Genomic DNA, 54028 nt, shown 5'->3' with positions numbered 1-54028 from the left:
CGTTCGGCGGCCCACGGCCAAGCTGCCTTGATACCGTCAAGCCGGATGTGAAATCTGTCGGCGCTGCCGGCGACCGCCCCGCCAGAGGGTGGAGACGGCGCAGCACGAGGGATCATCACATGCTGGACCATCATCGGGACGCGGCCGTCCAGGCCGAGCGTCGCCTGGAGCGTTCGGTCGCCGCCGCCCTGCGCGTCATCGCGGCCGCCCACGACGAGCGGCAGGCCCCGCCGGTCAGCGCGGCCCGCCGCCGCCTGAGCGAGGTCTACGGCGCCACCCGCCTGGCCCGGCGCCTGGAGCAGGAGCGCCGGACCGCCTGAGACACGCCGTCTTCGCGAGCGCGGCGACGCGATGACGGAGCCTAGACGGCGGCGTCCCAGGTCTCGCTGAGGGGGACGGTTCCGCGGACCAGCCGGGCGCGCAGCACGACGTCGCCCGGCGGCACCGGCTCCGGCGGGCGCCACTCGACGTAGATCCGCCAGCCTCCGGTCTGCGGCACGAAGTTGGCCACCGGATCGTGCAGCGTGCCGGCGCTGGCCGAGACCTCCGCGGCGACCGCGTCGTCGGGACCCTTCGGCAGGCCCGGACCCTCGAAGTCGATGACGCAGAGCCGCCGCCGCGGGTCGGGCGGGTTCGACGGGCGCAGGCGCTCCGCCGAGCCGAGCCGCGTCGACGTCACCCGGGCGAGGGCGGTCTCCGGGATCGCCGGCACGGGCTCGGCCCCCACCGTGGTCAGCCCGTAGCTGACGTGCAGCGGCGCGCCGGGCTGCGCCGGGGCCGCCGGCACGAAGGCCGCCACGATGTTGTCCATGTACTCCTCGCCCGACGGGATCTCGAAGAGCTGCACGGCGCCGTCCGCGAAGGCGCCCCCGGCGGAATCCGGCGCCACCCACAGGCCCGGCCGCGCCTCGTGGCGCGCCTCCACGTCGAGGTAGGCCGCGAAGCTCCGCTCCCGCTGCAGCAGCCCGAAGCCGGCGAGCGGCCGGGCCGCGAAGGCGGAGATCTGCGGCTGCGCCCGCCCGTTGACCAGGGGGCGCCAGATCCGGTCGATCCGCGCCGGGTCGGCCCCGGCCGCGACGCAGAGCCCGTCGGAATCGTGCACCTGCGGCCGGAAATCGTCGAACGGCTTGGCGCCCCGGGCCCCGGGCCCATTCTGGCCGTACAGGAACATGCTGGTGAGCGGCGCCAGCCCGAGCTTCGGGAGCGCCCGGCGCGGGTGGAGCGCTGCCGTGACGGCGATCCGGGCCGGGTCGCCGGGCGCGATCTCGAACCGGTAGGCGCCGGCCACGCTCGGGCTGTCGAGGAGGGAGAGCACCGTGAGGGTGCGCGCCTCCGGCTCCGGCTCGCAGATCCAGTGGGCCACGAAGTCGGGAAATTCCTCACCCTCCGGCGCGCCGGTGCCGATGGCGAGGCCCCGGGCCGAGAGCCCGTATTCCTGGTTGGCCGCGCGCAGGCGGAAGTAGGAGGCGCCCAGGAAGACGAGGAACTCCTCCTGGAAACCCTTCGGCCGCCAGGCGGGCGTGTCCGGGAAGGCGTAGTGCAGGCGGAAGCCCGCGAAGCCGAGATCCGCCGGGAAGCCCTGGCCGGCGAGCCGCGTGCCCAGGTCGAACAGCCCCGTGTCGTAGGGGATCGGCCGCGCGGGCCCCCGGAGCGGCTGGAGGTGCAGCGCCACGCGCCGGCGCTGCAGGAAGCCGCGGTGGAACAGCTGGGCGCTGAAATGCGCGCCGAGCCGCAGGCCCGCGTCCGGCCGGAAGGTGATCGCCCGGTAGCCGTCGTAGTCGAGGGCGGCGAGCGCCGGCGGCAGGTCCTCGGGCGGCGGGGCGTAGGGCGCTGCGGCGCGCCGCGCCGCCTCGGCCGAGAGGGTCTCGAAGGTCATCGCGTCGCCCTGCGGCGGAAGCGCCGGCCCGGCCCACGTTCTGGACCCATTCAGATCCGTCGCGCTAGGTAGAACCGTGCCGGCAGCCGCGGCCAGGACTGTTCGAAGAACGCGGCGCCGGGAGGGGGGATTGATCCGTTCGGCTTCCGGCGGCCTGGGCTGCCGGGTCGGCTCCGTATCCTCACCCCGCACATCGGTATCCACGGTCATCGGTTCCCGGCCCCGCACGGCCGGGCGGCCGGCAGCCTTCCACGGTCGAGTTCCTCGCGCCATGTCGTCACGCGTCACCTCCTCCGCCGAGCGGTCGCACCGGAACGCGGCTCCCGCCATACCCGATCCGTCGGAGAACGCAGCCTGCCGCGAGGTCTGGACCGACGCGCCGCGCGGCGCCCTGCGCGCCCGCCGCCTCGCCCTGGCCGTCCCGAGCCTCGCCACCGCCGGCGGCCTCGTCTGGCTCGCCGCGCTCGCCTACCCGGCGGGTGTCAGCCCGCTGGCCTGGGCGGTCCTGGTGCTGTTCGGCCTCGTGATGGGCTGGCAGGCCTTCGTCGCCTGCCAGTACGTCTACGGGTTCGTCGCGGCCCTCCTGGGCGACCGGGCGAAGTCCGCGCTGGAGCGCCGCTCCGAGCAGGCGGGCGCCGTGCCGGCCGGGGCCGGACGCACCGCCGCCGTGGTGGCGATCCACGCCGAGGACGCGGTCGCGGTCTTCGCCCGCCTGCGGGTGATGGCCCGGTCGCTCGCCCGCGCCGAGGCGCGGGGCATCGACATCTTCGTCCTCTCCGACACACGGGACGGCGCGATCGCCGCCGTGGAGGAGCACGAGTACGCCCGCATCCAGGCCTGGGCGGCCTCCGACCCGGCGCTGCCGCGGATCCGCTACCGGCGCCGGACGGAGAATGTCGGCCGCAAGGCCGGCAATATCGGCGAGTTCTGCCGCACCTACGGCGGCGAGTACGCCTTCATGATCGTGCTGGACGCCGACAGCCTGATGACCGGCGCGGCCATGGGCCGGCTCGTCGGGCTGATGCAGGCGAGCCCGCGCACCGGCCTGATCCAGACCGTCTCGTACGCGGCCGGCCGGGACACGCTCTTCGCGCGCATCCAGCAATTCGCCGTCCGGCTCTACGCGCCGCTGGCCCTGCGCTGCCTGGAGACCTGGCAGGGCCCGGAGGGCAGCTACTGGGGCCACAACGCGATCCTGCGGGTCGAGGCCTTCGCGGAGAACGCGCAGCTCCCGAAGCTCCCGGGCCGGGAGCCGCTCGGCGGCGAGATCCTGTGCCACGACATCGTCGAGGGCGCGCTGATGGTGCGCGCCGGCTGGGAGGTGCGGCTGCTGCCCGAGATGGGCGGCACCTGGGAGGAGATGCCCACCAACCTCGTCGACCTGCTCGGCCGCGAGCGCCGCTGGTGCCAGGGCAACCTCCAGCACCTGCGGGTGCTGCCCTGGGCGGGCCTTCACGGCGCGAGCCGCTGGCACCTCCTCGTCGGCATCCTCTCGTACGGGGTGCTGCCGCTCTGGATCGCCTTCCTGGGCCTCGCCGCGTGGCAGGCCGCCCGGACCGGCGATCTCGGCCTCCTGGCCTACGGTCTGACCGGGCAGGGCGCCGCCGCCCACGCGCTCGCCGCCCTCAGCGTCGCCGTGCTGGCCCTGCCGAAGCTCCTGAGCCTCGGCCACGTCCTCGCCTCCGCGGAGCGCCGGGCGGCCTTCGGCGGCGCGCGGGCGCTGCTCGCGAGCGCCGCCCTGGAGCAGGCGGTGTGGGTGATCCTGTGGCCGGTCCTGACCCTGTTCACCGCCGGCGCCGTGGTCTCGACCTTCTTCGGCCGGGTGGTCCGCTGGGAGACGCAGGACCGGGACGACCGGCAGGTCTCCTGGGCGGAGGCGTTCCGGCTCCAGGCCGACGCCGTGGTGGTCGGCGCGCTGATGGTGCTCGCCCTGGTCCTCGTCGGGAACCCGTGGCTCGCCCTCTGGCTGGCGCCGATCGCCCTGGCGCTGCTCACGAGCCCGGCCCAGAGCGTCTGGACCAGCCGGGCCGATCTCGGCCGCGCCGCCCGGGCGCGGGGCCTGTTCCTGAACGCCGACGACACCGCGCAGGCGCCGGAGCTCGCCGAACTCGCCCAGCTGCGCGGCCTGCCCGCCGCGCCGGCCCCCCTCCGCCCGGCCGCGCGCGAGCCGGCGATCTGGCTCGCCGCCGACGAGGCCTGACGGGGAGCGCGAACGCGCGGATCCGCGCCCGTCATCCTGGCTCTTACGGCCAAGCTGCCACAGTGTTGCCATCGAGTCACGGGCAGGCGGAACCGCCCCGGCCGGGCGGTTTCAGGCTTGGATTTGAGGCGCGAGCGTTTACCCCTTGGCGAGGATCGGCACGGCATCGTGCCGCGGTCTTCGCCGCGTTCCCGCCATAGTCCGCGCCTGCCCCGAGAGGCTTTGATGCGTCGTTTTCTCCCCGCCCTGATCGGGCTTCTCGGCGCGGCCGCCTGCGCCGCGCCGGCACTGGCCTACGAGATCGACCCGCTGACCCGCCAGCCGCTGAACGACGCGCTCACCGTGCGCGTCCGCCCGCAGGCCGTCGAGACCGTCGCGGTGCCGGTGGCCAACGCCTCCCTGAACCCCGCCGACCCGCTGAACGCCGACGCGGCGGTCCCGCAGATGTCGGCGATCCCGCGCGAGACGGTGGCCTATAACGGCCCCTACGGCGCCGGCACGATCGTCGTCTCCACCGCCGAGCGGCGGCTCTACTACGTGCTCGGCGGCGGCCAGGCCCTGCGCTACGGCGTCGGCGTCGGCCGGCCGGGCTTCACCTGGGGCGGTGTGCAGACCATCACGATGAAGCGCGAGTGGCCGGATTGGCGCCCGCCGTCGACCATGCTGAAGCGCCGGCCCGACCTGCCGCGCTACATGAAGGGCGGCCTCGAGAACCCGCTCGGCGCCCGCGCCATGTATCTCGGCGGCTCGATCTACCGCATTCACGGCTCCAACGAGCCGGAGACGATCGGCACGGCCGTCTCGTCGGGCTGCATCCGCATGACCAACGACGACGTGACGGACCTCTACACCCGCGCCAAGGTCGGCACGAAGGTCATCGTCCAGCGCTGATTCCTTTTCGGAGCTTCGACGAGGGGGCCGGCCGCGAGGTCGGCCCTGTTCGCGTTTCGTAGGGTTTCCGGTTGATGGCTTCGGCGCGGCCGTCTTTGCGAGCGGAGCGAAGCAATCCAGCGGCGCCACGCCTGCAGAGGTCGCGCTGCCCTGGGTCACTTCGCTTCGCTCGTGATGACGGGATAGGCACATCAACCGAAGCGTTCAAACGGAAACCGGATCAGGGCAGGGTCACCAGCGCGTCCGGACGCTTCACCTCGATCTCGACGAACGCGATCGGGTGGTCGGACCCGTTCATCACGTCGTGCCGAATGCCCGCCGGGCGCATGTAGGATTGCCCGGCCGCGAGGGCCGTCTCGCTGACCGCCGCGCCGTCGTGGACGCGCAGGATCCCGTCCACCAGCATCACCACGAAGTAGGGCCAGCCGTGCTCGTGCCAGCCGGTCACGCCGCCGGGCGGGAAGTCCCAGCGGGTGATGCGCACGGCGGCGTCGTCCTGCTGGATCGTGGGCGTCGCGGGGATGGTGCAGGCGAAGGCCATGGCGGCTCCGAAGGTGGTGGGCTGACGGGTGCGCGATGCAAGCCGCCGGCCCACTCAGCGGCTCGACGCCGTCATCGCGAGCGCAGCGAAGCGACCCAGGGGTGCGCGACGCCGAAAATCGTGGCGCCACTCTGGATTGCTTCGCTCCGCTCGCAAAGACGAGGCTCGGGGCCGGGGTAAGCGGGAGCAGCTGCCCTCAGTGGCAGCCGCACGAGCCCGACCCGCAGCCCCCGCCCTGCTTCACCGGGGCGGTGCGCGCGGTCTCGCGGTCCAGGCCGCGCTCGGCGAGCTCGCCGAGATAGGTGTTCCAGCGCGTCTCGTACTCGCGGCCCAGGGTGTGGAGGTAGCCCCAGCCGTAGATGCCGGTGTCGTGCATGTCGTCGAAGCCGAGCTTCACCGCGTAGTTGCCGACCGGCTCCACCGCCAGGATCGCCACGGCGCGCTTGCCGCCGATCACCTTCCGCTCCTGCGGCGAGTGGCCCTGCACCTCGGCCGAGGGGCTCGACACGCGCAGGTACTCGGCCGGCAGGGCGTAGCGCGCACCGTCCTCGAAGGCGACGCTGAGCACCCGCCGGTCGGCCGACAGGCGGATCTCGGTCGGCCACAGATCCTCGGTCACGGGTCACACTCCTCACGCAATCTGGGGCTGCGGCGCGGGATCGGCTTGCCCGCGACCGCCGGTGGCATCATATGCCGGACGATGCTCGATGACAGCTCCCTGACGCCGCAGACGTCCGCTCTCGGCGCGACCGCCGGGCCGGCGCCGCTGATCGACCCGTTCCAGCGGGCGATCTCGTACCTGCGCATCTCGGTGACGGATCGCTGCGACCTGCGCTGCGCCTACTGCATGTCCGAGCACATGGAGTTCCTGCCCAAGCGCGACCTGCTGACCCTGGAGGAGCTGGACCGGCTCTGCGGCGTGTTCATCGCCCGCGGCGTGCGCAAGCTCCGGATCACGGGCGGCGAGCCGCTCGTGCGCCGGGACATCATGCACCTGTTCCGCCGGCTCTCGCGCCACCTCGATTCGGGGGCGCTGGAGGAGCTGACGCTCACCACCAACGGCACGCAGCTCACGCGCTACGCCGACGAGCTGGCGAGCCTCGGCGTGCGCCGGATCAACGTCTCCCTCGACACCCTCGACCCGGACAAGTTCCGGGCGCTCACCCGCCGCGGCGACCTCAAGGTGGTGCTCGACGGCATCGCGGCGGCGCGGGCCGCCGGGATGAAGGTGAAGATCAACGCGGTGGCGCTGCGCGACGTCAACGCCGACGAGATCCCCGGCATGATCGCCTGGGCCCACGGCCTCGGCATGGACATGACGCTGATCGAGGTCATGCCGCTCGGCGAGATCGAGGCCGACCGGACCGACCAGTTCCTGCCCCTGTCGGTGGCCCGGCAGCGCCTGGAGACCCGCTACACCCTCACGCCGCTGCCCGACCGCACCGGCGGCCCGGCGCGCTACGTGCGGGTCGAGGAAACCGGCGGGAAGCTCGGCTTCATCACGCCGCTGACCCACAATTTCTGCGAGAGCTGCAACCGGGTTCGCCTGACCTGCACGGGCCAGCTCTACATGTGCCTCGGCCAGGAGGATTCGGCCGACCTGCGCGCGGTCCTGCGCGCCTCCCAGGACGACGCGGTGCTGGCCGCGGCGGTGGTAGAGGCGATCACCCGCAAGCCCAAGGGCCACGACTTCGTCATCGAGCGCCAGCGCCCGGCCGCCGTGCCGCGGCACATGAGCGTGACGGGGGGCTGACCGCCTCCGTCCTAGCGAGCGCAGCGAAGCAACCCAGGGCAACGGGCCCTTCCCGACCGTAGCGCATCCCTGGATTGCTTCGCTCCGCTCGCAAGGACGGACGCGCTCACATCTCCTCGTCGGCGTAGCGGGCCGGCTGCCGCCCGCGCTGGCCGGATCCCCGCCGCGGCGCGCCCGCGCTGATGCCCGCCACCAGGTCGGCGATGTGGCGCAGCGTCTCCACGGAGAGCGCCTTCTCGCCCTCGCCGCGGCCCTGCGGGATCAGCGCCTTGGCGAAGCCGAGCTTCTGCGCCTCCTTCAGCCGGGAGCCGGCCTGCGCTACGGGCCGGATCGCCCCCGACAGGCCGATCTCGCCGAAATAGACCGTCTCGGGCGGCAGCACGGCCCCCGACAGCGACGAGACCAGCGCTGCCGCCACCGCCAGATCCGCTGCCGGCTCGGTGATGCGCAAGCCTCCGGCAACATTCAAATAGACGTCGTGGCTGCCGAGCCGGATGCCGCCGTGGGCTTCCAGCACGGCGAGCACCATCGACAGCCGGTTCGGGTCCCAGCCGACCACGGCGCGCCGGGGCATGCCGAGCGACGAGGGCGCCACCAGCGCCTGGATCTCCACCAGCAGCGGCCGCGTGCCCTCCATGCCGGCGAAGACCGCGGTGCCCGCCGCCTGGTGGTCGCGGCCGGCCAGGAACAGCGCCGACGGGTTCGGCACCTCGCTGAGGCCGGCGTCGGTCATCTCGAACACGCCGATCTCGTCGGTCGGCCCGAACCGATTCTTCACGGCGCGCAGGATGCGGAAATGGTGGCCCTGGTCGCCCTCGAAGGAGGCGACCGCGTCGACCATGTGCTCCACCACCCGCGGGCCGGCGATCTGCCCGTCCTTGGTGACGTGGCCGACCAGGATCACCGCCGTGCCGGTGGTCTTGGCGAAGCGAATCAGCGCCTGGGCCGAGGAGCGGACCTGCGTGACCGTGCCGGGGGCCGATTCCACCGTCTCGGTCCACATGGTCTGGATCGAGTCGATGATCGCCAGCGCGGGCGGGCGCCCCTGGCTCAGGGTCTCGACGATGTCCTCGACGTTGGTCTCGGCGGCGAGCTGGACCGGGCGCGCGCTCAGGCCCAGTCGCTCGGCCCGCAGGCGCACCTGCCCGACCGCCTCCTCGCCCGAGATGTAGGCGACCCGCTCGCCCGTGCCCGCCATGGCGGCCGAGGCCTGCATCAGCAGGGTCGACTTGCCGATGCCGGGATCGCCGCCGAGCAGGATCACCGAGCCGCGCACGAAGCCGCCGCCGGTCACCCGGTCGAGCTCGCCGATCCCCGAGGGGATGCGCGGCGCCTCCTTGGCCTCGCCGGTCAGGCCCTCGAGGGGGAAGACCCGGCCGCGGTTGCGCGACGGCCGGGTCGCCGCCGGCCCGGACTGGCCGGGGGCCGAGGGCGCCTCCTCGACGATCGTGTTCCAGCCGTTGCAGGCCTCGCAGCGCCCGCGCCAGCGGTTGTAGACCGCCCCGCAGGACTGGCAGACGAAGGTCTGGTGGATCTTGGCCATACGGGTCCGGGCGCCGGCGGTCCGGCGTGTCAGGGTGGAGTCGCGTCAGCCTACATAAGTTCGAACATACCGAGAACCCAGCCCGGTCAGGATCTCGTAGCCGATCGTGCCGGCGGCGCGGCCGACCGCGTCGATGTCGAGGCTGTCGCCGATCAGCACCGCCTCCGCCCCGCGCCGGGCCGCGGGCGCCGCCGTGACGTCGAGGATGATCAGGTCCATGGAGACGAGGCCCAGGATCGGGCACGGCACGCCGCCGACCAGCGCCTGGCCTCGCTCGCTGATCGCCCGGGGGAGGCCGTCGGCGTAACCGAGCGAGAGGGTCGCCAGCCGGCTCGGCGCGGCGGCGGTCCAGCGGCCGTTGTAGCCCGCGGTGGCGCCGGCCGCGACGCCGCGCACCTGCACGATCGCCGCCTCCAGCCGCACCACCGGGCGCATCGGGTTCGCGGCGCCCGGCGTCGGGTTGCCGCCGAACAGGGCGTAGCCCGGCCGCAGCAGGTCGTGCCGGGCCCCGTCGAGGAAGATGCCCGACGAGTTCGCCAGCGAGGCCCGGAGCCCGGGATAGGCCGCCCGGACCCGCGCGAAATCGGCGATCTGACGGGCGTTGACCGGGTCCTCCGGCTTCTCGGCGCTGACGAAGTGGCTGAGCAGCAGGTCGATCCCGGCGGCCGCGATCCGCGCGTCCCCGGCGAGGTCCAGCGCCTCGGGCACCGACAGGCCGAGCCGGTTCATGCCGGTATCGACGTGCAGCGCCGCGGGCGGGCGGTTCCCCGGGAACGCCGCCCAGTCCGACAGCTCCTCGACGCTGCCGAGCACCGGGCGCAGACCGTGGGCCGCGAAGGCCGCCGCGGCGCCCGGGGGCAGACCGTTCAGGACGTAGATCGCGGCGTCCGGCAGGGCGGCCCGGGCGGCGACGCCCTCGGACAGGTGCGCGACGAAGAAGGTCCGGCAGCCGGCGGCCCACAGGGCCGGCCCGACGCGGCCGACGCCGCAGCCGTAGGCATCGGCCTTCACCACGGCGGCGCAGTCGACGCCCGCGCCGCGGGCCGCCAGGAACCGCCAGTTGGCCGCGATCGCCCCGAGGTCGATCGTCAGCCGGGCGCCGTGGGCGCCGATCTCCGTCACAGGTCCGGCCTCGGACACGCGGAACGCCTCCATCCATTCGCCACCGGGAGTCCGGACGCGCGGACCGGACCCCGGGCGCGACCCATAGCACCGGGACGGTGCCCGGGTGGAGCCGAGCATTCCGCGCGGCGGGTCGCGCCACGGTGATCGGCGCGTCCGATGCACGGTCTGATGCATGGACGGCACAGGCGCGCGATCAGGCGGGCGCGCCAGGGTGACGGCCGAGGTCGGGCTTGGTATAAATCCGCCGCGGTCCGGGGGAGCCGCACGGCCGACGCGCCATCCCCGCGGGTACCAAAAAGCTCAACGATGCCGTTTACCGTCCTGGATCTCGCCGTGCTCGGCATCGTCGCGGTCTCCGCGCTGCTCGCGGCCGTGCGTGGTGTGACCCGCGAGGTCCTGGCGATCGTCGCCTGGGTGGCGGCTGCCGCCGTCGCGTGGACGCTCCACCCCATGCTGCTGCCCACCGTGAAGCAGCACGTGAACAGCGACACCGTGGCGCTGGTGGCGTCGATCGCGGCGATCTTCCTCGGCACCCTGATCATCGTGTCCATCATCACGGTGAAGATCTCCGACGTCGTGCTCGACTCGCGGATCGGCGCGGTCGACCGCTCCCTCGGCTTCCTGTTCGGCGCGGCCCGCGGCTTCCTGATCTGCGTGATCGGCTGGGTGTTCCTGTCCTGGCTGGTGCAGGGCAAGGTGCCGGACTGGGCCGCCCAGGCCCGCACGCGCCCGATGCTGGAGAAGTCCGGAGACGCCCTGGTGGCGCAGCTGCCCGAGAATCCGGAAGGCTTCCTCAAGCAGTTCAAGAAGCCGAAGACCGGCGCGCCGCCGAGCGACTCCGCCGACGCACCGGCCGAGACCGACGCCGCGCCGCAGCGCCGGACCGAGACCGCGCCGACCCCGACGCGACGCTGATCTGCGGTATTCGCCGTAGGTCTCATCGCGCGGAACGCCTAGATAGCGGTTCCGGTGGTGTACGGATTGCTTCCGCGACGACCGGCGCGCCGGCCCGTCGCCGCCGGGATCTGTGAGTGATCGACAGCCCCATGTCACACGCCGCCGCCACCACCGACACCTTCGATCTCGACCTCGACGGCGACACGCTGCGCGAGGAGTGCGGGGTCTTCGGGATCTTCGGCCATCCGGACGCCTCCGCGATCGTCGCGCTGGGCCTGCACGCCCTGCAGCACCGGGGCCAGGAGGCGGCCGGCATCGTCTCCTTCGACGGCTCCGTCTTCCACTCCGAGCGCCGCCCCGGCCTCGTCGGCGATTCCTTCTCCGACGGCGACACGATCGCCCGCCTCAAGGGCCGCGCCGCCATCGGGCACGTGCGCTACTCGACCACCGGCGGCACGATCCTGCGCAACGTCCAGCCGCTCTTCGCGGAGCTCGCCAGCGGCGGCCTCGCGGTCGCCCACAACGGCAACCTCACCAACGCCCTGTCGATCCGCCGCGACCTCGTGCGCGACGGCGCGATCACGCAGTCGACCTCCGACACCGAGGTGATCCTGCACCTCGCGGCCCGCTCGCGGAAGCCGCGGATCATCGAGCGCTTCATCGACGCCCTGCAGGCGATCCAGGGCGCCTACGCGATCGTGGCGCTGACCAACAAGAAGCTGATCGGCGCCCGCGACCCGCTGGGCATCCGCCCGCTGGTGCTGGGCGAGCTCGACGGCCGCTACATGCTGGCCTCCGAGACCTGCGCGCTCGACATCATCGGCGCCCGCTTCGTGCGCGACATCGAGAACGGCGAGATCGTGGTGATCTCCGAGGAGGGGATCGAGTCGATCCGCTTCGCCGACGCCGTGCCGATGCGGCCCTGCATCTTCGAGTACATCTACTTCGCCCGGCCGGACTCGGTGGTGAACGGCAAGAGCGTCTACGCGGTGCGCAAGGCGATCGGCCGGGAGCTGGCCCGCGAGGCCGCGGCGCCCGCCGACATCGTCGTGCCGGTGCCGGATTCCGGCGTGCCGGCGGCGCTCGGCTTCTCGCAGGAGACCGGGATCCCGTTCGAGATGGGCATCATCCGCAACCACTATGTCGGCCGGACCTTCATCCAGCCGACCCAGTCGGTGCGCGAGCTCGGCGTCCGGATGAAGCACTCGGCCAACCGCGCGGCGATCGAGGGCAAAAGCATCGTCCTCGTGGACGACAGCCTCGTGCGCGGCACGACCTCGGTGAAGATCGTCCGGATGATGCGCGAGGCCGGCGCCGCGGAGGTCCATTTCCGGATCGCCTCTCCGCCGATCACCTACCCGGACTTCTACGGGATCGACACGCCCGAGCGGGAGAAGCTGCTCGCCGCGACCCACGATCTCGAGGCCATGCGCAAGTATATCGGCGCCGATTCGCTGGCCTTCCTGTCGATTCCCGGCCTCTACCGGGCGATGGGCGAGGAGGCGCGCAACGCGGCCTGCCCGCAATACACCGACCACTGCTTCACGGGCGACTACCCGACCGGCCTGACCGACCTGTCCATCGCCGGCCCGAAGCGCTTCGCCATGCTGGCCGAGGCCGACTGAGCCTCTCCGGAAGGGCGCGACCGGCAAAGCAGAGACACGGCTTCGGCACAGCCGTCTTTGCGAGCGGAGCGAAGCAATCCAGGGTAGCGCAACATCGGTGAGCATGGCGCCGCCTGGATTGCTTCGCTGCGCTCGCAAAGACGCGGGTCGGGGCCATCGACCGAAAGTGGTCGAAAGGGCCCGGTTACTGGCCATTTGAAACCGGACTCCTCGACCCTTGGCGCGGGAATGCGCTACGTGCTCCCCATGGCTGACTCCCAAAGACCCCTGGAAGGCCGCGTCGCGGTCGTCACCGGCGCGTCCCGCGGCATCGGGCGCGCCGCCGCCCTGGCGCTGGCCGGGGCCGGCGCGCACGTCATCGCGGTGGCCCGGACCGTGGGCGCCCTCGAGGAGCTCGACGACGCCGTCCGGGCGGCCGGCTCCAGCGCCACCCTGGTGCCGTTCGACCTCGCCGACTACGACGCGATCGACCGCCTGGGCGCGGCGATCAACGAGCGCTGGAAGCGCCTCGACATCCTGGTCGCCAATGCCGGCATCCTCGGCGCGCTCATGCCGATCGGCCACATCACCCCGAAGATCTGGGGGCAGGTGATGGACGTGAACGTCACCGCCAACTGGCGCCTGATCCGCTCCCTCGACCCGCTGCTGCGCATGTCGGACGCCGGCCGGGCGATCTTCGTCTCGTCGGGGGCCGCCTCGAAGTGCCGGCCCTACTGGGGGCCCTACTCGGTCTCGAAGGCGGCGCTGGAGGCCCTGGTGCGGACCTACGCGGCCGAGAACGAGAGCGCGGCGATCCGGGCCATGCTGCTCAATCCCGGCCCCCTGCGGACCGGCATGCGCCGCTCGGCCATGCCCGGCGAGGACCCCGAGACCCTCCGGACGCCCGAGGAGCTCGCGCCCCATTTCGTGCGGCTCGCGTCCCCGGACTGGACCGAGACCGGCAAGCTCTACGATTTCCCCACCGACCGGGTGCTGAGTTTCCGCGCACCCGAGTGAGCCCCTGCGCTGTTATTCGAACGCACATCCCACCGCCTGCCTCATCCTGAGGTGCCGGAGCGAAGCGGAGGCCTCGAGAGAACGGCCCGGAGGTCGCGCGATCCCTGGCGCCCTCCTTCGCGGTCCGCTCGCGCGGGCATCTCGGGATGAGGGGTTGTATAGGACGGGCCTGATCTTCCTCTCTGAGTTCATCACGATGATCGACGTCCGCTGCATCTGCGCGATCGGCCTGCGAGGCCAGCTCGGCCTCAACGGCCACCTGCCCTGGGAGGGCAACACCGACCCGCTCTTCGTGGAGGACGTCACGCGCTTCTTCGCCCTCACCATGGGCCACGTGCTGATCGCCGGGCCGAAGACCGTGGCCTCGGTGCCCGAATTCGCCTTCAAGGACCGCACGATCGACGTGATCCGCAGCCACGAGGATCCGGAGGCGGTGCTCAAGCGCTATCCCGGGCGGCGGATCTTCGTCGGCGGCGGGATCGCGGTGTGGAACGTCTACGCGCGGTACATCCAGAACTGGGACATCACGCGCCTGCCCTACGACGGCGAGGCCGACCGCTGGTTCGACCCCGCTTGGCTGGTCGGCGGGCCGCTGCGGACGCCCTGAGCGGCACCTTCGTCCCCGCCGGCGCGTTGGCGCGCACGCGTCGCGTTTTCCGGAGACCACGATGAGCACCCCGAGCTACCGCTTCGGCATCGAGGAGGAGTACTTCCTGGCCGATGCCGAGACCCGGGGGACGCCGCGGGGCGACCTCGCCGCCTTCCACGCGCGGGTCAAGGCGGAGCTCCCCGAGACGGGCCGCGAGCTGGTCGCCGCGCAGGTCGAGGTCTGCACGCCGCCGCTCACTGACGCGGCGGCCGCCCGGGAGAATCTCGGCGGCCAGCGGCGGCAGCTCGCCGGGATCGCGGCCGAGAACGGCCTGCGGCTGCTGGCCTGCGGCACGCACCCCCTGGCGCGCTGGTCGCGCCAGACCGCCACCGACGGCGCGCGCTACAAGGGCATCCTGTCGGATGTCGGCATCGCGGCGCGGCGGGCCCTGATCTGCGGCATGCACGTCCACGTCGAGGTTCCGGACCCCGACGCCCGGGTCGACCTGATGAACCGGCTGCTGCCGTTCCAGCCGCTGCTGCTCGCGCTGTCGGCCTCCTCGCCGTTCTGGCAGGGCGAGGCGACGGGCCTGCGGGCCTACCGGCTCAGCGTCTTCGGGGAATTGCCGCGCACCGGCCTGCCGGAACTGTTCACTGACTCGGACGCCCACGCGCGGTTCGTCGCCATCATGACCCGGTCGGGCGCCATCGCGGACGCGAGCTTCCTGTGGTGGTCGCTGCGGCCCTCCATCAAGTTCCCGACCCTGGAGCTGCGCATCGTCGACGCCTGCACGCGCCTCGACGATTCGCTCTGCGTCGCCGCGCTGTTCCGCTGCCTCGTGCGCCTGTGCGCGCGCCGGCCGGACCTCCATGCCGGGCTCGACGGCGTCTCGCGGGCGCTGGCCTCGGAGAATCTCTGGCGCGCCCAGCACAGCGGCGTCGCCGCGTCCCTGATCGACGAGGCGCGCGGCGAGGCCGTGCCGTTCGCCGAGGCGCTGGAGGCGGTGCTCACGCTGGTGGCCGAGGACGCGGACGCTCTCGGCTGCGCGGCGGACGTGGCCCGCGCGCGGGCGATCGTGGCCGAGGGGACCAGCGCGGACGGGCAGATCGCGGCCTACGAGGCCGCGCTCGCCGCGGATCAGGACGAGCGCGCCGCGCTGGCGGCCGCGGTGGACTGGATCGCCGACGCGGCGCGCTGAGCACTGCCGCATCCGCGCCGTCATCACGAGCGGAGCGACGTGACCCGGGGTGCCGCGACCTCGACCAGCGCGGCGCGACACTGGGTTGCTTCGCTCCGCTCGCAAGGACGACAGGAGCTCGGATCAGCCCTTGTCGAACGGGTTCTGCGAGGTGCGCAGGGACAGGCGGATCGGCGTGCCCGGCAGGTCGAACGCCTCGCGCAGGCCGTTCACGAGGTAGCGCGTGTAGGATTTCGGCAGGGCGTTGAGCTGGTTGCCGAACAGCGCGAAGTGCGGTGGCCGGCTCTTCACCTGGGTAGCGTAGCGGATCTTGATCCGCCGGCCCGACACCGCCGGCGGCGGGTTGCGGGAGGTGGCCTCGTTCAGCCAGTCATTGATGCGCGAGGTCGAGACGCGCCGGTCCCAGACCTCGGCGGCCTGCACCACCGCCTGCATCAGCTTGTCGACGCCGTCGCCGGCGAGACCCGAGAGCGGCACGACACCGACGCCGCGCACCTGCGGCAGCAGCCGGGTGCAATCCTCGCGGAGCTGCTTGAGCAGGCCCGGCTGGTCGGCGACCAGATCCCACTTGTTGAGGCCGATCACCAGGGCGCGGCCCTCGCTCTCGACGAGGTCGACGATGGTGAGGTCCTGCTTCTCGAACGGGATCGTCGCGTCGAGGAGCACCACCACCACCTCGGCGAAGCGCACCGCGCGCAGGCCGTCCGAGACCGCGAGCTTCTCCAGCTTGTCGTCGATCCGGGCGCGGCGGCGCATCCCGGCGGTGTCGTGCAGCTTGATCCGCCGCCCGCGCCACTCCCAGTCCAGGGAGATCGAGTCGCGGGTGATGCCGGCCTCGGGGCCGACGAGCAGCCGGTCCTCACCGAGCATGTTGTTGATCAGGGTCGACTTGCCGGCATTCGGGCGGCCCACGATCGCGACCTTCAGGGCGCGGCCGCCGGGGGCGTCGTCGTCGGCCTCCTCGTCCTCGTCGCGCTGGGGCAGGGCGCCCTTGAGCGCCTCGTGCAGCTCGCCCAGGCCCTCGCCGTGCTCGGCGGAGAACGGGATCGGGTCGCCGAGCCCGAGGGTGAAGGCCTCGTAGGCGCCGGCGAGGCCGGCGCCGCCCTCGGCCTTGTTGGCGATCAGGATCACCGGGCAGCCGGCGCGGCGCACCAGCTCGGCGAAGGGCTGGTCGGCCGGAAGCACGCCGGCGCGGGCGTCGATCACGAACAGGACCACGTCGGCGGCGAGGATCGCCGCCTCGGTCTGCATCCGCATCCGGCCCGTGAGGGTCTTCTCGTCGGCCTCTTCCAGGCCGGCGGTGTCGATCACCCGGAACTGGAGGCCGCCGAACGCGACGTCGCCCTCGCGCCGGTCGCGGGTCACGCCCGGGCGGTCGTCGACCAGCGCGAGCTTCTTGCCCACGAGGCGGTTGAACAGGGTCGACTTGCCGACGTTCGGCCTCCCGACGATCGCGACGGTCGGCATATCCATGGTGGTTCTCGAGACAGTCCGGACGATGAAATCAGCGCGTGATCGGCGGCGGCGGCGCGGCGGGCTCGGGCTTGGCCGCGGTCACCGTCACGGGGCCGCCCGCGACGATCGCCGCGTAGACCTCGATCCGCTCGCGCAGGTTCCGCGGCGTGTCGGGATCGGCCACGATCTGGTCGAACCAGCGGCTGGCGTCCTCGTAATCGCCCTTCTTCAGGGCGGCGAGGCCCAGCATCTCGCGGGCCGTGTGGCGGAACGGCGTCCCGGCGGCGAGGCCCTGGAGGTTGGCGAGCGCCGGATCCGGGTTCGCTCCGTCGAGGCGCAGCAGCGCGGCGCGCAGGCGCGCGAGGTCGCGCAGGCCGTCGCCGAGGCCGGTATCGTCGGCGAGCTTGTCGAACTCCGCGGCCCCGGCCGCCGGGTCGCGCTTGCCGGTCTCGGCCGCCGCCCGGAACCGGGCGAGCAGGCGGTAGCCCGCCGGGCCCTGCGCCTCGAGGGCGTCGAAGGCCTTGTCGGCCTCCGCGACCTTGCCGTCCTTGGCGAGGCGGTTGGCGTCGTCGAACTGCACCGAGGCCACCTCGGCCGCCGCGCGCTGCTGGGCCTGCCAGTAGCGCCAGCCCGCGACGCCCGCCACCAGCAGCACGGCGAGCGCGATGATCACGCCGCTGTAGCGCTTCCAGATCTGGAGGATCCGGTCGCGGCGGTAATCCTCGTCGACTTCGCGGAGGAACTCGTTGTTCTCGGCCATTCTATCCCGGCCCGCATGATCTCAGCGGGCCACCTCGTCGCGTTCGGGCCCCGCGCCTAACACACGGGCGCCGGGTTGGCGACAGGCCATGTCTCGGGGCCGCCTCGGGTGTCGTCTCGGGGGCCGGCTCAGGCCGGGGTACCCGGCCAGACCGGCACGCCGATCACCGGGTAGTGCAGGTAGCGGGCGAAGACGAACCATGCGGCCGTGCCGATCACCAGGGCCAGGACGTCGTTGCGCCAGCCCAGCGGGGCCGCCGCCGGACCGCCGTGCTGGGCCGCGACCGCCCCCGGGGCGAGGCCCCGGCGCTTGGCGCTGATCCGGGCGGTCACCGCCCAGGCAAGGAAGCCGCCGAACAGCAGCATCGAGCCGAGATCGCCGTTGGCGAGGAGGTGCGCCGTCGCCCAGATCTTCACGGCGAGCAGCATCGGGTGCTTGGCCTTGGCGCGGATATGGCCCGGCAGGTAGGCGGCCGCGAGGCACACGAAGGCGGCCCAGACCAGCGTCAGGGCGAGGTGGCGCGTCCAGACGGGCGGGTCCCAGACCGGGATATAGCCGGCGAGCCGGTAATCGTGGAAGCCGATCCCGATCAGCACGAGCCCGAGCAGCGACAGGGCGGTGTAGCCGAGCTTGTAGCGGCCCTCGCCGATCCGGCCGACGATCGCGGCGCGGCGGGTGCGGGCCATCGAGAAGGCGTGCGTGCCGAGGAACAGCACCAGCCCGAGGATCAGGAGAACCATGGATGACTTTCGGTCGGGCCGCGCGCGTCCGGTCGGCGGCAAGCACTCTGTAATGGTTCTCAAGCGAATCTCCGCCTGTTTGTCCAGGCGCGGCCGGGACGCAGCCGGGTGGCGATCATGGGTTGGGCGAACGGGATCGCCGGACGGACGCGCGCCGCGCGCCCAACCGGCTCCGGGACGGCGGCGCGCCGGATCCTGCCGACGCTTTCCCTGGCGCTCCCCCTGGCGCTATCCCTGGCGCTCCTCCCGCGCGTTGCCGCGGCCGCGCCCGAGCCGCCGCTCTCGGCGCTGACGCTGGTCGGGCCGCCCGCGCTCGTCTTCAAGGCGGGGCGCGACGCCTGCGACGGCGCCGACGTGCCCGACGCGCCGGCGCGCGCCTTCCGGGACGCGTCGGGCGCGGTGGCGCTCTACGGGATGCATTACCGCAACCGGGCGCTGCGCGGTCCCGACCTCGAGCATCTCAAGATCGACTGCGCGGTGGTGCTCGATTCGGGCGAGAAGCCCGATCCGGCCACCTACGACGACCGCTCCTGGATCACCGCCACCTGGACCGAGGACGGGAGCCGCGTGGCCGCGCTCCTCCACCACGAGTACCAGGCCAACGAGCATCCCGGCCGCTGCCCGGCGGCCAGCTACATGGCCTGCTGGTACAACACGATCACGGCCGCAGCCTCGACGGATGGCGGCCGCAGCTTCAAGCGCCAGAGCCCGCCTGTCGTGGTCGCCGGGGCGCCGTTCCGGCAGGAGGTCGACCAGGGCCGCCACCGCGGCTTCTTCAACCCGTCGAACATCGTCGCGGACGGGACGTGGCGGTACTTCCTCGCCTCGACCACCGGCTGGACCCGGCCCGGCAGCGATCAGGAGGCCGGGGTCTGCCTGTTCCGCAGCGACGACCCGGCCGACCCGGCCCGCTGGCGGGCCTGGACCGGCACCGGCTTCACCGCCGCCTTCCCGGACCCCTACCGCGCCGCCCGCCCGAACACGGCGACCTGCCGGCCGGTCGGGCCGTTCCCGGGCCCGGTCGGCGCCGTCGTCCGGCACCGCGGCACGGGCGCCTGGATCGCCGTGTTCATGGCCAAGGCGGGGGAGGGCTTTCCCCGGTCGGGCTTCTACTGGACCACCTCCCGCGACCTGATCGCCTGGGACAGCCCGCGCCTGCTGCTCGAGGGCGCGACCCTCTACGACGACCCGTGCGCGGCGACGGTGCCGCTCCTCGCCTACCCGTCGCTGCTCGACCCGGACGCGCGCGGCCGCAATTTCGACGACGTCGGCGACCGGGCGCTGCTGACCTACGCGAGCCTGCGCGCGGAGGGCTGCACGATCACCTCCGACCGCGACCTGCTGCGCCGCCCGGTGGCGATCCGCGTCTGGCCCTGATCCCGCTCGACCGGCGCGGCCCCACCGCGCGACACCGTCCCGAGCCTCGGGCGCATCCCGTCCGACCGGACGCGGCTCTACGGAGCGGGCCGGCCGAGCGCCACCGTGTAGGACGGGCCGGCCGCGACGGAGCGCCCCGGAAGGCCGATCCGCTGGCAGAGCACGGTGCCGAGGGTGACGCTCAGCATCAGCGCGGTCGCGGAGAGCAGGAGCGTGGTCGCCCGGGCGTAGGCGCGACCGGCATGGATCAGCAGGCAGCCGAACGCGAAGATCGCGACGGCCTGGAACAGGTGCTGCACGGGCGACGTCCTCTCTGGCGGCGGACGCGCGGTCCGGGCCGGCCGGGATCGAGCGCCATCGTCTCCGAGCGGCGTGAAAACGCGGTTAACGTCGGGTATAGCTGGCTCCGGAGTCGCCCGCTCGGAGAGGAATCCGCATGTCGCGTTCGAGGGTTCCGGAGGCGCAGAGCCGCCCCGACGGGACGGGGGTGATCCCGTCCCACGACACGGCGATCCTGGGATCGGGCGCCGTCGGCGCGGGGGCGATCGGGGCGTCGGCCCTGGGCGCGCTGGCCCTCGGGGCCGCGGCCCTCGGCGTCGTGGCAGTCGGCGCCTTCGCGATCGGCCGCCTCTCGGTGGGCCGCGCCCGGGTCGGCACCCTGGAGGTCGGTTCGCTGGAGATCGACACGCTCACGGTGCGGTCGGTGCGGATGCCGGACCGCGGCTGAGCCGCGGCGCCGGGCACCGGCGCCGGGAGGAATGCGAGGAGAGGAGCGATGACCGATCGGAAACCGCCCTTCCGGCCCGCGGACGCGGTCGACGCCCTCGGCGAGGTCGAGGGCGATTTCGTCCTGCCGCTCTGCCTACCTGGATCCAACCTGCTGATCGGCGAGGACCTCGCCATGCTGGTCCTCGACACGATCCACGGGCAGCGGGTCGGGCTGCCGCTGAGCCAGCAGGGCGCGGCCGACCTCCACGCGGTCCTGGGCGAGGCCCTGCGGCTGCTGCAGGCGCGGGACCGCGGCCCCATCCAGTAGGGCGCGCGCCGGCGAAAGGCTTCGTTGAGGCGGCCGGGATAGACAGGTCCCGGTTCCTCTCCGTGGCGGCCGATGCGCGCTCCGTTGCTTCTCCTGCTGCTGACCTGCGCCGCCCCCGCGCAGGCCCGGCCCGCCACCTTCCTGGCGGTGCACGCCGTCGGCATGGCTGCCCTGCCGCCGGTCCCGCCCGCGCCTGCGGCCGTGCCCGCACCCGCACCGGTCGCCGCCGACGCCCGCGCCCGCTACCTGCCGCTCATCGCCCGCGAGGCCGCCGGCACCGGCCTGCCCCTCGCGGTGGCCGACGCCGTCGCGCGGATCGAGAGCGGCTACGACCCCACCGTGGTCGGCAGCGTCGGTGAGGTCGGTCTGATGCAGGTCCGCCCGACCACCGCGGCGATGCTCGGCTTCCGCGGCACCGTCGCCGAGCTGGCGTCGCCGGAGATCAACGTCCGCTACGGCGTCCGCTACCTCGCCGAGGCGTGGCGCCGGGCCGACGGGGACCTCTGCCGCGCCCTGATGAAGTACCGGGCCGGCCACGGTTCGGAGGCGATGTCGCCGCTGTCGCAGCTCTACTGCGCCCGCGCCCAGGCGATCCTCGGCAACCCGGAGGCGCGCGTCGTCCGGGCGAGCGCCCGCGCGGCCGCGCCGGACCGCCTCGCCGCGCGGCCGACGGGCCCCGTCCAGCGGACCCGCGTCGCCGCCGTCCCGGCGAAGCCGATGTCGTTCTGGGAGGCGCACCGGGCGCGCATCGCCCGGCTCAACGCCGCCGTGGTGTCGCGCTGGCGGGCCCGCGGCTGGTCGGCCGCGCCCGACGGGTCCTCCGGCGAGCCGGCCGGCGGCTAGCGCCCCTCACGCCTCGGCTTCGGCCTCCGGCCCGTCCGAGCGCGCGCCGCGGGCGACCTCGCGCATCGCCGTGTCCGGGAGCGGCCGCTGGAGCCGGAGCGCCTCCGCGGTCGGCGCCTCCAGCCACGTCGCCCATTCCTCCGGCTTCGTGAGCAGGACCGGCATGGCCTTGGGATGGACCGGCCCGACGACGCCGTTCGCCTCGGTGGTCAGGAAGGCGAAGAGCCGGTGCTCCGCGGCGACGCGGTCGGGGTTCTCGCGCTTCGTGCCGCGCACGCCGGTCCAGGGCCGCCAGATCCCCGCGAAGGCGAAGAGCGGCCGGTCCTCGTCCAGGGCGAACCAGACCGGCGTCTTGCGCGGCTTGGTGTCGGCGTACTCGCTGAAGGCGGTGACCGGCACGAGGCAGCGGTGGGCGACGCCGAGCCAGGGCCGCCAGTGCGGGCTCGCGGCGTTGCGCACGTTGGTGATCGGGTGCTCGCCGAACGCCTTCGGGCCGGGCATGCCCCAGCGCATCATCGCGAGGTCGCGGCCGGTCGCGCCGTTCAGGACCACAGGCGCCAGCTGGTCGGGAAAGATAGCCGGCAACAGCGGGAGGTTTCCGGTGCGATCCTCCGCGATCTCGAAGGCCCGGCGCAGGTCCGCTGGGCCGGTCCGCAGGCTGTAGAGATTGCACATGGACACCCCGCGTGGTCGGTGAGCGCGTTGCCGGCTCTACACGCTTTCGGGACGCCGCGCCCAGCCCGGCGGAGAGGGGCGTCCCGGCCGATCGCCGACCGGGACGCTGCCGCCTCAGTTCAGGTGGAACACCACCTTCACGCAGCCGTCCTTCTTGTCGCGGAAGGTCTTGTAGAGGTCCGGGCCCTCCGCGAGATCCTGCGAGCGGTGGGTGATCAGGGAGGTCATGTCGATCTTGCCCTCTTGGATCAGCTTGGTCAGCGGCTCGAGGTAGCGCTTCACGTGGGTCTGGCCGCTCTTGAGGGTCAGGCCCTTCTGGACGATCGAGCCCATGTTGACCGGAATCGGGCCGCCGTAGACGCCCGGCACCGAGACGATCCCGCAGGGGCGGACCGCCTTGATGGCCTCGGCCAGCGCGTAGGGGCGCTCGGTGGCGGTGAGCTTCTCCTGTACCGTCGACAGCATGCCGGTGAGGCCGCCGTGGCCGGCGCTCGCCTCCATGCCGACGCAGTCGATCACGCCGTCGGCGCCCTGGCCCTTGGTAATCTCCTTGATCCGTTCGAACACGTCCTCGTTCATGAAGTCGATGACGTCGGTGGCGCCGGCCTTCTTGGCCAGGGCGATCCGCTCGGGCACGGTCTCGATGGCGATGATCCGCTCGGCCCCCATGATCTTCGCGGACTGGATCGCGAAGATGCCGACCGGGCCGGTGCCCCAGACCGCGATCGTCTCGCCGCCCCGGATCTCGCAGTGCTCGGCGCCCTGCCAGCCGGTCGGCAGGATGTCGGTGAGGAACAGGACGGATTCGTCGTCCATGCCGTCCGGCACCTTCATGGGGGCGACGTCCGCCATGGGCACGCGCACGTACTCGGCCTGGCCACCCGCGTAGCCGCCGGTGAGGTGCGAGTAGCCGAACAGGCCGGCCGTCGTGTAGCCGAACTGCGCGGCCGCCATCTCGGCGTTGCGGTTCGACCGCTCGCAGACCGAGAAGTTGCCGAGCTTGCACTGCCGGCATGCACCGCAATTGATGTTGAAGGGCACGACGATCCGGTCGCCCTTCTTGAACTTGGTGAAGCCCTGTCCGACCTCGACGACCTCGCCCATGAATTCGTGGCCGAGGACGTCGCCGCTCTTCATGGTCGGCATCAGGCCGTCCATCAGGTGCAGGTCCGAGCCGCAGATCGCGCAGCTCGTCACCTTGATGATGACGTCGCGGGAATCCTCGATGACCGGATCCGGGACCGTGTCGCAGCGGATGTCGTTGCGGCCGTGCCAGCACAATGCCTTCATGGCGTCGTCTCTCCGGAAGCTCTCGGGATTGCGGCCGTCTCGGCCGCTCTCCCGTAAAGCCCGCTTCGGCACGGCCAAGTTCCGGCGTCGCCGTCCGGGCGACCGCGGACGAAGGGGTTTACGAATGTTTCACGTGAAACAGCCCCGTTCACCGTCGCTTTACGACTCGCGCGGCTCCGCTCGGATCAGGCGATCCCGTCGATGCCGATGCCGAGCTGCTCGGGCCCCCGGAGCGACGCGCCCGGCCGGTAGGGCGGCGGATCGACCGCGAGCCGCGGGGCGACGAGGCGGCGGCTCAGCGCCACCAGGGCGATCTCGGCCTCGAGCCGCGCCAGGGGCGCGCCGACGCAGTAGTGCAGGCCCCCGCCGAAGCCGAAATGCTCGATGTCGCCCCGGTCGGGATCGAAGCGGTCGGGATCCGCGAACCGGTCGGGATCGCGGTTCGCGGCGGCGAACATCAGGATGACGGGTGCCCCCTTCGGGATCATCTCGCCGGCCACCGCGATCGCGCCGAGAGCCTTGCGGGTCCGGAAGTGCACCGGCGGCTCGTAGCGCAGAACCTCCTCGATCAGCCGCGGCGCGCGCTCCGGATCGGCCCGGAGCCGCTCCAGCTCTTCGGGGTGCCGGAGCAGGGTCAGCATGGCGTTGGTGATGAGGTTCACGGTGGTCTCGTGACCGGCGACCAGCAGCAGGACCGCCGTCGACAGGAGGTCGAAGTCGCTCATCTGCTTCCGGCCGTCCGGACCGGGGGCGGCGAGGCCGCTCAGCATGTCGTCGGCCGGGCGCCGCCGCTTCTCGCGGATGAGGTCGCGCATGTAGGCGGCGATCTCGTCGAAGGCGCCGACGATCTGGCGCCGGGTCGTGTCGTCGTGGCGCGCGTCCGGCTCGACGGCCGTGGCGAGCTGCGTCGCCCAGGCCTGGAACCGCGGCTCGTCCTCGCGCGGCACGCCGAGCAGCTCGCAGATCACCGTCACCGGCAGCGGGTAGGAGAGGTCGCTCACGAGACAGACCTCCCGCCGGTCCCGGCAGGCGTCGATCAGGCCGTCCACCTCCCGGGCGATCCGCGGCCGCAGCGCCTGAACCCGCGCGATCGAGAATTCCCGCATCACCAGGCTGCGCAGCCGGTCGTGGTCCGGAGGATCGCGGAAGATGAACGGGCGGTGCGTGGCGCTGATGCGGTTCTTGATCGGGTTGAGGATCAGGTCCTTGAGCGGGTTGCCGGTGCGGGGCCGCCGGGGCGGTGGCAGATCCTCGGAGCTGAGCCGCGGGTCGAACAGCAGGCTGCGGATCGCCGCGTGCGTGGAGACGACGTAGCTGCCGTCGCGCTGGCGGGAGACCGGCTGCTGCCGCAACCGACGATAGAGCGGGTACGGGTCGGCCCGGTTGGCCGGATCCATCACCGCGGCGAACAGCGCGTCGTCAGACATGGACGGTCTCGGCGGAAGGCCGCGCCGGGGCGGCTCGGTGCGGCGGCGGGAAGCCCGGTGCCGCCATCTCGACGCGCGGCCGGTCGGTGGCGTCGGTGATCGGCGGGAACGGGTCGCCGGCCGTGATCGCCTCCGCGTAGGCCGGCAGCCAGCGAGCCTGATCGAACGAGACGGCCGCGATGCTGCGCCCGGCGCGGCCGTAGACGGCGAGGAAGCGCCGGGAGGCCCGCGAACCCTGCACCACCGCCACGGAATCGGCGCCGTCGGGGAGGCCGACGAGCTTGATGTTGATCCCGAACTGGCTCGACCAGAAGGCCGGCAGGTGGCCGTAGGGGCGCTGCTCGCCGGGGCCGGCCAGCATGTTGCGCGCGGCGTGGGCGGCCTGCTCGACGGCGTTGCCCCAGTGCTCCACGGCGATCAGGCGATTGCCGTAGAGCGGAATCGGCCACCGGGCGACGTCGCCCGCGGCGTAGATGTCCGGGCAGGGCACCCCGTCGGCGTCGAGGACCCGGCAGGCGGCGTCGCAGGTCACGCCGCCGGCATCGGCGCGCAGGCCCGCGCCCCGCAGCCAGCCCGTCGCCCGGGTCGCCCCAAGGGCGGCGATGACGAGGTTGGTCTCGACAGTGCTGCCGTCCGCCAGCCGGGCCAGGGCCACGTGCCCCGCCGCGTCGCCCTCGAACGCCCGCACCATCGTGCCGGGGCGGAACGTGGCGCCGGATTCGCGCAAACGCTCGGCGATCACGCTGCCGACGAAGGTCCCGAGACCCCGGGCCAGGGGCGCGGCGTTCGGGTCGACCAGGGTCACGGGCAGGCCGAGGTCGCGCAGGCAGGAGGCCGCCTCGCAACCGATCAGGCCGCCGCCGACGATGAGCACCTGCCGCGGGCGCGCCAGCAGGGCGTCCCGCAGGGCGGCCGCGTCGTCGCGCCCGCGCAGGGTGAAGATGCCGGCGAGCCCGCCGCCGGTCTCGGCCGGCCAGGGCCGGGCCTCGGCGCCGGTGGCGATGAGCAGGGCTTCGTAGGCCAGCGCCGACCCGTCGGCGAGCCGGAGCGTGCGGGCTGCCCGGTCGAGGGCGACGGCCGGGCTCCCGAGACGCCAGCGGGCGCGCAGATCCGCCAGCTCCGGCAGCCGGGTCGCGTCGGCGGCGAGTTCCCCGGCGAGCACGTGCTTCGAGAGGGGCGGCCGGTCGTAGGGCCGGTACGGCTCGGCGCCGACCAGCGTGAGCGGGCCGTCGTACCCGCTCCGCCGCAGCGTCTCGGCGCCGCGCAGGCCGGCGAGGGAGGCGCCGACCACGACGATGCCGGCGGGTTCGGGGGTCACGGCGCGTCTCCGTCGTCCGGGCCGGCCTGGAGGCTGATGGCGCGGACCGGGCAAGCCTGCACCGCCCGCTCGATGGCGCCGCGGCGATCGGCCGGCGGCGCGGGATCGTAGAACAGGATCTCGTGGCCGCGGATCGCGAAGGCGTCCGGCGCGGCGTAGCAGCACTGGGCGTAGCCCTGGCAGCGGTTGAGATCCACGACGACCCGGAGCGCCGCGGTGTCGGAGGCCGGCATCACGCCGACCTCGCCAGCCGGCGCGCGGTCCCGGCATCGGTCCCGGCGCGCGCGAGATCGTCCAGAGCCGTCAGGATCGACGCCATGGCGTCCCGGGCCGCGAAGGCGTCCCGCAGCGCCCCGGCGCGCGCCCGGAAGTCGGGCTCGCCGAGCACCCGCGCCACCGCGGCGCCGACCGCCTCCGGGGCCGGCGCGTTGGTCCCGAGGTTGATCCCGACGCCGGACCAGCCGATGCGCGCGTTCACCTCCGCCTTGTCCTCGGTCAGGCCGGCCGACACGATCGGCACGCCGGCGGCGAGCGCCTGCGAGACGCTGCCGTAGCCGCCGTTGGTCACCAGCACGCTCACCCGCGGCAGCAATTCGCGGAACGGCAGGAAGCACGACACCCGGGCGTTGGCCGGGACCGGAACCTTCAGCGCGTCCACCGGGCGGCCGCCGGTGGTGGCCAGGACCAGCAGATCGTCCCGGTCGGCCAGGGCGGTCAGTGTCGGCTCGACCAGCTCGCCGAAATCCGCGTTGGCCAGTGTGCCCTGGGTGACCAGCACGACGGGCCGGCCCGCCGCGTTCGCCGCCTCCAGATCGGGCCACCAGTCCGGGAGCGGCGCGGGCGGCGTCGGCGGATCGAGCAGGCCGATGAAGCGCAGGCCGGGCGGCAGGGTGCCGTACTCGTACTCGAAGCCCGGCACGGTCGGCTGCAGGAACAGGTCCGGCAGGACCACGATCGAGTGGGGCAGGGACGCCGGCAGGGGCGGCAGGCCGAGCGCGGCGAGCTTCGCGTCCGTGTAGGCCCGCACCGGGTTGACGAAGGCCGCGTCCATGCCGGCCTTCAGGGTCGCGTAGCGGACGAGATCGTCCCGGTCGCGGGCCGGCGGCAGGCCGAGGCCCACGGGCGCGTGGTCGGGCCGGTCGAGGAACAGGATGCTGACGTTGACGGTCACGATCGGCGGCCGCGGCGCGCTGTCGAGCAGCAGCGGCAGCGCGCCCAGGAACATGCTGCCGGCCAGGATCACGTCGGGCGCCTCGGCCGCGATCAGCGCCCGCAGGGCGGAGGCCTGGACCGGCATCGGATCCACGAACCGGCGCTCGAACTCGCGGCGGTAGCGCTCCGGGCCGGCCGGCAGCTCGGTCTCGCGGTACTCGGCCGCGTGGTTGTCCGCGTAGGGCGTGAAGCGCAGGCCCGCCGCCTCGACCTTCGGCCGGAAGGCCGGGTCGGTGAGCACGAGGACGTCGTCCCCCCGGGCCGCCACCGTCCGACCGATGGCGAGGAGCGGGTTCACGTGGCCGGTGAGCGGCGTCGCGGCGATCAGGATCTTCATCACGGCCTCCTCGAGCGCCCCCGGTCGGGCCGGCGTCGCTCCTGCTCGGGTGCCGGCGCCTTCACGCGCGGGTGCCCCGTGGCCCCCGGCGCGCCGGACTCACAGGGGAAATCGCGGCCGGTCCAGCGCAGTTACACAACCCCAAGGTGCTTGGTGCGGCGCCGCACCATGGCATCCGGTTGAAGTCCGACGCAATATCGGAGTGTCACAGGCCACAGCGATCGTGCGGCCTGCCGGATTTCGGCGCCTCCACCGTTCGGATGACGCGTCACGGACGCCCGACCGCGACGGCCGGCGGCGCCGTCAGTCGACCACGACGACCCGGTTCGGCAGCTCGTCGGGATCGCCCGGGCCCGCGGGGAGATGCTCCGCCAGGCAGGCCCCGACGCGCGCGACCGCCGCCGTCAGGCCGTCCTCGATCGCGCCGCGCCCGAGCGCCGGTATGAGCTCGGCGAGGATCCCGTCCCAGGCGGAGGGCGGGATCTCCCGCAGGACGCCGAGATCGGTGACGATCTCGGCGTGCCGCTCGGCGAGCGACAGGTAGAGCAGGATGCCGGTGCGCCGGCGCGTCAGGCTCAGGCCGCGCGACCAGAAGGCCCGCCGGGCCGCCTCCCGGGCGCGGGCGCGGCGCAGGCGGCGCGGCACCAGGGCCATGCGCAGCCGCTCGTTCTGGCTCGCCGCGAGGATCGCCGTCACGAGGGCTGCCTGCGCCAGCAGGATCGACGCGGCGCTCCAGGCCGTCAGGGCGATCAGCGGCCAGGGCAGGACCAGCGCCGCGACGAGGGCGGTGAGCAGCACGATCGAGCGGTAGGCGCCGGCGCGTCGGCTCACCATCACGACGATCTCGCCGGAGGTCCCGGCCTCCGCGCGCCCGACCGCCTGGGCGAGCCGCTCCCGCGCTTCCGGAGTCAGGACAGCCGCGCGTCTACCAGTCACCGGAGGCCCCTCCGCCGCCCGACGAGCCGCCGCCGCCGGAAAATCCACCGTCGAAACCGCCCGAGGAGCCGCCCGACCCGCCGTCCGAGAAGCCGCCGCCCCACCCGCCCGAGCCGGGGCCCGGCAGGATGACGAGGCCGCCGGGTCCCGACCGGCCGCCCCGGCTCATGCGCCACGCGACGAACACCACGATCAGGAGCAGGACGACGAAGACCGCCACCTGGGCGGGATCGACCTCGTCGGACCGCACCTGCGGCTTGCGCTGCCAGTCCTGCGCGTCGCCGGCCAGGATCGACAGGATGCCGTCGACGCCGGCGTCGAGGCCGCCGAAATAGTCGCCGGTCTTGAAGCGCGGCGTGATGGCGCCGGCGATGATCACCTTGGACAGGGCGTCGGTCAGCGCCCCCTCCAGGCCGTAGCCGACCTCGATCCGGACCTTCCGCTCGCTCGGGGCCACCAGCAGCAGGACGCCGTTGTTGGTCTTGGCCTGCCCGAGTTTCCAGTCCCGGAACAGGCGGTTGGCGTAGTCCTCGACGGTCGTGCCCTGCAGGTTCGGCACCGTGGCGACGACCACTTGGTCCGAGGTCTTGTCCTCGTGCGCCTTCAGCTTGGCCTCGAGGGTGCCGCGCTGCTCCGGCGTCAGGATGCCGGCCGCGTCGACGACGCGGCCGGTCAGCGCCGGGAAGGTCAGCTCGGCCCCCAGCGCCCCGAGCGCGAAGACCGTCAGGCAGGCCGCCAGGACGGCGAGCGACAGGGCGAGCCGCACCCGGTCGGGCAGGATCCCGCCCCGGGTCCGGGTCATGGTCGGTCCTACGCGCCGCCCCACGCGCCGCATCCTAGAACTTCACGTTCGGCGGCCGGTCGGCGTTCGGCGTCGCCGTGAAGGTCTCCATCGGCTTGGCGTCGGGGTACAGCACGGCCGCGATCCAGCGGCCCGGGATCGTGCGCACCTCGGTGTTGTAGGCCTGCACGGCCGTGATGTAGTCGCGCCGCGCCACCGCGATGCGGTTCTCGGTGCCCTCCAGCTGGGATTGCAGGGCGAGGAAGTTCTGGTTCGACTTGAGGTCGGGATACCGCTCCACCGTCACCAAGAGGCGTCCGAGCGCGCCCGAGAGCTGGTTCTGGGCGTCCTGGTACTCCTTGAACTTCTGCGGATCGCTGACCGTGGAGGCGTCGACCTTCACGCTGGACGCCTTGGCGCGCGCCTCGGTGACGCCGATCAGCACGTCCTTCTCCTGCTGCGCGTAGCCCTTCACGGTCTCGACGAGGTTGGGGATCAGGTCGGCCCGCCGCTGGTACTGGTTCTGCACCTCGCTCCACGCGGATTTGGCCTGCTCCTGCAGCGTCGGCACCCGGTTGACCGCCCCGCAGCCGGAGAGACCCGCGGCCACCAGGATCACCGAGAGCACGCCGAGGAGGCGCGCCGCGGGCGATGTCCGGCGCACCGCGCCGGCCGTCAGCGTCGTTCCCATATCGTCCCCCATCTGCCGGCCGAGACTCGGCCGCTTGATCACGAGCCCGAGAGATAAGGGCCGGAACCGCCAAGGTAAGGCCCTCGCCCGACGGGTCTTGAAGGTTTGTGGCGCGGCCCGCTAAGGGCGTCGGCAACGGACCGGGCCGGCGCACGTTCGGACCCTCGAGCCGATGGTCCGGCCGAGGACCGATCGGCGCGGCGCCGCGGAGGCCGGGAATGGATGCAGCACTCGCCGACGATGTCAGGGCCGCCAGCGCCGACGCGCGGCGCCGCGCCCGGGCGTACCGGGCGCCGTCCGGCAAGGACGCGCTGCCCTGGTCGGTCATCGCGACGTTCGACGCCCGGGTCCGGGGCCACCTCGCCCGCGATCCGCGGATCGAGGACGAGCGCGACCGCGTCCTGATCGCCGCCGTGAAGCTCGCAGAGACGCCGGTCGAGGAGGGGGACGAGAGCGTCGCCGCGGCGCGCGCCCACCTCGTCGACGCGATCGACTACCTGGAGCAGGCTGTGCTGCGCTTCGGCCTCGTCAACCGGGAGGGGGCCAAGGCCGGTCTCGGCACCTACGGCCAGCCGGTCGGATCCCGCGACTGACGGCGCGCCCGGACCGAGCCGCCGGATGTCCGCCGACCTGCCCGCGGCCGCGACCCTGAGCCGCCTCGACCTGAAGACGCTCCGGCTGTTCGCGGCCATCTGCGCGGAGGGGACCCTGAACGGCGCGGCCCGCCGGGCGGCGATCGCGCCCTCGGCGGTGAGCAAGCGCCTCGCCGAGCTGGAGCACGCGCTGGGCTGCACGCTGCTCACCCGCGAGCCGCGCGGCATGCGGCTCACCCCGGCGGGCGAGACCCTGCTGCACCACACCCGGCGGATGCTGGCGAGCGCCGAGCAGATCGCCCTGGAACTCGCCGAGCACGCCCGGGGCGTGCGCGGCTTCGTGCGGGTGCTCGCCAACCTCTCGGCCATCGTGGAGTTCCTGCCCGAGGACCTGCAGGCCTTCCTGGCGGCGCAGGACGGGATCCGGGTCGACCTGGAGGAGCGGCCGAGCGGCGGCGTCGTCGCCGGCGTCGAGGAGGGCTTCGCCGATCTCGGCCTCTGCGCGGGCAACACCGACACCCGCAGCCTCACCGCCTACCCGTACCGGAGCGACCGCCTCGTCCTGGTGATGCCGGCCGGACATCCCCTGAGCGGCCGCGGCGCCGTCGCGCTGGCCGACACCCTCGACTACGACCATGTCGGGCTGCACGCGGAGAGCTCGATCTACGCCGCCCTGCGCGACGAGGCCCGGCGCCTCGGCCGGCCCCTGCGGTTGCGCATGCACGTCCCGAGCTTCGACGCGATCTGCCGCATGGCGCAGGTCGGGCTCGGCCTCGGGACCGTGCCGGAGCGCGTCTACGCCCTGCTCGGCCCCCCGATGCGGCTCGGCGCGGTGCCGCTCACCGATCCCTGGGCCGTGCGCACGCTGCGCCTCGTCGTCCGCCCGGGCGCCCTGTCGCCCGCGGCCGCCCTCCTGCTGGAGCATCTCCGGGAGGCCGGGCGCTGAGCCCGCGTTCTCCGTCGGCGAACGCAGGGTGGTGCATGGCGTTTGGACTTGGCTACCGGAAGAGCCCTATCTCCGGGGCAACAAACGATGGAGGAAAGCCGTGTCCGGTCCGCTCAGCGGTATCCGCGTTCTCGAGCTCGGTCAGCTGATCGCCGCGCCCTTCGCGACGCGGCTGATGGCCGAGTTCGGCGCCGAGGTCATCAAGGTCGAGCCCCCGGGTGAGGGCGATCCCCTCCGGAAGTGGCGCAAGATGCACGAGGGCACCTCGCTCTGGTGGTACCTGCAGTCGCGCAACAAGAAGTCGATCGCCGTCAATCTGAAGTCGCCCGAGGGGCTCGACATCGTCAAGCAGCTCGCCGCGAGCGCCGACGTGGTGGTCGAGAACTTCCGTCCCGGCGGCCTGGAGAAGCTCGGCCTCGGCTGGGACGTGCTCTCCGCCCTCAACCCGAAGCTCGTGATGGTCCGGATCTCGGGCTACGGCCAGACCGGCCCCTACCGCGACCGGCCCGGCTTCGGCGCCATCGGCGAGTCGATGGGCGGCATCCGCTTCACCACCGGCAGCCCGGAGGCCCCGCCGGCCCGGGTCGGCGTCAGCATCGGCGACACCCTTGCCTCGCTCCACGGCGTCATCGGCGCGCTGATGGCCCTGCTGCGGGTCAAGACCGGGCAGGGCGCGGGCCAGGTCATCGACGTCTCGCTCGTCGAGAGCGTGTTCAACGTCATGGAGAGCCTCGTCCCGGAATACGACCTGCTGGGCGAGGTCCGCACCCGCACCGGCGGCGCCCTGCCGGGCATCACCCCGTCGAACACCTACCCGACGCGGGACGGCGGCTACGTGGTCATCGCCGGCAACAGCGACCCGATCTTCCGCCGCCTGATGACGGCGATCGGCCGGCCCGACCTCGCGGACGACCCGGCGCTGCGCAACAACGAGGGACGCTCCAGGCAATCCGCCATGCTGGACGGCACCATCGCCGACTGGTCGAAGACGCAGACGGTCGAGGAGGCGCTCGCCGCCCTCGACGCCGCCGACGTGCCGGCCGGCCGCATCTACTCGGTGGCCGACATCGTGGCCGACCCGCATTATCAGGCGCGCGACATGATCCTGCAGGCGGAGCTGCCCGGCGGGACCGCGGTGAAGATGCCCGGCATCGTCCCGAAGCTCTCCGACACGCCCGGCGAGGTCCGCTGGCAGGGGCCGGCCCTCGGCGCCCACACCGATTCCGTGCTCGCCGAGCTCGGTCTCGACCCGGCGCGCATCGCCGCGCTGCGCGAGAAGGGAGCCGTGGCATGAGCGGCGACGCGCTGATCGTCCAGGAGGTCGCGACCCGCGACGGCTTCCAGATCGAGCCGGTCTTCGTGCCGACGGCGGAGAAGATCCGCCTGATCGACGCCCTGGCGGCGGCCGGCTTCAGCCGGATCGAGGTCTCGTCCTTCGTCTCGCCGAAGGCGGTGCCGGCGCTCGCCGACGCGGCCGAGGTCTTCTCCGGGATCCGGCGCCGGTCCGGGACCGTCTACGTCGCCCTGGTGCCGAACCCGAAGGGCGCCGAGCGGGCGCTCGCCGCCAGGGTCGACGAGATCAACCTCGTCGCCTCGGTGAGTGAGACCCACAACCGCGCCAACATGGGCATGAGCCCGGCCGACTCGATCGCCGGCTTCGCGCGGATCATGGATTCGGTGCGCGGCGCCCCACTCAGCACCAACGCCACGGTGGCGACCGCCTTCGGCTGCCCGTTCGAGGGCGACCAGCCGGCCGACAGGGTCGTCGCGCAGGTGGAGCGCTACCTGTCGCTGGGCGTCGACGGGGTGACGCTGGCCGACACGACCGGCATGGCCAATCCCCGGCAGGTGAGCCGCCTCGTCGCGCGGGTCCTGCCCCTGGTCGGTCCCGGGCGCCTGACGCTCCACTTCCACAACACGCGCGGCCTCGGCCTCGCCAACGTGCTGGCGGCCTACGACGCGGGCGCCCGGCGCTTCGATGCGGCGCTCGGCGGCCTGGGCGGCTGCCCGTTCGCGCCCGGTGCCACCGGCAACATCTGCACCGAGGATCTCGTCAGCATGGCCCACGAGATGGGCCTGCCGACAGGCCTCGACCTCCCGGCGCTGATCGGCCTGTCGCGGGACCTGCCGCGCCTCGTCGGCCACGACGTGCCCGGCCAAGTCGCCAAGGCTGGACGGCCCTGCGACCTGCATCCGGCCCCCGCCCGGGCGGCCTGAGCCGGAGACGGGGAGGGGCGGGCTCACAATGGCCGGCCCCACGCGTTGGACGCGACGCGCTCCCTCTCCCGTTCGGGAGAGGGTCGGGGTGAGGGATGAGAACTCTCCGGATGCGGCACACCGTCGACGCGCCGGCAGGACGCTTCTCATCCAGACAGACCTGATCCCTCACCCTGTCCCTCTCCCGCACGGGAGAGGGTACCCGCGCCTCGTCCGGCGAAGGCGGCGTCGCCGTCGTGTGCCGTGAGCTGCGCCCGAACCTGACTTCGCGGGAAGCCGCCCGCCCGAAGGCGGCACCGCCCACGACACGTCCCTCAAGAACACACCACGGAGGAAACCATGACTGCAGCCCTGTCCGGGTCGCCGGCCGCCGCCGAGGCCGGCGCGGTGACGGAGACCGGCGTCGTCCACAAGGTCGCGTGGCGGCTCATGCCGCTGATCATGATCTGCTACATGTTCGCGTTCTTCGACCGCATCAACATCAGCTTCGCCAAGTTCCAGCTCCAGAGCGACCTCGGCTTCAGCAACGTCGCCTACGGGCTCGGCGCGAGCATGTTCGTCGTCGGTTACGTGATCTTCGAGGTGCCCTCGAACCTGTTCCTCTACCGGGTCGGGGCGCGGCGCTGGATCGCCCGGATCATGATCTCCTGGGGCATCGCCACCGCGCTGATGATCTTCATCCGCAGCGAGTGGCACTTCTACGCCCTGCGCTTCCTGATCGGCGCCATGGAGGCGGGCTTCGCGCCGGGCATCCTCTATTACCTGACCATCTGGTTCCCGGCCTCGCATCGCGGCCGCATCACCTCGTTCATGTTCGTGGCCTCGGCCTTCTCGGGGATCTTCGGGGCGCCGGTGGCGGGCCTGATCCTCGGCGGCCTCAACGGCGTCGGCGGCCTCGCCGGCTGGCAATGGCTGTTCCTGGCCGGCGGCCTGCCCTGCCTCGTGCTCGGAATGCTCGTGCTGACGCGCCTCGACGACCGGATCGCCGATGCCCGCTGGCTGTCCGAGCCCGAGAAGGCGCTCCTGTCGAGCCGGATCGCACACCACAACCGGGACATCGGCGACCACTCGCTGATCGGGGCGATCAAGCAGCCCGGCTTCCTGATGATCGCGCTGATCTACTTCCTGCTCCAGATCGGCTCGTACGGTCTGAACTTCTGGGGGCCGGACCTGATCAAGACCGCGAGCGGCGGCCAGGCGGCCTCGGTGGGCTTCCTGACGGCGATCCCCTACATCTGCGGGGCGATCAGCATGGTGGTGATCGGGCGCCTGTCCGACGCCTCGGGCGAGCGGCCGAAATTCGTCGCGGGCCTCGCCATCGCGGCGGCGCTCGGCTTCTTCGGCGCCGGCCTGTTCGACAAGCACATCGTGCCGCTGATGTTCGCCCTGGCGCTGCTGGGGGCCGGCATCGTCGCCTCGATCCCGACCTTCTGGACCCTGCCGGCCAAGCTCGTCACCGGCGTCGGCGCGGCGGGCGGGATCGCGCTGATCAACACGCTCGGGCAGTTCGGTGGCATCGTCAGCCCCGTGATGGTCGGCTGGGTGAAGGATCTCACCGGCTCGACGACGCCCGCCCTTTACGGGATCGGGGTGCTCTGCCTCGTCGCCGCCGGGCTCGCGCTCTTCGCCATGCCGGCGAGCCTGCGCCGGAGCGACCGCGCGGCGTGAGACGGCCCGCCGCCCCCGCGCGGCCGGGGCGGCGGGCCGCGGCTGGCCCCGGAGCGGGGCGAGACGGGCGTGGCCGCACGCTGCGCGGGCGGGATCGGTCAGGCGCGCGACCGCCGCGACCGAGCGGTCCCGGATCGGCGCCGGGGGCCCCCGAGGTTGCGCGCCGCCGGGATCGGCCGATGCCGACATCCGGTTCAGTCGCCGATCTCAGCGGCCGAAATCAGTGAACGTATCAGTAACCATGGCGGGAATGCCGCCGGTTGCGCGGTGGAGCAAAAAACCTCGCGCTGCCGGACAAACCGCCGGCCGCTCATATTGTATATTATCTGCAACCTCAAGAAACGGAGTGAAATCAACTTGAGGTAGAAATCCCTCGGCTGGCCCGTCGTCTCGGTTTCGTCCCGCAAAGCCCGCGCGAGCGGGCCCACCGGAGACGGGGCACGAGGATCGGGACGCCCTCCAACAGCGATGTCTCAGATGGACCACCTCACCGACCACCGTTCAACCTTCATGCTGGAGAAGGTCGGCGCGATCGTCGCGGCCTACGTCTCGCGCAACGCGATCGAGGTCACGGCACTGCCGGCGCTGATCGACCAAGTGCACACGGCGATCGCGGTGCTCCGCTGCGCGCCGTCGGAGTTCGGCGGGGTCGGGCTGAGCCAGTCGCAGGTCGATGCCTCGATCCAGCAGGACGGCCTGATCAGCTTCATCGACGGCCGGTCCTACCAGACTCTGAAGCGCCACCTCACCGCGCACGGCCTCACCCCCGAGCGGTACCGGGCGAAGTACGGCCTGCCGGCCGACTACCCGATGGTGGCCCCGGGCTACGCCGCGCGGCGCTCGGAGATCGCCCGGGCGATCCAGCTCGGCCACAAGGCGGCCTGAGCGATGGCGCCCGACGCTTCCGCGGATCCGGCCCGGGACCGCGCGCCGGTACCGGGGGCGGCGCGCACGAGCGACGCCCTGAGCCGCATCGCCGGCATCCTCGACGTGCCGGTGGCGAGCTTCTACCCGGATGCCGACCGGCCCGACGCGGCCATGACCCAGGCGGCCGACCTCGTCTCGGCCTTCGTGGCGATCGACAGTCCGGCGGCGCGCCGGACCTGCCTGGCCTTCGTGCGGGCGATGGCGAGTTCCTGAAGCGCCGTGGCGCGCTGCGGGAGGCCGGAGACCGGGTCACTTCGTCGGGGGGCGGAGCGCGGTCTCCGGCCCGTCCGGCCGGACCCGCGTCAGAACACGTGGCGCAGGAGGTAGAAGAGAGCGGCCGCGAGGGTGATCGCCGCCGGCAGGGTCAGGATCCAGGCGAGCGCCATGTTGCGCACCGTGGACATCTGGAGGCCCGAGCCGTTGGCCGCCATCGTGCCGGCGACGCCCGACGACAGGATGTGGGTGGTCGAGACCGGCAGGCCGTAGAGCTCGGCCAGCCCGATCGTGCCGGCGGCGACGATCTCGGCCGACGCGCCCTGCGCGTAGGTCAGGTGGGTCTTGCCGATCTTCTCGCCCACCGTGACGACGATGCGCTTCCATCCGACCATGGTGCCGAGACCCAGCGCCAGGGCGACGCAGACCTTGACCCAGCCCGGGATGTAGCGCGTGCCGTCGTTGAGCAGGCCCGCGTAGCGCTTCAGGTCGGCCTTGTCGGCTTCCGAGAAGTCCGCCCCGGCGCCCGGCAGGACGCGCACCGCGTCGGCGGCGAGGTACATGTCGCTGCGCAGGTTCTGGGTCTGGGCGGCCGGCACCGTGCGGATCGCGCCGTAATTCTTCACGCTGGCGGCGATGTCGTTCGAGAGCGCCGCCAGCGCCGCGTAGACGGGCGGCGTGTTCAGCGCCTTGGTCTTGAGCGCCTCCGTCACGGTCCGGCGCGCGGCCGCGGCGTCCGGCACCGCGGCGCCGGGGGCGCGGGCGGAGAACACCGCGCTCGCCGCCGTCGAGGCCTGCACGAAGGCGGGCGTCGTGTCGTCCGCCATGGTGCGGTTGAGCGCGTAGGCGGTGGGGGCGGCGCCGATCAGGATCAGCATGATCAGGCCCATGCCCTTCTGCCCGTCATTGCCGCCGTGGAAGAACGAGACCAGCGTGCAGGTGAGGATCAGCAGGCCGCGGATCCACGGGGGCGGCGGCGCCTCGCCCGCGGGCGCCTCGTAGAGGTCCCTGCGGCGGACCGTGACCTTCAGGGCGAGCAGCAGCAGCGCCGCGAGCACGAAGCCGCAGACCGGCGAGAACAGCAGCGCCTTGAACACGTTGAGCGCCTGGGTCCAGTCGACGCCCGCGGTGCCGTCGCCGCCGTTCATCAGCTGGTTGGCGAGGCCGACGCCGAGCACCGAGCCGATCAGCGCGTGGGACGACGAGTTCGGCAGCCCGAACGCCCAGGTCCCGAGGTTCCAGATGATGGCCGCCAGCAGCAGCGCGAAGATCATCGCGTAGCCCGCGTGCGAGCCGACGTTGAGGATCAGCTCGACCGGCAGCAGCGTGACGATCGCGTAGGCCACGGCGCCCGAGGACAGCATCACGCCGAGGAAGTTGAACACGCCCGACCAGATCACCGCGACGAGCGGCGGCATCGAGTGCGTGTAGATCACCGTGGCGACCGCGTTGGCGGTGTCGTGGAAGCCGTTCACGAACTCGAAGGCGAGGGCGATCAGCAGGGCGAGGCCGAGCAGCGCGAAGGCGCCGTAGGCCAGGGGCGCTTCCCCGACCGCGTTCATGTCCGCGATGAGGCTCAGCACCGCGTAGCCCAGGCCCGCCACGAGGACGAGCAGGAACGCCACCACCCCGCCGAGATGCATCCCGTGGTCGAGGCGCGGGCCGCCCGCCTTCCGGCCTCCCGCCGCCCCCGACGGCATCACGGCGGTATCGGACATGAACCCTCGCGCGGAATCTTTCGTGGTGAGCGGGGATTAAAACCGCGCGGTGACGGTTGGGTGACGGCCCGCGACGCCGCGCGTCGGCGAGCGTGTCCGAGAGCGTGTCCGAGAGCGTCGGGCGGCGCTGTCACACGCCTGACGCGGTCCGGCCGCTAGCGGACCGGACCGCTCGCCCGATCGCACGAGGGATCCGCATGATTGACGCCACGGTGCCGGCCCTGTCCCTCGGCGCGCTCCTGGCCGTCGTCCAGATCGGCAGCATCGCCGTCGCGGCCCGGCGCCTCGGCCGGGACCACGGCCCGTCGCGGTTCCCGGACGGCGCGCCCGTCTCCCTGGTCCGCCCCCTGCGCGGGGTCGAGGCCTACAGCGAGGAGATGCTCCTCCGCAGCGTCCGTCTCGACTACCCGTCCTACGAGCTGATCTTCTGCGTGGCCGACCCGGCCGACCCGATCGTCCCGATGGTGGAGCGCCTGATCGAGGCCCACCCGCACGTGCCCGCCCGCCTGATCCTCGGCGACGAGCGCGTCAGCGCGAACCCGAAGCTCAACAACTGCCTGCGCGGCTGGCGCGCCGCCGCCCACGACTGGGTGGTGCTCGCCGATTCCAACGTCGCCATGCCGCCGGACTACCTCCAGCGGCTGCAGGCGGCGTGGCGCGCCGATACCGGGCTCGTCTGCTCCACCCCGGCCGGCGCCCGCCCGGGCAGCTTCATGGCGGAGGTGGAGTGCGCCTTCCTGAACACCCTGCAGGCGCGCTGGCAATACGCCGCCGAGGCCTTCGGGCTGGGCTTCGCGCAGGGCAAGAGCATGCTCTGGCACAAGCCCTTCCTGGAGGCGCAGGGCGGCCTCCAGGCGCTCGCGGCCGAGATCGCCGAGGACGCGGCCGCCACCAAGCTCGTGCGTGCCGCCGGCAAGCGGGTCCACCTCGTGGCGAGCCCGTTCGAGCAGCCGCTCGGCCCGCGCGGCTTCCGGGAGGTCTGGTCGCGGCAGCTGCGCTGGGCGCGCCTGCGCCGCGTGACCTTCCCGCTGTTCTTCGCCCCCGAGATCGGCAGCGGCGTCCTGCTGCCGGCGCTCCTCGTCGCCCTCTGGGCCGGAAGCCTCGCGGGCCTCGCGGGCGCTGCCGGCCTCGCCGCCCTGTGCTATGCCGCCGAGCACCGGCTCGCGGCCCGCGCGGGCTGGCACCGCTCGCCCCGCACGCTGGCGGCCTTCCTGGCGCGCGACGCCCTGATCCCGGCGATCTGGGTCGGCGCCTGGATGCGGAGCGCCATCGTGTGGCGGGGCAATGCCATGGACGTGCGCCCCCGGCGGGCCGCCGACGCGCGCACCTACGCGCCGACGGCCTGACCGCCCGGCGATCGGAGACCCTACGTGTCGCGCCGCTACGCCCTCTACTGGCTGCCCGCCCCGGATTCGCGCCTCGAAGCCTTCGGCCGGGCGATCCTCGGCACCGACAACGTCGCCGGGCTGCCGGTGCCGCACCCGGAGGGGCTCGGTGATCTCGCTGCGGTCACGGCGGGCGCGCGGGTCTACGGGTTCCACGCCACCCTCAAGGCGCCGCTGCGCCTCGCCCCCGGCACCGGGGAGGCCGACCTCGTGGCCGCCGCCCGCGCCCTCGCGGCCGCGCACCCGCCAGTGGCGGTGGGGCCGCTCCGGGTCGCCGCCCTCGGGCCGTTCCTCGCCCTGGTGCCGGAGACACCCCCGCCGGAACTCGGGCTCCTCGCCGCCGAGTGCGTCGCCGCCCTCGACCCGTTCCGGGCGCCGCTCACGGAGGCCGAGCGCGCCAAGCGCCGGCCGGAGCGCCTCGACCCGCGCGGCCGCGCGCTCCTCGAGCGCTGGGGCTATCCCTACGTGTTCGAGGCCTTCCGCTTCCACATGACCCTGACCGACGCCCTGCCGGAGGCGGAGCGCGACCTCTGGCACCGGCGCCTGTCCGAGGCCTACGCCGCCGCGGGACCGGAGCCCCTGCGGATCGACGCCATCAGCCTCCTGACCCAGGACGGGTCGGGGCCGTTCCGGCTCCTGGCGCGCCTGCCCTTCGGAGAGGCCCGTGGTTGACCGCCCCCTCGGCCTCGAACCCGCGCTCGATCCGAGCGCCCGGGTCGTCGACAGCCGCCTCGGCCGCTACACCGAGGTCGGCGCCCGCACCCGCCTCACCGAGACGACCCTCGACGACTATTCCTACATCGGTGAGGACGGCGAGGTGATCTACACCGCGATCGGCAAGTTCTGCTCGATCGCCGCCAGCGTGCGGATCAATCCCGGCAACCACCCGATGGAGCGGGCGTCGCAGGCGCACTTCACCTACCGGGCGCGCGCCTACTGGCCGGAGGAAGCGGACGAGCCCGCCTACTTCGACCGGCGCCGGGCGAGCCCGGTGGCGATCGGCCACGATGTCTGGATCGGCCACGGCGCGGTCGTCCTGCCCGGGCGCACGATCGGCACCGGCGCGGTGGTGGGGGCGGGCGCCATCGTCACCCGCGACGTCGAGCCCTACACGATCGTCGTCGGCAATCCCGCCCGGCCGGTCCGGCGCCGCTTCCCCGAGGCCGTCGCGGACCGTCTGACCCGCTTGGCGTGGTGGGACTGGGACCACGAGCGCCTGCGCCGGGCGCTGCCGGATTTCCGCGGGCTGCCCATCGAAGCATTCCTGGAGCGCCACGAAGATTAAGTCGGCTATCGAAAAGCCGAGATGCTGCGCCGGCAAATATAATCGTTCCGAATACGTCATCCAATCGTCGTCAAACCGGCGTCTACGTGCGGCCGTTCCCCGGCGGATGGTGGCATGCTGGTTATCGAGGATCTCACGCGCCAGTACGGCGACCGACGCGCCGTCGACGGCGTGTCGCTCCGGATCGAGCCCGGCAGCTTCGTCGGGGTGATCGGCCGGTCCGGTGCCGGCAAGTCCACGCTGCTGCGCCTCATCAACCGGCTGGCGGATCCGAGTTCGGGACGCATCCTCCACGACGGCCGCGAGGTCACCACCCTGCGCGGCCGCCCGCTGCGCGAGTGGCGCACCCGCTGCGCCATGATCTTCCAGCAATTCAACCTCGTCGGCCGGCTCGACGTCATGACCAACGTGCTGATGGGGCGCCTCAGCCACGTGCCGACCCACCGCGCCCTGCTCCGGCAATGGTCCGCCGAGGACCGCGCCATGGCCCTCGCCGCCCTGGAGAGCTTCGACATGGGCGAGTTCGCCGGCCAGCGGGCCGACGGCCTGTCGGGCGGCCAGCAGCAGCGCGTCGCCATCGCCCGCGCCCTCGTGCAGGAACCCGAGATCCTGCTCGCCGACGAGCCGGTCGCCTCGCTCGACCCGCGCAACACGCGGCTCGTGATGGACGCGCTCGCCGACGTGAACCGGCGCTACGGCATCACGGTGCTGTGCAACCTGCACTCCCTCGACCTCGCCCGCGCCTACTGCGACCGCCTCGTCGGCCTCGCGGCCGGGCGGGTCGTGTTCGAGGGCGGCCCCTTCGACCTCACCGAGGACGTGGCGCGCCGGCTCTACGGCCTGGAGGCCGGCGAGGTGCTGGACGATTCCGCGCAGCGCGAGGCGGAGCAGCGGGCCGCGATGCCGGGCCGGCCCGGTCACGTGCCGGCGCGGCCGGTCCGCGAGGCCGCCCTCGGCGCCTGATCCGGGCCCCGGGCCCCAACGAACACCGCCAGAGCGCACCGCCAGAGCGCACCGCCAAAATGCACCGTCTTGGAAACGCCCGACCGGCCTCCGGCCGGCTGAACCTCGCCGACGCCACGAAGGACGACCCGATGATCACCCGACGCACCCTCGCCGCCGCCGCGGCCCTCGCCCTCCTCGGCCTGCCGGCCGCCGCCCAGGACTGGAAGGCCCAGTATCCGGAGCTGACGCTGGGCGTGATCCCGGCCGAGAACGCCTCGGGCACCGCCGACCGCTGGGCGCCGCTCACCGCCTACCTGACCAAGACGCTCGGCGTGCCGGTCAAGCTGCGGGTGGCGAGCGACTACGCCGCCGTGATCGAGGGCCAGCGCGCCGGCAACATCCAGATCGCGTGGTACGGGCCGGCCTCGTTCGCGCGGGCCGTGATGACCGGCGTGAAGATCGAGCCGATCGTCAACCAGAAGCACGAGACCGGCGCCTCGGGCTACTATTCGGTGGTCTACGTGCTGGCCTCCAGCCCCTACAAGACCGTCGAGGATCTCAAGGGCAAGAACCTCGCGCTGGTCGATCCGAACTCCACCTCCGGCAATCAGGCGCCGCGCTTCTTCCTGAAGCGGGCCGGCTACGACGTCGAGAAGTTCTTCGGCAAGACCTTCTACGCGGGCAGCCACGAGAACGCCGTCCTGGCGCTCACCCAGGGCACGGCCGACGCCGCCGCCAACCTGTGGAATTCCGAGACCGACACGATGGTCACCCGCATGGCCGCCAAGGGCATGCTCAAGAAGCCCGACGGCACGCCGATGCAGCAGTCGGACTTCCGGGTCGTGTTCAAGTCCGACTTCCTGCCGGAGGGGCCCTTCGCCGTGCTGGCGAGCCTGCCGGACGACCTGAAGGCCAAGATCCGCGACGCCTTCGTGGCCCTGCCGAAGGCCGACAAGGCCGCGTTCGACCGGCTCTCCGACGGCAAGGACCAGGATCTCACGCCGGTGACCCTCAAGGATTACCAGCCGATCATCGACATGCTGCGGTTCAACGACGAGCAGCGTCGGAAGTCCTGATCCGGAGCCGCCCGCCTTGCGCGGTCTGACACCCCTGTCGCCGGAGCGGGCAGCCGCCCTCTCCGGCCTCTACGCGGCGGCGACCGGCGAGGCCCGCCGCCGCACGCTGGCGGGCTTCGCCCTGGTGGCGGCGCTCGCCGTGGTCGCGGGCCTGATCGCCGAGGTGCGGCCGCTGGTCTTCGCCGAGAACATCGGCAAGTTCACCGCCTACATCCAGCAGATCCTGCCGCCGATCAGCCTCGAGCACCCGCTGGAGGACGTCCGCGCCTGGTACTGGGGCCTGCCCAGATGGCTGGGCCTGCTGGGCGAGACCCTGCTCATGGCCTATCTCGGGACGCTGCTCGGGGGGCTGGCGGGCTTCGCCCTCAGCTTCGTGGCCGCCGCCAACCTCGTGCGGTCGCGCGTGCTGCGCGTCGGCGCCAAGCGCCTCCTGGAACTGTGCCGCACCGTCCCCGAGGTCGTGTTCGCGCTGATCTTCGTCATCGCCTTCGGCCTCGGCCCGATGGTGGGCGTGCTCGCCATCGCGATCCACACCACGGGCGCGCTGGGCAAGCTGTTCTCCGAGGTGGTCGAGAACATCGACATGCGGCCCGTCGAGGGCCTGTCGGCCTCGGGCGCGACCTGGGTCCAGACGGTGCGCTTCGCGGTCTTGCCGCAGGTGCTGTCGAACTTCGCCTCCTACGCGCTGCTGCGCTTCGAGATCAACGTGCGCGGCGCCGGGGTGATGGGCTTCGTCGGCGCCGGCGGCATCGGCCAGGAATTCCTCGTGGCGATCCGCAATTTCTACTACGCGGACGTGAGCGCGATCCTCGTGCTGATCATCCTGACCGTCTTCTGCATCGACCTCGTCACCGAGCGGGTCCGCCACCGCCTGATCGGCGCGGAGCACGCCCGATGAGCGCGCGTCCCGAGACCCTGCGGGCGGCGGCCCGGGCCGACCTCGGCCGCCTGCGCGCGCGCTACCCCGCGCAGTTCCGCGCCGACTGGCCGGGGCGGGCGCGGCTCGCCGCCCTGCTCGTCGTCCTGGTGGGGCTCGCGGCGCTCGGCTACTGGCGCCTCGACTTCTCGGTGGCGCGGATCCTCCACGGGCTCGGGCGGCTCGGCACCTTCGCGGTGCTGATGCTGCCGCCATCGCCGGAGGGCCAGTTCTGGACCTTCCTGCACGCGCTGGGCGAGACCCTCGGCATCGCCTTCCTGGGCACGCTGACGGCGGCGATCCTCGCCTTCCCGGTGGCGTTCCTGGCGGCGCGGAACGTCGTGCCCAACCCGTTCGCGCGGTTCGCGGTCCGCCGCGGCCTCGACGTGATGCGCTCGGTCGACGTGCTGATCTGGGCGCTGATCTGGATCAACGTCGTCGGCCTGGGCCCGTTCGCCGGGGCGCTCGCGATCGCGTGCTCGGATTTCGGCGCGCTCGGCAAGCTGTTCTCGGAGGCGATCGAGACCTGCGACAAGCGGGCCGGCGAGGGCGTCGTCGCTTCGGGCGGCTCGGCGCTCCACCGCATCCGCTTCGGGCTGATCCCCGGGGTGCTGCCGGTGCTGGCGAGCCAGGTTCTCTACTTCTTCGAGTCGAACACCCGCTCGGCGACGATCATCGGCATCGTCGGCGCGGGCGGCATCGGCCAGTACCTCACCGAGCTGATCCGCGTGCTGGAGCTGCAGCAGGTCGCATTCCTGGTTCTGATGATCCTCGTGACCGTGGCGGCGATCGACTGGGTCTCGACCCGCCTGCGCCGGGCGATCATCGGGCCGGCGGCGCGCTGAGGGAGGCCTCGGCTTTCCGGCATCACGCGCGGAGCGCAATGACCCAGGGTCGCGCTGCCCCGGGTCGCTTCGCTCCGCTCGCGAGGACGGAGTGCCGAGGCCCTCGCGCGGACATCGCGCGGAGGTCGCGCGGAGGTCGCGCGGAGGTCGCGCGGAGGTCGCGCGGAGGTCGCGCGGAGGTCGCGCGGAGGTCGCGCGGAGGTCGCGCGGACATCGCATCACCCGCCGATCACCAGCTCCACGCGGTCGGCGGCGAACAGGGTGCGGTTCGCCTGGATCGGCACGCCGGCGGGATCGATGTTGACGCTCGACACCACCAGCACGACCCGCGCCGGCGCGATGTCGAGGCGCTGCGCCTCCGCGGAGTCCGCGGGGCGGGCCCGGATCCGCGTCGAGAGCCGGGTGTAGTCGTGGACGCCGCAGGTCGCGAAGGCCCGGGTGATCGAGCCGCGCGCCGCGTAGGCCTCGGCGAAACCCGCGAAGCGCGGCAGCGGCAGCCAGGTCAGCGCCGTCGAGAGCGGGGCGCCGTCCGCCCGGTGGACCGTCAGCAGCTCCAGGATCGGCGCGCCGGGGGCGAGGGCCAGGGACGCCGCCTGCTCGGTCCCGGCCGGGACCGTGGTCGCCGCGACGAGGTCGCCCCAGGCCTCGCGCCCGGCCCCGGCGACGATCTCGGAGAAGCGCGTGCGCGGCCCGATCGGGTAGGCGAGCGGCGCCTCCTCCACGAAGGTGCCGCGGCCCTGGCTGGCGCGCACGAGCCCGCCCTCGGCCAGCGCCGCGAGGGCGCGCCGCACCGTGTGCCGGTTCACCGCGAACCGCGCCGCCAGGGCGGCCTCGGCGGGGAGCTGCTGTCCCGGCGCGTAGCGTCCCGCCGCGATCTCGGCCGTCAGCGCGTCGGCGATCTGCCGCCACGCCGTCAGCCCCTCGCCCCGGACGAGGCCGGCCGCCTGCTCCTGCGCATCCATCCTGTCATCCAAACTTCATTTGTGCGGCGCACGCCAGTTGTCTATACACCTATACAACCGAGCGACGAAGGGATTCGCGATGACGACGACCCCGAGACATCCGGGATCCGAGGGCGAGACCGCGGCGCGCCAGGCGGTCATGGCCCTCTGTGCCGAGGCGAGCCGCGCGGATCTCGAGGCGGCCCTCGAGGCGGCCGTGTCGGGCCTCGAAGCGCCCGCGGCCGCGGACCTGCGTCCGCCCGAGACCGGTCTCGTGATGGCGTCGGGCCGGATCGGCGGCGACGGTCGCCCGTTCAATCTCGGAGAGGTCAGCGTGACCCGGGCCGCCATCCGCCTCGCGGACGGTCCGGCGGGCTTCGCCTACCATCTCGGCCGCGACCGCGCGAAGGCGCGGCTCGCCGCGATCCTCGACGCCCTCTGGCAGGATCCGGTCCGGCGCGCCCGGGTCGAGGCCGCCCTGGAGCCCGCCGCCCGGCGGCTCGCGGCCTCCCGGGATCGGGCCGCCCGGCGCACGGCCGCCACCCGCGTCGATTTCCTGACCCTCGCCCGCGGAGAGGATTGAGCATGCTCGCCCCCGGCTTCGCCGACCCGGTTCACGACGCGCAGGACACGTTCCGCGCCGTGATGGACGCCCTCGCCCGCCCCGGACGCGTCCGGCCCCTCACGCCGGGCCTCGCGCCGCCCGCGCCCCTGACGCCGGAACTGGCCGCCGTCGCGCTGACGCTCACCGATGCCGACACGCCGGTCTGGCTCGATCCGGCCCTCGCCGCGGCGCCGGAGGTCGCGGAATACCTGCGCTTCCACACCGGCGCGCCGCTCACCGGCGACCCGGCCGCGGCGGCCTTCGCGCTGGTCAGCGAACCGGCGCGCTGCCCGCCGCTGGCGGAGTTCGCCGCCGGGACGCCGGCCTATCCCGACACCGCCACGACGCTGGTGCTCGCCCTCGACGCGCTCGCGGAGGGGGAGGGACTGTGCCTGTCCGGCCCCGGCATCCGGGGCACCGCCGGGATCGCGCCGGCGCCCCTGCCGGACGGCTTCGCGGCGCAGCTCGCGGAGAACCGCGCGGGCTTCCCCCTGGGCGTCGACCTGATCCTGACGGCGCCCGGCCGCGTGGCCGGCCTGCCGCGCTCCACGACGGTGACGGAGGCCTGATCCATGTACGTGGCCGTGAAGGGCGGCGAGGCCGCCATCGACAACGCTCACCGTCTCCTCGCCGAGGCGCGCCGGGGCGATCCGGCCGTGCCGGAGCTCTCCGTCGAGCAGATTCGGGAGCAGATGGCGCTGCTCGTCGACCGGGTGATGACCGAGGGCTCGCTCTACGATCCGAACCTCGCGGCGCTGGCGCTCAAGCAGGCGCGCGGCGACGTGGTCGAGGCGGTGTTCCTGGTCCGCGCCTACCGGACCACGTTGCCGCGCTTCGGCGCCTCCGCGCCGGTCGACACCGGCGCCATGGCGGTTGAGCGCCGGATCTCCGCGACCTTCAAGGACCTGCCCGGCGGGCAGGTGCTCGGGCCGACCTTCGACTACACCCACCGGCTGGTCGACTTCGCGCTCGCCGCCGAAGCCGGGATCGAGCCCGCCGCCGAGGCCGCGCCGCGGGCCGATGCCGGCACCTGCCCGCGGGTCACCGACCTGCTGGCCCGGGACGGCCTGATCGAGCCCTCGCCCCCCGACGACGGCGCGCCCGCGGGCGACCTCACCCGCGAGCCGGTGGACTACCCTGCCAACCGGGCGCTCCGCCTCCAGGCGCTCGCCCGGGGCGACGAGGGCTTCGTGCTCGGACTCGCCTACTCGACGCAGCGCGGCTACGGCCGCACCCACCCGTTCGTCGGCGAGATCCGAGTCGGGGAGGTCGCGGTCGAGTTCGTGCCCGAGGAACTGGGCTTCGCGGTGCCGCTCGGCCGGGTGCGGCTCACCGAGTGCCAGATGGTGAACCAGTTCAAGGGCTCGGGGGCTGCCCCGCCCCAGTTCACCCGCGGCTACGGGCTGAGCTTCGGGCAGAGCGAGCGCAAGGCCATGGCGATGGCCCTGGTCGACCGGGCGCTCCGCGCTGAGGAGCTGGGCGAGCCGGTGGCGAGCCCGGCCCAGGACCAGGAATTCGTGCTGGCCCACTGCGACAGTCTCCAGGCGACCGGCTTCGTCGAGCACCTGAAGCTGCCCCACTACGTCGACTTCCAGGCCGAGCTGGAACTGGTTCGCCGGCTACGTACCGAGTTCGAGCGCGGGTCCGACACCGTCGAGATGCAGGAGGCCGCCGAATGAGCGCCGCGATCGCGCACCGCCCGGAGAGCGAACCGGGCTACAACTTCGCCTATCTCGACGAGGGCACGAAGCGGATGATCCGCCGGGCCATCCTCAAGGCCATCGCGGTGCCGGGCTACCAGGTGCCCTTCGCCTCCCGCGAGATGCCGATGCCCTACGGCTGGGGCACCGGCGGCGTGCAGGTGACGGCCGCGATCCTCGGCCGCACGGACGTGCTCAAGGTCATCGACCAGGGCGCCGACGACACCACCAACGCGGTCTCGATCCGCCGGTTCTTCGCCAAGACCTCCGGGGTGGCCACCACCACCCGCACCGCGGAGGCGACGGTGATCCAGACCCGCCACCGCATCCCCGAGACGCCGCTCACCGAGGGCCAGACCCTGGTCTACCAGGTGCCGATCCCCGAGCCCCTGCGCTTCCTCGAGCCCCGCGAGACCGAGACCCGCCAGCTCCACGCGCTGGCCGAGTACGGCGCCATGCACGTGAAGCTCTACGAGGATATCAGCCGCCACGGCCACATCGCCACCACCTACGCGTACCCGGTGGAGGTGGCGGGCCGCTACGTGATGGACCCGTCGCCAACGCCGAAATTCGACAACCCCAAGATGGACGACTGCCCGGCGCTCCAGCTCTTCGGCGCGGGCCGCGAGCGGCGGATCTACGCGGTGCCGCCCTACACGCGGGTGCGCAGCCTCGACTTCGAGGACCACCCGTTCCGGATCCAGGCGTTCGAGCATCCCTGCGCGCTGTGCGGTGCCGAGGGCGTCTATCTCGACGAGGTGCTGCTCGACGATGCGGGCCGGCGCATGTTCGTCTGCTCGGACACCGACCATTGCGAGGGGCGCCGCGCGGACGGCCATGTCGGCACGGGGGACGCGGCATGAGACGCGCTATGACCGACCTCACGGTCCGCCGGGCCGGAAAGCCCGACCTGCCCGCGATCCTCGACCTCTACGCCGAGCTGAACGGCGGGCAGGTGGCGACCCTGGCACAGGCCGGGGCGCTGCTCGACCGGCTCGCGGCCTATCCCGATTACGGGCTCTACGTGGCCGAACGCGACGGCGCGGTCGTCGGCACCTTCTGTCTCGTCATCCTCGACAACATCGCCCACTGGGGCACGCCCTCGGCGCTCGTCGAGAGTGTCGTGGTCGCGTCCCAGCACCGCGGCGGCGGCCACGGCCGGGCGATGATGCACGAGGCGGCCCGGCTCGCCGAGGCGCGGGGCTGCTACAAGCTCGCCCTGTCGTCGAACGTCGACGCCAAGCCGGCCCACGCCTTCTACGAGAGCCTCGGCTTCGAGCGCTACGGCTACAGCTTCCGTCTCGATCCCCCTTTCCTGCCCGACGCCGCGGAGGCGACCCGATGAGCGAATCCCTGCTTCAGGTCCGCGGCCTGACCAAGCGCTACGGCGCCCGGCTCGCCTGCGCCGACGTGTCGTTCGACCTCGTCCCCGGCGAGGTGCTGGCGATCGTGGGCGAATCCGGTTCCGGCAAGTCGACGCTCCTCTCCCTCATCGCCACCGAGCTGGCGCCCGATTCCGGGACGGTCGCCTATCGGATGCGCGACGGCGCGCTGCGCGACCTCGCCACCTTGAGCGAGGCCGGGCGCCGGGCGCTGATGCGCACCGAGTGGGGCTTCGTTCGCCAGGACGCGGCCCAGGGCCTGCACATGGCGGTCTCGGCCGGCGGCAATGTCGGCGAGCGGCTGATGGGGCTCGGCGACCGCCATTACGGGCGGATCCGCGCCCAGGCCCTCGACTGGCTCGGCCGCGTCGAGATCGCCGCCGACCGGATCGACGACCCGCCGACGCGCTTCTCCGGCGGCATGCGCCAGCGCCTGCAGATCGCCCGGAACCTCGTCACCGGCCCCCGCCTGGTGCTGATGGACGAGCCGACCTCCGGCCTCGACGTCTCGGTCCAGGCCCGGCTCCTCGACCTGATCCGCCGGCTCTCGGCCGAGCTGGGGCTCGCGGTGATCATCGTCACCCACGACCTCGCGGTGGCGCGGCTCCTCTCGCACCGGATCATGGTCATGCGCGCCGGCCGGGTGATCGAGACCGGCCTCACCGACCGCGTGCTCGACGATCCCGAGCACGCCTACACCCAGCTCCTCGTCGCCTCGGTGCTCGCCGCATGACCGCGCTCCTGACCTTCGAGACCGTCGCCAAGAGCTTCACTCTGCACCTGCGCGGCGGCGTCGTGCTGCCGGTGGTGGGCGATGTCAGCCTGTCCGTGGAGCCCGGCGAGTGCGTGGTGCTCGGCGGCCCGTCCGGAGCGGGGAAATCCTCGCTGCTGAAGATGGCCTACGGCAACTACCGCTGCGACGGCGGCGCGATCCTGGTCCGCGACGGCGCGACGGTCGTGGACGTCGTCCGGGCCGATCCGCGGGCGGTCCTGGCGCTGCGGGCGCGGGTGATCGCCTACGTGTCGCAGTTCCTCCGGGTGATCCCGCGGGTCCCAGCCCTCGACGTCGTCGAGGCCGCCGGCCGCGAGGGCGGATTGTCCGAAGCGGCGGCACGCGCGCGGGCCGAGACCCTGCTGGCCCGGCTCAACTTGCCGGAGCGGCTCTGGGGCCTGCCGCCCGCGACCTTCTCGGGCGGCGAGCAGCAGCGGGTCAACATCGCTCGGGGCCTGATCGCCGACCGGCCGCTCCTGCTCCTCGACGAGCCGACCGCCTCCCTGGACGCGGAGAACCGCGCCGTGGTGGCCGAGCTCGTCCGCGAGAAGCTCAGGGCCGGGGCCGGCGTGCTCGGCATCTTCCACGACAGCGAGATGCGCGACGCTGTGGCGACCCGGGTGGTCGATGTCACCCGCTTCGCGCCGCAAGCCCGGGCAGCCTGAGGATCCTCACGATGGACGACTTCATCCTCGAGAACGCGACCCTGGTCCTGCCGGACCGGGTGCAGCGCGGCTGGCTCGCGGTCTCGGACGGAGCGATCGCCGAGATTGGCGAGGGGCGCCCGCCCGCGCGCGGCCTCGATCTCGGCGGCGACCACCTGATCCCCGGCCTGATCGAGCTGCACACCGACCACCTGGAGAGCCATTTCGCGCCGCGCCCGAAGGTGCGCTGGCATCCCCTCGGCGCCGTCCTGGCCTACGACGCGCAGATCACCGCCTCGGGCATCACCACGGTGTTCGATTCGCTCCGTGCCGGCAGCGATCCGGACGGCAGCGGCCTCGGCTCCGAGCTGGAGCAGCTCGCCGGCGCCATCGCCACCGCGCGCGCCGCCGACCTGTTCCGGGCCGAGCACTTCACGCACCTGCGCTGCGAGTTGCCCTCCCTGGACGTGCTCGACACGGTGGCGACCTTCACGGCCCGCTACCCGGTGGGGCTGATCTCGCTGATGGACCACACGCCCGGCCAGCGGCAGTTCCGCGACATGGAGAAGTACTACACCTACGCCACCCGCGGCGGACGGCCGATGGACGAGATCCGCGCCAACACCGAGCGCAAGGTCCGCGACGGGCGCGCGCTCAACGCGAAGAACCGGCCGGCCCTCGTCCAGTTCGCCCGCGAGATGGGCATCCCGCTGGCGAGCCACGACGACACCACCCTGGCCGACGTCGACCTCGCGGTCGGCGAGGGCGTGCGGCTAGCCGAGTTCCCCACCACCCTGGAGGCGGCCGAAGCCGCGCACCGGCAGGGCATCACCGTGATGATGGGCGCGCCGAACCTGATTCGCGGCGGCTCGCATTCCGGCAACGTCGCGGCCCTGGCGCTGGCCGAGGCCGGGCACCTCGACATCCTGTCGTCGGACTACGTGCCGGCGAGCCTGCTGATGGCGGCCTTCCTGCTGCCCGAGCAGGCGCCCGGGATCACGCTGCCCGCGGCGCTCGCCACCGTCACGTCGAACCCCGCCCGCGCCACCGGCCTGACCGATCGCGGCGCCCTGGCGCCCGGGCTGCGGGCCGATCTCGTGCGCGTGCAGCGGGCCGAGGGCGTGCCGGTCGTCCGCGAGGTCTGGCGCGCCGGCCGGCGGGTCGCCTGATGGCGGGCTGCCTCGTCCTGGTGGTCGGCCCGAGCGGGGCTGGCAAGGACACGTTGATCCGGCTCGCCCGGGCGGCGCTCGCCGACGACCCGCGCTACGTCTTCCCGCGCCGCCTCGTCACCCGCCCGCCCTCGGCCGACGAGGACAACGACGAGATCGACGAGGCGGCCTTCACCGAGGGCTGCGCGGCCGAGCGCTTCACCCTGAGCTGGCGCGCCCACGGCCTCGGCTACGCGCTCCCGGAGACGGTCGGCCGGCGCGTCGCCGACGGCCACGTGGTGGTCTGCAACGTCTCGCGCCGCGTCGTCGCGCGGGCGCGTTCGGGCCTCTCGCGGGTGAGCGTCGTCGAGATCACGGCGCCGGCCGAGATCCTGGCGCGGCGCATCGCCGCCCGCGGCCGGGCGCAGGACGGCGACTTGGCCGCGCGTCTCGCCCGGGAGGGCGGCGTCACCGCGGACCTGACGATCCTCAATACCGGCTCTGCGGAGGCTGCGGCCGGACGGCTGGTGGCGCACCTGCGCGCCTGCTGACGCGGAGCGGCTCTCGGCGGCTCGGGCCGCGATCCCGGTCGCAGATCGTGGGGCGCGATCCGGGGCTCGCGCGCCGGCCGCGCGGCGCGCGTGCGCCACGAAAAAAGGGCGGGCGCCGATGCCGGCACCCGCCCTCGCTGTGATCCGCCGGGGAGACCCCGGCGTCGTCCGACTCAGATGCCGCCGAACTTGTAGTTGAAGCCGGCGCGGACGATGCTGCCCTCGGTGCGGAAGCGCGAGATGTACGCGCCGTTGCCCACGCCCGGGACCGCGCCGACGAGAACGTTCTGGCTGCCGAGGTCGTAGTGCAGGTACTCGGCCTTCACCGTGATGGCGTCGTACTTGATGCCGATGTAGCGGCCGAGCGCGAAGGTGTTCAGGAAGCTGTCGGTCGGCAGGGCGAACTCGATGCCGCCGCCGTAGGCGAAGCCGGTCTTGAAGTCGTCGTAGCGGCCGGCGAACTGGAGGCGGCCACCCGGGGTGTAGAAGTTGGCGTCGTGGAATACGTTGCCGTAGGCGAGGCCGCCCATCCCGTAGACCAGGACGCGGTCGAAGGCGTAGCCGACGCGGCCGGTGAGGGTGCCGAGCCAGTCGAGGCTCTGGCGGAACTGGCTGATGTTCGGCGGGCCGCCGGCGACGTTGCCGGTGCCGAGCACGACCCGGTTCTTGGTGATGTCCGTCCAGTCGATGCTGTTGGCGATACCGACGACGATGCCGGCGCCCGGCGTGAACTGGTAGTTGTAGCCGGCGGTGCCGCCGATGTTGGCGAAGCCGTCCTGCGAGGTCGAGGTCGCGAACGGGCGACGGCCGAGGGCGACGTTGGTGGCGTTGCCGGGCTGGACGCCGACGGTCGTGATGCGCTCGCGGTCGGTGAAGGTGTAGGCGGACTCGAGACCGGCGTAGAAGCCCGTCCAGGTGAAGACCGGCACCGGCGTGAAGACCGGCGGCGGCGCGGCGCGACGCGGCAGGTCGGCGGCGGAGGCGGCCGTCGTGACCAGGGCCGTCGCGGCGGTGGCGAGGAGGAGCTTCTTCATCATGGCGGGGGTCCGAGGTGACGCGTTGTTGTCGCCACTTAAGCTCGGCCGCACGGATCCCGCTATGCCCGCGAAGCCACACTGTGGCGCGAAAGCGGCGCGGATACTGCCTGTGATTGATCTTTCTCCGTTCAAGACTCGCATCCGCAGCTTGACAGCGCGGTCGGTCGGCGGGCCCCCGCGCGTCGCGGAGCTTGATCCCTGGCGGCCGACCCTCTAAGCGGACCGCGTTTTTCGCCCCTGTCGGAACTTCGGGGCGGCGGACCAGGATTCGGGGCCCTTGCGTGGTCCCCGCCGCAGGAATGGGAATCATGGGCAAGGAAAAGTTCTCCCGCACCAAGCCGCACTGCAACATTGGCACGATCGGCCACGTCGATCACGGCAAGACGTCTCTGACGGCGGCGAT

Annotated in this window: 58 protein-coding genes; 37 read left to right on the top strand and 21 right to left on the bottom strand. The window is 73.0% G+C overall.

Features of this window, described 5'->3' with window-relative positions; translation table 11 throughout:
* The first annotated feature begins 119 nt into the window (after nucleotides 1–119).
* Entirely contained in the window at nucleotides 120–320 is a 201-nt protein-coding gene (locus ABIC30_RS23350) for a hypothetical protein (RefSeq protein ID WP_020093812.1), read from the top strand.
* A 41-nt stretch (nucleotides 321–361) separates the two neighbouring features.
* Here ABIC30_RS23350 and ABIC30_RS23345 read toward each other — a convergent pair whose 3' ends face one another.
* On the bottom strand, nucleotides 362–1876 hold the full coding sequence (locus ABIC30_RS23345; protein WP_020093811.1) for an OpgD/OpgG family glucan biosynthesis protein: 1515 nt from the start codon (nucleotides 1874–1876) through the stop codon (nucleotides 362–364).
* A gap of 271 nt (nucleotides 1877–2147) precedes the next feature.
* On the opposite strand from ABIC30_RS23345, the gene mdoH reads away from it, so the two are divergent.
* Nucleotides 2148–4076 (top strand): glucans biosynthesis glucosyltransferase MdoH, encoded by a 1929-nt coding sequence (mdoH, locus tag ABIC30_RS23340; protein WP_020093810.1) that lies wholly within the window; start codon nucleotides 2148–2150, stop codon nucleotides 4074–4076.
* A gap of 225 nt (nucleotides 4077–4301) precedes the next feature.
* Entirely contained in the window at nucleotides 4302–4967 is a 666-nt protein-coding gene (locus tag ABIC30_RS23335) for a L,D-transpeptidase (protein ID WP_020093809.1), read from the top strand.
* Nucleotides 4968–5187: 220 nt separating this feature from the next.
* Here the strand turns inward: ABIC30_RS23335 and ABIC30_RS23330 are convergent, their stop codons facing one another.
* Together ABIC30_RS23330 and ABIC30_RS23325 are read right to left on the bottom strand one after the other, a co-directional pair.
* A complete protein-coding gene (locus ABIC30_RS23330) occupies nucleotides 5188–5508 on the bottom strand; it encodes a cupin domain-containing protein (RefSeq protein ID WP_020093808.1) in 321 nt (106 codons plus the stop codon).
* A 196-nt stretch (nucleotides 5509–5704) separates the two neighbouring features.
* A complete protein-coding gene (locus tag ABIC30_RS23325; protein ID WP_020093807.1) occupies nucleotides 5705–6127 on the bottom strand; it encodes a gamma-butyrobetaine hydroxylase family protein in 423 nt (140 codons plus the stop codon).
* Nucleotides 6128–6208: 81 nt separating this feature from the next.
* Here ABIC30_RS23325 and moaA point away from each other — a divergent pair, with 81 nt between their 5' ends.
* Nucleotides 6209–7261 carry a GTP 3',8-cyclase MoaA gene (moaA, locus tag ABIC30_RS23320; protein ID WP_234081326.1) on the top strand — a complete coding sequence of 351 codons (1053 nt, stop codon included), beginning with the start codon at nucleotides 6209–6211 and terminating at the stop codon, nucleotides 7259–7261.
* A gap of 106 nt (nucleotides 7262–7367) precedes the next feature.
* Here moaA and radA read toward each other — a convergent pair whose 3' ends face one another.
* Together radA and alr are read right to left on the bottom strand one after the other, a co-directional pair.
* Nucleotides 7368–8804, bottom strand: coding sequence for a DNA repair protein RadA (gene radA, locus ABIC30_RS23315; protein WP_020093805.1), 1437 nt, complete (start codon nucleotides 8802–8804; stop codon nucleotides 7368–7370).
* A 45-nt stretch (nucleotides 8805–8849) separates the two neighbouring features.
* Nucleotides 8850–9959, bottom strand: coding sequence for an alanine racemase (alr, locus tag ABIC30_RS23310; protein ID WP_020093804.1), 1110 nt, complete (start codon nucleotides 9957–9959; stop codon nucleotides 8850–8852).
* A gap of 276 nt (nucleotides 9960–10235) precedes the next feature.
* Between alr and ABIC30_RS23305 the strand changes: the two genes are divergently transcribed.
* The 5 genes from ABIC30_RS23305 to ABIC30_RS23285 all read left to right on the top strand — a co-directional run bounded on the left by ABIC30_RS23305 (nucleotide 10236) and on the right by ABIC30_RS23285 (nucleotide 15234).
* A complete protein-coding gene (locus tag ABIC30_RS23305; RefSeq protein ID WP_020093803.1) occupies nucleotides 10236–10844 on the top strand; it encodes a CvpA family protein in 609 nt (202 codons plus the stop codon).
* Between the two features lie 131 nt (nucleotides 10845–10975).
* Nucleotides 10976–12451, top strand: coding sequence for an amidophosphoribosyltransferase (gene purF, locus ABIC30_RS23300; protein WP_026605025.1), 1476 nt, complete (start codon nucleotides 10976–10978; stop codon nucleotides 12449–12451).
* 246 nt (nucleotides 12452–12697) lie between these two features.
* On the top strand, nucleotides 12698–13447 hold the full coding sequence (locus ABIC30_RS23295) for an SDR family NAD(P)-dependent oxidoreductase (RefSeq protein ID WP_026605024.1): 750 nt from the start codon (nucleotides 12698–12700) through the stop codon (nucleotides 13445–13447).
* Nucleotides 13448–13643: 196 nt separating this feature from the next.
* Nucleotides 13644–14054 (top strand): dihydrofolate reductase, encoded by a 411-nt coding sequence (locus ABIC30_RS23290; RefSeq protein ID WP_012320823.1) that lies wholly within the window; start codon nucleotides 13644–13646, stop codon nucleotides 14052–14054.
* A gap of 61 nt (nucleotides 14055–14115) precedes the next feature.
* Entirely contained in the window at nucleotides 14116–15234 is a 1119-nt protein-coding gene (locus ABIC30_RS23285; protein WP_020093799.1) for a carboxylate-amine ligase, read from the top strand.
* 123 nt (nucleotides 15235–15357) lie between these two features.
* Here ABIC30_RS23285 and der read toward each other — a convergent pair whose 3' ends face one another.
* From der to ABIC30_RS23270, 3 genes are all read right to left on the bottom strand, one after another.
* Nucleotides 15358–16707, bottom strand: a complete 1350-nt coding sequence (gene der, locus ABIC30_RS23280; RefSeq protein ID WP_020093798.1) for a ribosome biogenesis GTPase Der — start codon at nucleotides 16705–16707, stop codon at nucleotides 15358–15360.
* Nucleotides 16708–16738: 31 nt separating this feature from the next.
* A complete protein-coding gene (locus ABIC30_RS23275) occupies nucleotides 16739–17449 on the bottom strand; it encodes a tetratricopeptide repeat protein (protein WP_020093797.1) in 711 nt (236 codons plus the stop codon).
* A 128-nt stretch (nucleotides 17450–17577) separates the two neighbouring features.
* Nucleotides 17578–18189 (bottom strand): NnrU family protein, encoded by a 612-nt coding sequence (locus tag ABIC30_RS23270; protein ID WP_020093796.1) that lies wholly within the window; start codon nucleotides 18187–18189, stop codon nucleotides 17578–17580.
* Between the two features lie 117 nt (nucleotides 18190–18306).
* Between ABIC30_RS23270 and ABIC30_RS23265 the strand changes: the two genes are divergently transcribed.
* Complete coding sequence (locus ABIC30_RS23265; protein ID WP_354456125.1) at nucleotides 18307–19566, top strand: hypothetical protein; 1260 nt, start codon at nucleotides 18307–18309, stop codon at nucleotides 19564–19566.
* Between the two features lie 77 nt (nucleotides 19567–19643).
* Here ABIC30_RS23265 and ABIC30_RS23260 read toward each other — a convergent pair whose 3' ends face one another.
* Nucleotides 19644–19865, bottom strand: coding sequence for a hypothetical protein (locus ABIC30_RS23260; protein WP_100252755.1), 222 nt, complete (start codon nucleotides 19863–19865; stop codon nucleotides 19644–19646).
* A 137-nt stretch (nucleotides 19866–20002) separates the two neighbouring features.
* On the opposite strand from ABIC30_RS23260, the gene ABIC30_RS23255 reads away from it, so the two are divergent.
* The 3 genes from ABIC30_RS23255 to ABIC30_RS23245 all read left to right on the top strand — a co-directional run bounded on the left by ABIC30_RS23255 (nucleotide 20003) and on the right by ABIC30_RS23245 (nucleotide 21445).
* On the top strand, nucleotides 20003–20293 hold the full coding sequence (locus ABIC30_RS23255; RefSeq protein WP_170855206.1) for a hypothetical protein: 291 nt from the start codon (nucleotides 20003–20005) through the stop codon (nucleotides 20291–20293).
* A gap of 48 nt (nucleotides 20294–20341) precedes the next feature.
* Nucleotides 20342–20602 (top strand): hypothetical protein, encoded by a 261-nt coding sequence (locus ABIC30_RS23250; RefSeq protein ID WP_020093792.1) that lies wholly within the window; start codon nucleotides 20342–20344, stop codon nucleotides 20600–20602.
* A 72-nt stretch (nucleotides 20603–20674) separates the two neighbouring features.
* On the top strand, nucleotides 20675–21445 hold the full coding sequence (locus ABIC30_RS23245; RefSeq protein WP_354456124.1) for a lytic transglycosylase domain-containing protein: 771 nt from the start codon (nucleotides 20675–20677) through the stop codon (nucleotides 21443–21445).
* A gap of 6 nt (nucleotides 21446–21451) precedes the next feature.
* On the opposite strand, the gene ABIC30_RS23240 is transcribed toward ABIC30_RS23245, so the two are convergent.
* From ABIC30_RS23240 to ABIC30_RS23200, 9 genes are all read right to left on the bottom strand, one after another.
* Nucleotides 21452–22120, bottom strand: a complete 669-nt coding sequence (locus tag ABIC30_RS23240; protein WP_091927371.1) for an SOS response-associated peptidase — start codon at nucleotides 22118–22120, stop codon at nucleotides 21452–21454.
* A gap of 114 nt (nucleotides 22121–22234) precedes the next feature.
* Complete coding sequence (locus ABIC30_RS23235) at nucleotides 22235–23410, bottom strand: zinc-dependent alcohol dehydrogenase (protein WP_056523740.1); 1176 nt, start codon at nucleotides 23408–23410, stop codon at nucleotides 22235–22237.
* A 185-nt stretch (nucleotides 23411–23595) separates the two neighbouring features.
* On the bottom strand, nucleotides 23596–24837 hold the full coding sequence (locus ABIC30_RS23230) for a cytochrome P450 (protein WP_354456123.1): 1242 nt from the start codon (nucleotides 24835–24837) through the stop codon (nucleotides 23596–23598).
* The gene (locus ABIC30_RS23225) at nucleotides 24830–26155 is read right to left on the bottom strand and encodes an NAD(P)/FAD-dependent oxidoreductase (protein WP_354456122.1); all 1326 of its coding nucleotides are present in this window, start codon (nucleotides 26153–26155) and stop codon (nucleotides 24830–24832) included. The genes ABIC30_RS23230 and ABIC30_RS23225 overlap by 8 nt, the downstream gene beginning before the upstream one ends.
* A complete protein-coding gene (locus ABIC30_RS23220; RefSeq protein WP_020093786.1) occupies nucleotides 26152–26388 on the bottom strand; it encodes a ferredoxin in 237 nt (78 codons plus the stop codon). Before ABIC30_RS23220 ends, ABIC30_RS23225 begins: the two co-directional genes overlap by 4 nt.
* Entirely contained in the window at nucleotides 26388–27704 is a 1317-nt protein-coding gene (locus ABIC30_RS23215; RefSeq protein WP_354456121.1) for a glycosyltransferase, read from the bottom strand. The genes ABIC30_RS23220 and ABIC30_RS23215 overlap by 1 nt, the downstream gene beginning before the upstream one ends.
* Nucleotides 27705–28007: 303 nt before the next feature.
* Nucleotides 28008–28640, bottom strand: a complete 633-nt coding sequence (locus tag ABIC30_RS23210; protein ID WP_026605021.1) for a TPM domain-containing protein — start codon at nucleotides 28638–28640, stop codon at nucleotides 28008–28010.
* Entirely contained in the window at nucleotides 28630–29442 is an 813-nt protein-coding gene (locus tag ABIC30_RS23205) for a TPM domain-containing protein (RefSeq protein ID WP_234081312.1), read from the bottom strand. The genes ABIC30_RS23210 and ABIC30_RS23205 overlap by 11 nt, the downstream gene beginning before the upstream one ends.
* A gap of 34 nt (nucleotides 29443–29476) precedes the next feature.
* A complete protein-coding gene (locus tag ABIC30_RS23200; RefSeq protein WP_376738905.1) occupies nucleotides 29477–30100 on the bottom strand; it encodes a LemA family protein in 624 nt (207 codons plus the stop codon).
* 230 nt (nucleotides 30101–30330) lie between these two features.
* On the opposite strand from ABIC30_RS23200, the gene ABIC30_RS23195 reads away from it, so the two are divergent.
* From ABIC30_RS23195 to ABIC30_RS23165, 7 genes are all read left to right on the top strand, one after another.
* The gene (locus ABIC30_RS23195) at nucleotides 30331–30705 is read left to right on the top strand and encodes a hypothetical protein (RefSeq protein ID WP_354456120.1); all 375 of its coding nucleotides are present in this window, start codon (nucleotides 30331–30333) and stop codon (nucleotides 30703–30705) included.
* Between the two features lie 25 nt (nucleotides 30706–30730).
* On the top strand, nucleotides 30731–31651 hold the full coding sequence (locus tag ABIC30_RS23190; RefSeq protein ID WP_020093780.1) for a LysR family transcriptional regulator: 921 nt from the start codon (nucleotides 30731–30733) through the stop codon (nucleotides 31649–31651).
* A gap of 100 nt (nucleotides 31652–31751) precedes the next feature.
* Entirely contained in the window at nucleotides 31752–32945 is a 1194-nt protein-coding gene (locus ABIC30_RS23185; protein ID WP_020093779.1) for a CaiB/BaiF CoA transferase family protein, read from the top strand.
* Entirely contained in the window at nucleotides 32942–33868 is a 927-nt protein-coding gene (locus tag ABIC30_RS23180; RefSeq protein WP_020093778.1) for a hydroxymethylglutaryl-CoA lyase, read from the top strand. Before ABIC30_RS23185 ends, ABIC30_RS23180 begins: the two co-directional genes overlap by 4 nt.
* 339 nt (nucleotides 33869–34207) lie before the next feature.
* Nucleotides 34208–35536, top strand: coding sequence for an MFS transporter (locus ABIC30_RS23175; protein WP_020093777.1), 1329 nt, complete (start codon nucleotides 34208–34210; stop codon nucleotides 35534–35536).
* Nucleotides 35537–36013: 477 nt separating this feature from the next.
* A complete protein-coding gene (locus tag ABIC30_RS23170; protein ID WP_020093775.1) occupies nucleotides 36014–36421 on the top strand; it encodes a Ros/MucR family transcriptional regulator in 408 nt (135 codons plus the stop codon).
* Nucleotides 36422–36424: 3 nt separating this feature from the next.
* Nucleotides 36425–36676, top strand: a complete 252-nt coding sequence (locus tag ABIC30_RS23165; RefSeq protein WP_020093774.1) for a hypothetical protein — start codon at nucleotides 36425–36427, stop codon at nucleotides 36674–36676.
* Nucleotides 36677–36765: 89 nt separating this feature from the next.
* On the opposite strand, the gene ABIC30_RS23160 is transcribed toward ABIC30_RS23165, so the two are convergent.
* Nucleotides 36766–38394 (bottom strand): inorganic phosphate transporter, encoded by a 1629-nt coding sequence (locus ABIC30_RS23160; RefSeq protein WP_020093773.1) that lies wholly within the window; start codon nucleotides 38392–38394, stop codon nucleotides 36766–36768.
* A gap of 197 nt (nucleotides 38395–38591) precedes the next feature.
* Between ABIC30_RS23160 and ABIC30_RS23155 the strand changes: the two genes are divergently transcribed.
* From ABIC30_RS23155 to phnE (ABIC30_RS23125), 7 genes are all read left to right on the top strand, one after another.
* Entirely contained in the window at nucleotides 38592–39740 is a 1149-nt protein-coding gene (locus tag ABIC30_RS23155) for a ceramide glucosyltransferase (RefSeq protein ID WP_020093772.1), read from the top strand.
* A 24-nt stretch (nucleotides 39741–39764) separates the two neighbouring features.
* A complete protein-coding gene (locus ABIC30_RS23150) occupies nucleotides 39765–40451 on the top strand; it encodes a DUF1045 domain-containing protein (RefSeq protein WP_020093771.1) in 687 nt (228 codons plus the stop codon).
* Nucleotides 40444–41064 carry an LbetaH domain-containing protein gene (locus tag ABIC30_RS23145; RefSeq protein ID WP_020093770.1) on the top strand — a complete coding sequence of 207 codons (621 nt, stop codon included), beginning with the start codon at nucleotides 40444–40446 and terminating at the stop codon, nucleotides 41062–41064. Before ABIC30_RS23150 ends, ABIC30_RS23145 begins: the two co-directional genes overlap by 8 nt.
* 114 nt (nucleotides 41065–41178) lie before the next feature.
* A complete protein-coding gene (gene phnC, locus ABIC30_RS23140; RefSeq protein ID WP_103985859.1) occupies nucleotides 41179–42027 on the top strand; it encodes a phosphonate ABC transporter ATP-binding protein in 849 nt (282 codons plus the stop codon).
* 131 nt (nucleotides 42028–42158) lie between these two features.
* Nucleotides 42159–43085, top strand: coding sequence for a phosphonate ABC transporter substrate-binding protein (gene phnD / locus ABIC30_RS23135; protein ID WP_012320793.1), 927 nt, complete (start codon nucleotides 42159–42161; stop codon nucleotides 43083–43085).
* Between the two features lie 16 nt (nucleotides 43086–43101).
* A complete protein-coding gene (gene phnE, locus ABIC30_RS23130) occupies nucleotides 43102–43983 on the top strand; it encodes a phosphonate ABC transporter, permease protein PhnE (protein ID WP_103985860.1) in 882 nt (293 codons plus the stop codon).
* Nucleotides 43980–44846, top strand: a complete 867-nt coding sequence (gene phnE / locus ABIC30_RS23125; protein WP_103985861.1) for a phosphonate ABC transporter, permease protein PhnE — start codon at nucleotides 43980–43982, stop codon at nucleotides 44844–44846. The genes phnE (ABIC30_RS23130) and phnE (ABIC30_RS23125) overlap by 4 nt, the downstream gene beginning before the upstream one ends.
* A 218-nt stretch (nucleotides 44847–45064) precedes the next feature.
* Here phnE (ABIC30_RS23125) and phnF read toward each other — a convergent pair whose 3' ends face one another.
* A complete protein-coding gene (gene phnF / locus ABIC30_RS23120; protein ID WP_103985862.1) occupies nucleotides 45065–45808 on the bottom strand; it encodes a phosphonate metabolism transcriptional regulator PhnF in 744 nt (247 codons plus the stop codon).
* Between the two features lie 79 nt (nucleotides 45809–45887).
* Between phnF and phnG the strand changes: the two genes are divergently transcribed.
* The 9 genes from phnG to phnN are packed head-to-tail and all read left to right on the top strand — an operon-like array spanning nucleotide 45888 to nucleotide 52588.
* On the top strand, nucleotides 45888–46370 hold the full coding sequence (phnG, locus tag ABIC30_RS23115; protein WP_091980051.1) for a phosphonate C-P lyase system protein PhnG: 483 nt from the start codon (nucleotides 45888–45890) through the stop codon (nucleotides 46368–46370).
* A 2-nt stretch (nucleotides 46371–46372) separates the two neighbouring features.
* On the top strand, nucleotides 46373–46960 hold the full coding sequence (gene phnH, locus ABIC30_RS23110; protein ID WP_234081306.1) for a phosphonate C-P lyase system protein PhnH: 588 nt from the start codon (nucleotides 46373–46375) through the stop codon (nucleotides 46958–46960).
* Between the two features lie 3 nt (nucleotides 46961–46963).
* Nucleotides 46964–48070, top strand: coding sequence for a carbon-phosphorus lyase complex subunit (locus ABIC30_RS23105; RefSeq protein ID WP_234081304.1), 1107 nt, complete (start codon nucleotides 46964–46966; stop codon nucleotides 48068–48070).
* Nucleotides 48067–48954 (top strand): alpha-D-ribose 1-methylphosphonate 5-phosphate C-P-lyase PhnJ, encoded by an 888-nt coding sequence (locus ABIC30_RS23100; RefSeq protein ID WP_234081303.1) that lies wholly within the window; start codon nucleotides 48067–48069, stop codon nucleotides 48952–48954. Before ABIC30_RS23105 ends, ABIC30_RS23100 begins: the two co-directional genes overlap by 4 nt.
* An 8-nt stretch (nucleotides 48955–48962) precedes the next feature.
* Complete coding sequence (locus ABIC30_RS23095; RefSeq protein ID WP_234081301.1) at nucleotides 48963–49436, top strand: GNAT family N-acetyltransferase; 474 nt, start codon at nucleotides 48963–48965, stop codon at nucleotides 49434–49436.
* On the top strand, nucleotides 49433–50206 hold the full coding sequence (gene phnK / locus ABIC30_RS23090; RefSeq protein ID WP_234081299.1) for a phosphonate C-P lyase system protein PhnK: 774 nt from the start codon (nucleotides 49433–49435) through the stop codon (nucleotides 50204–50206). The genes ABIC30_RS23095 and phnK overlap by 4 nt, the downstream gene beginning before the upstream one ends.
* The gene (gene phnL, locus ABIC30_RS23085; RefSeq protein ID WP_020093758.1) at nucleotides 50203–50910 is read left to right on the top strand and encodes a phosphonate C-P lyase system protein PhnL; all 708 of its coding nucleotides are present in this window, start codon (nucleotides 50203–50205) and stop codon (nucleotides 50908–50910) included. Before phnK ends, phnL begins: the two co-directional genes overlap by 4 nt.
* Nucleotides 50911–50921: 11 nt before the next feature.
* The gene (locus ABIC30_RS23080) at nucleotides 50922–52058 is read left to right on the top strand and encodes an alpha-D-ribose 1-methylphosphonate 5-triphosphate diphosphatase (protein WP_234081297.1); all 1137 of its coding nucleotides are present in this window, start codon (nucleotides 50922–50924) and stop codon (nucleotides 52056–52058) included.
* Nucleotides 52058–52588 carry a phosphonate metabolism protein/1,5-bisphosphokinase (PRPP-forming) PhnN gene (gene phnN / locus ABIC30_RS23075; protein WP_234081296.1) on the top strand — a complete coding sequence of 177 codons (531 nt, stop codon included), beginning with the start codon at nucleotides 52058–52060 and terminating at the stop codon, nucleotides 52586–52588. Before ABIC30_RS23080 ends, phnN begins: the two co-directional genes overlap by 1 nt.
* 173 nt (nucleotides 52589–52761) lie before the next feature.
* Here the strand turns inward: phnN and ABIC30_RS23070 are convergent, their stop codons facing one another.
* Nucleotides 52762–53625: an outer membrane protein gene (locus ABIC30_RS23070; protein WP_020093755.1), complete on the bottom strand. Its 864-nt coding sequence runs from the start codon at nucleotides 53623–53625 to the stop codon at nucleotides 52762–52764.
* Between the two features lie 308 nt (nucleotides 53626–53933).
* Here ABIC30_RS23070 and ABIC30_RS23065 point away from each other — a divergent pair.
* Nucleotides 53934–54028 (top strand): GTP-binding protein (locus tag ABIC30_RS23065; protein ID WP_133250949.1); only part of this gene is annotated, 95 nt, incomplete at its 3' end.

It is taken from the genome of Methylobacterium sp. 1030 (assembly GCF_040544715.1).
Lineage (GTDB): Bacteria > Pseudomonadota > Alphaproteobacteria > Rhizobiales > Beijerinckiaceae > Methylobacterium.
Note: the sequence above shows the minus strand (reverse complement) of the source record. Positions and strands in the feature narration are given on the sequence as shown.

Coding starts and splice junctions, on each gene's coding strand:
- ABIC30_RS23350 (WP_020093812.1), top strand. CDS start 120: ATGCTGGACCATCATCGGGACGCGGCCGTCCAGGCCGAGCGTCGCCTG.
- ABIC30_RS23345 (WP_020093811.1), bottom strand. CDS start 1,876: ATGACCTTCGAGACCCTCTCGGCCGAGGCGGCGCGGCGCGCCGCAGCG.
- mdoH (WP_020093810.1), top strand. CDS start 2,148: ATGTCGTCACGCGTCACCTCCTCCGCCGAGCGGTCGCACCGGAACGCG.
- ABIC30_RS23335 (WP_020093809.1), top strand. CDS start 4,302: ATGCGTCGTTTTCTCCCCGCCCTGATCGGGCTTCTCGGCGCGGCCGCC.
- ABIC30_RS23330 (WP_020093808.1), bottom strand. CDS start 5,508: ATGGCCTTCGCCTGCACCATCCCCGCGACGCCCACGATCCAGCAGGAC.
- moaA (WP_234081326.1), top strand. CDS start 6,209: ATGCTCGATGACAGCTCCCTGACGCCGCAGACGTCCGCTCTCGGCGCG.
- radA (WP_020093805.1), bottom strand. CDS start 8,804: ATGGCCAAGATCCACCAGACCTTCGTCTGCCAGTCCTGCGGGGCGGTC.
- alr (WP_020093804.1), bottom strand. CDS start 9,959: ATGGAGGCGTTCCGCGTGTCCGAGGCCGGACCTGTGACGGAGATCGGC.
- ABIC30_RS23305 (WP_020093803.1), top strand. CDS start 10,236: ATGCCGTTTACCGTCCTGGATCTCGCCGTGCTCGGCATCGTCGCGGTC.
- purF (WP_026605025.1), top strand. CDS start 10,976: ATGTCACACGCCGCCGCCACCACCGACACCTTCGATCTCGACCTCGAC.
- ABIC30_RS23295 (WP_026605024.1), top strand. CDS start 12,698: ATGGCTGACTCCCAAAGACCCCTGGAAGGCCGCGTCGCGGTCGTCACC.
- ABIC30_RS23290 (WP_012320823.1), top strand. CDS start 13,644: ATGATCGACGTCCGCTGCATCTGCGCGATCGGCCTGCGAGGCCAGCTC.
- ABIC30_RS23285 (WP_020093799.1), top strand. CDS start 14,116: ATGAGCACCCCGAGCTACCGCTTCGGCATCGAGGAGGAGTACTTCCTG.
- der (WP_020093798.1), bottom strand. CDS start 16,707: ATGGATATGCCGACCGTCGCGATCGTCGGGAGGCCGAACGTCGGCAAG.
- ABIC30_RS23275 (WP_020093797.1), bottom strand. CDS start 17,449: ATGGCCGAGAACAACGAGTTCCTCCGCGAAGTCGACGAGGATTACCGC.
- ABIC30_RS23270 (WP_020093796.1), bottom strand. CDS start 18,189: ATGGTTCTCCTGATCCTCGGGCTGGTGCTGTTCCTCGGCACGCACGCC.
- ABIC30_RS23265 (WP_354456125.1), top strand. CDS start 18,307: ATGGGTTGGGCGAACGGGATCGCCGGACGGACGCGCGCCGCGCGCCCA.
- ABIC30_RS23255 (WP_170855206.1), top strand. CDS start 20,003: ATGTCGCGTTCGAGGGTTCCGGAGGCGCAGAGCCGCCCCGACGGGACG.
- ABIC30_RS23250 (WP_020093792.1), top strand. CDS start 20,342: ATGACCGATCGGAAACCGCCCTTCCGGCCCGCGGACGCGGTCGACGCC.
- ABIC30_RS23245 (WP_354456124.1), top strand. CDS start 20,675: ATGCGCGCTCCGTTGCTTCTCCTGCTGCTGACCTGCGCCGCCCCCGCG.
- ABIC30_RS23240 (WP_091927371.1), bottom strand. CDS start 22,120: ATGTGCAATCTCTACAGCCTGCGGACCGGCCCAGCGGACCTGCGCCGG.
- ABIC30_RS23235 (WP_056523740.1), bottom strand. CDS start 23,410: ATGAAGGCATTGTGCTGGCACGGCCGCAACGACATCCGCTGCGACACG.
- ABIC30_RS23230 (WP_354456123.1), bottom strand. CDS start 24,837: ATGTCTGACGACGCGCTGTTCGCCGCGGTGATGGATCCGGCCAACCGG.
- ABIC30_RS23220 (WP_020093786.1), bottom strand. CDS start 26,388: ATGCCGGCCTCCGACACCGCGGCGCTCCGGGTCGTCGTGGATCTCAAC.
- ABIC30_RS23215 (WP_354456121.1), bottom strand. CDS start 27,704: ATGAAGATCCTGATCGCCGCGACGCCGCTCACCGGCCACGTGAACCCG.
- ABIC30_RS23205 (WP_234081312.1), bottom strand. CDS start 29,442: ATGACCCGGACCCGGGGCGGGATCCTGCCCGACCGGGTGCGGCTCGCC.
- ABIC30_RS23195 (WP_354456120.1), top strand. CDS start 30,331: ATGGATGCAGCACTCGCCGACGATGTCAGGGCCGCCAGCGCCGACGCG.
- ABIC30_RS23190 (WP_020093780.1), top strand. CDS start 30,731: ATGTCCGCCGACCTGCCCGCGGCCGCGACCCTGAGCCGCCTCGACCTG.
- ABIC30_RS23180 (WP_020093778.1), top strand. CDS start 32,942: ATGAGCGGCGACGCGCTGATCGTCCAGGAGGTCGCGACCCGCGACGGC.
- ABIC30_RS23175 (WP_020093777.1), top strand. CDS start 34,208: ATGACTGCAGCCCTGTCCGGGTCGCCGGCCGCCGCCGAGGCCGGCGCG.
- ABIC30_RS23170 (WP_020093775.1), top strand. CDS start 36,014: ATGGACCACCTCACCGACCACCGTTCAACCTTCATGCTGGAGAAGGTC.
- ABIC30_RS23165 (WP_020093774.1), top strand. CDS start 36,425: ATGGCGCCCGACGCTTCCGCGGATCCGGCCCGGGACCGCGCGCCGGTA.
- ABIC30_RS23160 (WP_020093773.1), bottom strand. CDS start 38,394: ATGTCCGATACCGCCGTGATGCCGTCGGGGGCGGCGGGAGGCCGGAAG.
- ABIC30_RS23155 (WP_020093772.1), top strand. CDS start 38,592: ATGATTGACGCCACGGTGCCGGCCCTGTCCCTCGGCGCGCTCCTGGCC.
- phnC (WP_103985859.1), top strand. CDS start 41,179: ATGCTGGTTATCGAGGATCTCACGCGCCAGTACGGCGACCGACGCGCC.
- phnD (WP_012320793.1), top strand. CDS start 42,159: ATGATCACCCGACGCACCCTCGCCGCCGCCGCGGCCCTCGCCCTCCTC.
- phnE (WP_103985861.1), top strand. CDS start 43,980: ATGAGCGCGCGTCCCGAGACCCTGCGGGCGGCGGCCCGGGCCGACCTC.
- phnF (WP_103985862.1), bottom strand. CDS start 45,808: ATGGATGCGCAGGAGCAGGCGGCCGGCCTCGTCCGGGGCGAGGGGCTG.
- phnG (WP_091980051.1), top strand. CDS start 45,888: ATGACGACGACCCCGAGACATCCGGGATCCGAGGGCGAGACCGCGGCG.
- phnH (WP_234081306.1), top strand. CDS start 46,373: ATGCTCGCCCCCGGCTTCGCCGACCCGGTTCACGACGCGCAGGACACG.
- ABIC30_RS23105 (WP_234081304.1), top strand. CDS start 46,964: ATGTACGTGGCCGTGAAGGGCGGCGAGGCCGCCATCGACAACGCTCAC.
- ABIC30_RS23100 (WP_234081303.1), top strand. CDS start 48,067: ATGAGCGCCGCGATCGCGCACCGCCCGGAGAGCGAACCGGGCTACAAC.
- ABIC30_RS23095 (WP_234081301.1), top strand. CDS start 48,963: ATGACCGACCTCACGGTCCGCCGGGCCGGAAAGCCCGACCTGCCCGCG.
- phnK (WP_234081299.1), top strand. CDS start 49,433: ATGAGCGAATCCCTGCTTCAGGTCCGCGGCCTGACCAAGCGCTACGGC.
- phnL (WP_020093758.1), top strand. CDS start 50,203: ATGACCGCGCTCCTGACCTTCGAGACCGTCGCCAAGAGCTTCACTCTG.
- ABIC30_RS23080 (WP_234081297.1), top strand. CDS start 50,922: ATGGACGACTTCATCCTCGAGAACGCGACCCTGGTCCTGCCGGACCGG.
- phnN (WP_234081296.1), top strand. CDS start 52,058: ATGGCGGGCTGCCTCGTCCTGGTGGTCGGCCCGAGCGGGGCTGGCAAG.
- ABIC30_RS23070 (WP_020093755.1), bottom strand. CDS start 53,625: ATGATGAAGAAGCTCCTCCTCGCCACCGCCGCGACGGCCCTGGTCACG.